The organism is Saccharopolyspora tripterygii, from assembly GCF_054778355.1.
This window is the reverse complement of record NZ_BAAGZP010000004.1, coordinates 1-55,950: the sequence shown is the minus strand read 5'-3', so window position 1 is coordinate 55,950 and position 55,950 is coordinate 1. Positions and strand designations below refer to the sequence as shown.

The window sequence follows — 55,950 nt, the reverse complement described above, 5'->3', positions numbered from 1 at the left end:
CGGGACTCCGAGTTCACCGGCGACGACACCCAGTTCGGCATGGCCTCGGCCGTGCTGCTCGGTGACCTGGCGCTGGCCTGGGCCGACGACCTGCTGCACAGCGCCGGTATTCCGGCCGAGGCGATGCGACGGGCGCTGCGGCCGTGGCGCGCGATGCGCACCGAGGTGCTCTCCGGCCAGTTCCTGGACGTGCTCGGGCAGGTCAACGTCGACGAGTCGCCGGAAGCGGCGCTGAAGATCTGCCGGCTCAAGGCCGCTTCCTACACCGTGCAGCGACCTCTCGAACTCGGCGCGGAGATCGCCGGGGCGACGCCGGAGGCCCTGGCCGCGCTGCGCCGGTTCGGCAACGACATCGGCGTGGCGTTCCAGCTCCGCGACGACCTGCTGGGCGTGTTCGGCGACCCGGCGGTCACCGGCAAGCCCGCCGGTGACGACCTGCGCGAGGGCAAGCGCACGGTGCTGATGGCCGAGGCCGTCGCGACCGCCCGGGAACGGGGCGACCAGGCCGCTCTCGACCTGCTGCACGAGGTGCTGGGCGACCCGCAGCTCACCGAGGAGCGGGTGGGAGCAGCGCGCGAGGTGCTCACCGAGCTGGGTGCGGTGGCGGCCGTGGAGAAGCGGATCACCGAGCTCACCGGGTCGGCGATGCTCGCGCTGCACACCGCCGGGCTCCACGAGCCCGCCGCGTCGCGGCTGGCCGAACTGGCCATCGCCGTCACCGACCGCAACCACTGACGCCGTGCGCTCGGTCACCGGTCGCACCGACCACGTGGTGATCGTCCGCGCCGGGCTGGCGGGGCTCGCCGCCGCGCTGCACCTGGCCGGCGCGGGACGGCAGGTCACCGTCGTCGAACGCGCCGACGTCCCCGGCGGCCGGGCAGGTCTGCGCACCCTCGACGGGTACCGGATCGACACCGGCCCCACGGTGCTGACCATGCCCGACCTGCTCGACGAGGCGCTGTCGGCCGTCGGCTCGTCGGTTCGCGAACGGCTGGACCTGATCCCGCTGCACCCCGCCTACGAGGCGCGGTTCGCCGACGGTTCGACGCTGGGCGTGCACACCGACCCCGAGGCGATGGAGCACGAGGTGCGGAGGCTGGCCGGCCCGCGGGAAGCCGACGGCTACCGGCGGCTCCGGCGTTGGCTGACCGAGATCTACCGTGCGGAGCGGGACCGGTTCATCGACGCCAACTTCGACTCACCGCTCGACCTGATCTCCCCGGAGCTGGTCCGGCTGGTGGCGCTCGGCGGGTTCGGCAAGCTCGGCCCGGCGATCGGCCGGTTCCTGCGCGATGAGCGGGTGCGGCGGGTCTTCTCCTTCCAAGCCCTCTACGCGGGGCTGGATCCGCGGCGCGCGCTCGCGCTCTACGCGGTGATCTCCTACATGGACACGATCAACGGCGTCTGGTTCCCACGCGGGGGCATGCACGCGGTGCCCGCCGCCATGGCCGCGGCCGCCGAGGGTGCCGGCGTCCGGTTCCGGTACGGGACGGAGGTGACCGGCCTGGAGCGCAGCGGTGACCGCATCACCGCCGTGCGCACCGCCGACGAGCGGATCGCCGCTGACGCCGTGGTGCTCACCCCCGACCTGCCCGTGGTCCACCGGCTGCTGGGCAGGCGGCCTCGACGTCGTCTGCGCTGGTCGCCCTCGGCGGTGGTGCTGCACGCGGGCACGGCCAGGAACTGGTCCTCGGCGCACCACACGATCTCGTTCGGCGAGGCGTGGCAGGACACCTTCGCCGAGATCATCCGCGACGGCACGCCGATGACCGACCCGTCGCTGCTGGTCACCCGACCGACCGCGAGCGATCCGACGTTGGCTCCCGACGGCCGCGACCTGCACTACGTCCTCGCGCCGTGCCCGAACCTGCAGGCCGGGCCGATCGACTGGTCCCGCATCGGCCCCCGCTACCGCGACGAGCTGGTGGGAGTCCTGGAGCGGCGCGGGTTCACCGGTCTGGACGCCGCGATCGAGACCTCGGAACTGGTCACCCCGGCGGACTGGGCGGCCGAGGGACATGCCGCGGGCACCCCGTTCTCCGCCGCGCACACCTTCTCGCAGACCGGACCGTTCCGGCCGAAGAACCTGGTGCGCGGCCTGGACAACGTCGTGCTGGCGGGCTCGGGGACCACGCCCGGCGTCGGGGTTCCGCCGGTCCTCATCTCGGGAAAGCTCGCCGCGCAGCGGGTTCTCGGCGGGGCCGGCCGGAGCTGAACACCGATCGGTCCGCTCCCCGGATGGCGGCGCGCTGCCTGCGTGGCGATGATGCTCATCGCGGGGTCGGTGATCTTCACGGCTCCGCCGCAACGACACCCGAGCTATCGAGGAGACCCCATGTCCAAGCCGCCGCTGCCGCCCGACGCCGTCGAGCTGCTGCGCCGCGCCAACCCGTCCGTGATCACGACGCTGCGTTCCGACGGCACACCGGTGTCGACGCCCACCTGGTACCTGTGGGACGACGGCCGGGTCCTGATCAACATGGACGCCCAGCGCGTTCGCCTCAAGCACATCCAGCGCGACCCCAGGGTGACGCTGAGCGTGCTGGACTCCGGCGACTGGTACACCCACGTGACCGTCGTCGGCAGGGTGACCGAGTTCAAGGACGACGAAGGCCTCGTCGACATCGACCGCCTCGCCAACCACTACCTCGGCCAGCAGTACCCGAACCGGGACAACCCGCGGGTAAGCGCCTGGATCGAGATCGACAAGTGGCACGGCTGGGGCTCGATGAAGGACAACGACCAGCCCGGCTGAGCGTTCCCTCCCGGTGGTGCGCCTCGACGCGCACCACCAGGGGGCCGGTCAGAAGCCCATGGCCTGCGCGCGCCTCTTGACCTCGCGGCCGCGGTCGCCGCGGAGCGCGTCGATCGGAGTGCCGGGGAGCGTGTCGTCCTCGGCGAACAGCCAGCGCAGGATCTCGTCCTCGTGGTAGCCGTTGTCGCGGAGCACGGTGATCGTGCCGCCCAGCCCCTTCACGATCTCGTCGTTCAAGAAGAAGGCGCTCGGCACCCCCAGCTCCTTGTTCCGGCGCAGGGCGAGCAGATGACCATCACGAATGAGCTGATGCACCCGGGTGACGGACCGGCCGAGCTTCTGAGCCACGGCGGTCAGCGGTACAACCTCCACGTCGGGAGCCAGCACGTCCGGGGCAGCGGGGATTGCAACCACGTCGCACACCTTGCCACATCGCGCTCCCGCGTGCCGCCTACCGCGCGGGTAATCTTGTTGATCAACGCCATAGCACCACCGAACGCCGGTATCGTGCGCGTACCTGCCACAATCGGTAGTGGCAAGGAACCCGGGGAATGGCGAGCGATGACACCTGAGACACGGCAAGGACAAGGCAGCAGCCTCGTCGGAGCCTTTCTCGAACGTCGCTACCGCGTGGACTCGGTGATCGCCCGCGGCGGCATGTCCACCGTGTACCGAGGTCTGGACACCCGGCTGGAGCGCCCGGTGGCGCTGAAGGTGATGGACGCCCGCTACTCGGGCGACCGCTCCTTCGTCGACCGGTTCGAGCGCGAAGCCCGATCCGCGGCGAAGCTGCACCACAACGACGTCGTGGCGGTCTACGACCAGGGCGTGGACCGCGAAGCCGACGGCGACCACGTGTTCCTGGTCATGGAGCTCGTCGAGGGCTGCACGCTGCGCGACCTGATCATGGATCGCGGCGGGAAGCTGCCGCTGGCCATGGCCATCAGCGTGATGCAGCCGGTGCTCTCGGCGCTGGCCTCCGCGCACCGCGCCGGCATGGTCCACCGCGACGTCAAGCCGGAGAACGTGCTCATCGGCAACGACGGTTCGGTCAAGGTCGCCGACTTCGGGCTGGTGCGCGCCGCCGCCGAAGCGGGCACGACCAGCGGAAGCGTGATCCTGGGCACCGTCGCTTACCTGTCCCCCGAGCAGGTCACCACGGGTGCCGCCGACGCGCGCACCGACGTCTACGCCGCCGGGATCGTGCTCTACGAGCTGCTGACCGGACGGCCGCCGTTCGTCGGCGACACCGCCATGTCCGTGGCCTACCAGCACGTGAACGACGACGTGCCGTCCGCCGCGCAGACCTCGCCGGAGGTGCCGGCCGAGCTCGACGCGCTGGTGCTGCGCGCCACCCGGCGCGATCCTGAGCAGCGGCCCGCGGACGCCGAGGCCTTCTCGGCCGAGCTGGAGCAGGTGCGCAGCGGCCTGGGCATCGCGCCGGTCGCCGTCCCCGTGCCGGCCTCGGAGGCCCGGACGGCGCTGATGCCGCCGGTGGCGGACCCGCCGACCGAGCAGTTCCCGACCGTGCGCGCCCAGCCGACCCGGGTCGAGCCGGTTCCCCAGAACTTCGAACAGCCGCCGCGCCACCACACGCGCGCGCTGGCCCGCCCTGCCACCGACGAGTACGACGCTCCGCCGCCCGGAGCGGGCATGGAGCCGCAGCGGCGCAAGGGCCGCCGCAACGGCGCGATGTGGGCCGCGATCGTGCTGGTCCTGGTCGCGCTGGTGGGTGGAGCGGCGTTCTGGCTCGGCTTCGGCAGCTACGTCTCGGTCCCCCGGATCGTCGGGGTGTCCGAGCAGCAGGCCGTCCAGTCGCTGCAGGGCGCCGAGCTGACCGCGAACGTGACCAGGGAGAACGACAACGACGTGCCGGAAGGCATCGTTCTGAGCTCGAACCCCGCGGAGGGGTCCCAGGCTCGCAGCGGCAGTTCGGTGGACGTCGTGGTCTCGCTCGGCAAGCCCGCGGTCCCGCAGATCGACGCGGGCATCACGGTCGCCGAGGCCGAGAACCTGATCCGCAACGCGAAGCTCCAGCCCAAGCAGGACTCCTCCACGGCGCAGTACCACCGGACCGTGCCGGAAGGGCACGTGATCAGCGCCGATCCGGCGCCCGGCACCCGGGTGAACCTCAACTCCGAGGTCTCGCTGGTCATCAGCAAGGGCCCGCCGCCGGTGCAGGTTCCGGACGTGCGCGGGATGAGCCGCGAGGACGCCTTCACGACGCTGAGCAACGCCGGTTTCGAGCCCTTCGACGCAGGTCAGCAGTTCGACGGCGACGTCGACGCCGGGAAGGTGATCAGCACTGATCCGGCGATCGGCACCGAGGTCAAGCTCGTCGGCAAGCCGCGCATCGGCGTGGTGGTCTCCAACGCGGTGCCGGTGCCCAGCCTCAACGGCATGAAGGTCACCGAGGCCCAGGTGCAGGTGGCGCAGCTCGGGCTGCAGCTGAGCGTGCAGGCCCTGTTCCAGCGCGAGGACATGGTGATCCTGGGCCAGTACCCGCTCCCGGGCAGCCGCGTCCAGCCCGGTTCGGCCATCCACGTGACGGCGTTCTAGGCGGCTCGTCACCCGTGATCGGGGTCGCCTCTTCGGTGGAAGATCTCCACCCGGCCGCGTGATCCTGATCTCGTGTCCGAATTGTAACGCTTTTCCGAGGCGTGGATCTACCAGGGGCGACCCGGCTTTCGAAGATCATCCACCGTCATTTCGCGGAACGCGATCTGGCCTGGTCAGAGCCAGACGGGCACGGGCTTGTGGAACTATTGATCCCAACATGGCCCCGATTGTCTCTGTGGAGTCGGCCCCGAACGCGTCCGATCGGACCAGCAGCACAACAGCCGACCTGTTCAGCCTCGGCGGACGTCACCCCGGACGTCCGCTGCCCTTGCGCACCATCCTTCTCGGCGCGATCGGCTCCGTGCTGCTGCTGGCCGGTTCGGTCGGTGCGGGCGGCACCCTCATCCACGATCCGATCCTCGGTGACGGCCCGCTGTCGGTGCTGCGCTACGGACACGGCCGCGACTTCGCGGTCACCGTCGTCTACGTCGGCTTCGCGCTGCTGGTGTGGGCGTGGGTGCGGCTCGGCCGCGGGGTGATCGCGGAACTGGTCTCCACGCGAGGGGTGCTGTGGGCGACCGCCGCGTGGCTCGCGCCGATCCTGGCGGCACCGCCGCTGTTCAGCCGCGACGTCTACAGCTACCTGGGTCAGGGGCTGCTCGCGCTGCACGGCCTCGACCCCTACGGCGTCGGTCCCGCGATGCTGACCGGCCCCATCCCGGAGAACGTCCACCCCACCTGGCAGACCACTCCCGCGCCCTACGGCCCGCTGTTCATGGGCGTGGCCAAGGGCGTGATCCTGCTGGCCGGGCACGACGTGATCGCCAGCGTCATCGTCATGCGGCTGGTGCTGCTCGGCGGTCTGGTGCTGCTGATCTGCGCGCTGCCCGGACTGGTCGGGCACCTGGGCGGACGCCTCCCGATCGCGCTCTGGCTCGTGGCGGCGAGCCCGATGACCGTCGTGCACCTGGTCGGCGGCCCGCACAACGACATGCTCATGATCGGCCTGCTCGCCACGGGAACGCTGGCGATGCTCAACGGCCGCAACGTGCTGGGCATCGGGCTGGTGTCGGCCGCGATGGCCGTGAAGGCGACCGCCGGGCTGGCGCTGCCGTTCCTGGTGTGGATGTGGGCCGCCCGGTTGGAGGGGCCGAGGCTGCGCCGGTTCTCCCACGCCGTCGTGCCCGCGCTGGGCGTGTTCGCGGTGGTCTTCGGCGGCTGCACGGCGCTGGCGAAGGTCGGCTTCGGCTGGCTGTCCGCCCTGTCCGCGCCGGGCATGATCGTGAACTACCTGTCCTCGCCCACGGGCGTGGGGCAGGCCGTGCACACCGTTCTCTCGCTGTTCGGCGAGCTCAACATCTGGCCGATCGTGGGCACCACCCGCACGCTCGGCTCGATGCTGCTGCTGGCGCTGCTGGCCTGGAACTGGTGGCAGGCCCGCGACGGTGGCACCGAAGCGGTCCGCCGCGCGGCGATCGTGCTGTGCTGCGGCGCGCTGCTCTCGCCGGTCGTGCTGCCCTGGTACCTGACCTGGGGTCTGGCGCTGGCCTCGGCGTTCGCCTGGACGCCGCGCGCCCTGTCCTACGTGGTGGGCGCGTCGATCGCGCTGGTCCTCGCCTACTACCCGGACGGCGAGCAGGCGATGTACAACTGGCCGTTCGTGGCGGTCGGCATCGGCGCAGCCGTGCTGGGCGGCATCTCCCTGGTCCGCTTCGACCCGCTGGGCCTCAGCGGGCCCATCAAGGACTTCACCCGGGACCTCCGCGGAGAGGCCCTGATCCGCCGCTGAAACGCCGAACAGGGCCCGGAGCGGTATCCGGGCCCTGTTCGGACGTCAGGTGAGCGGGGTCGTCCGCTCCCCCGGTGGTCAGCCGCGCAGCATCTCCGCGACCAGGAAGGCGAGCTCCAGCGACTGCTGAGTGTTCAGACGCGGGTCGACGGCCGTCTCGTAGCGGTCGGACAGGTCGGAGTCCGAGATCTCCTGCGCCCCGCCCAAGCACTCGGTGACGTCCTCACCGGTCAGCTCGATGTGGATGCCGCCCGGGTGCGTGCCGAGCCGGTTGTGCACCTCGAAGAAGCCCTGCACCTCGTCGACGATGCGGTCGAAGTGACGGGTCTTGTAGCCGGTGCTGGACTCGTGGGTGTTGCCGTGCATGGGGTCGCACTGCCAGATCACCTGGTGCCCGGAGGCGGTGACCTTCTCGACGATGGCGGGCAGCACGTCGCGCACCTTGCCGTTGCCCATCCGGCTGATCAGCGTGAGCCGGCCCGGTTCGTTGTTCGGGTCCAGCCGCTCGACGTACTCCACGGCCTGCTCGGGCGTGGTCGTCGGGCCGATCTTGAGGCCGATCGGGTTGGAGATCAGCTCGGCGAAGGCGATGTGCGCGCCGTCGAGCTGACGGGTGCGGTCGCCGACCCACAGGAAGTGGCCGGACAGGTCGAAGAGCCGGGGCTGGTCGCCGCTGGTGTCCAGCCTCAGCATGGCCCGCTCGTAATCAAGCACCAGGGCTTCGTGGCTGGCGAAGAACTCGACCGAGTGCAGGCTGGAGTCGTCGACGCCGCAGGCGTGCATGAAGCGCAAGCCGCGGTCGATCTCGGCGGCAACGGACTCGTAGCGCTCCCCGGCCGGGGAGTTGAGCACGAAGTCCTTGTTCCAGTCGTGCACCTTGGTCAGCGCGGCCATCCCGGCGCTGGTCAGCGCGCGGGAGAGGTTCATCGCGGCGCTGGCGTTGGCGTAGGCGCGGATCAGCCGCGACGGGTCGTGCCGCCGGGCTTCCTCGGTGGCGACCAGCGAGTTCACCATGTCGCCGCGGTAGGACGGCAGACCGAGGGCATCGGTGTTGCTGGAGCGCGGCTTGGCGTACTGACCGGCGATCCTTCCGACCTTGACCACCGGCATGCTCGCGCCGTAGGTCAGCACGACGGCCATCTGCAGCAGGGTCCGGATGTTGCCGCGGATGTGCGGTTCGGTGTTGTCCGCGAACGTTTCGCCGCAATCACCTCCCTGCAGCAGAAACGCTTCGCCTCGGGCGACGGCCGCGAGGTGGTGGCGCAGCTGGTCCACCTCGGAGGGCACGGTCACCGGGGGAACGCTCTCCAGCACCTTGCGAACGCTGCCGACCTCTTGGTCCGGCCACGTCGGCTGCTGAGCCGCGGGACGAGCCAGTGCGTCATCGAGACGGGCGCGCATCTCCGAGGGCAGCGGAGGCAACTCGGGCAGGTCATCTACGGGGACGTCGACGGTCCAGTTCACGCGGACCAGAATAGGCGCTCGACGCCACTGGTTTTCCGGCGGGAGCGCAGTCTCACACCCGGTGCCGCGCCCCCGACCACCGGTCGGCGTCGATTCAGTTCGGTCCCACTCCCGACCGGTCGCCCTGCGGCACCCGAGCCCGCGCCTGGTCGATGTGGTGATGAGCAACACGCTCCGGCATCGGTTGTTGGGGTGGGGAAGTTTTCATGAAAACTTCCCCACCCCCAGGATCAGGATGCCGTGCCCCGGGACGCGGTCGGGTCAGATCGCGGTTCGCTCCGCTTGTGCGGCGTCGGCGTCGTAGCCGACCGGTTCCCAGCGCTTGGCGAGCAGGGCCGCCATGCCCGCCAGCGGGGCGATCGCGATCACCCAGAAGACACCGCTGGCCAGCGCCGTGCTCAGGACCGGGAAGAAGAACAGGGCCAGTGTCGAGCCGACGCGCATCGTGCCCTGGTTGAAGCCGAGTCCGGTGCCGCGCATCGACGTCGGGTAGCTCAGCGAGGCGAAACTCATGAAGTGCGCGCCGGGGCCGGACGCCTGGGCGAACATGAACGCGCCGAGAGCAGCGATGCCGAACAGCGCGTAGGCGGTTCCGTCCGGCTTGCCGATCAGCGCCAGCACCACCAGCGAGGCCAGCTGCACGGCGAAGCCGACGAAGCTCAACCGCCAGGCCCCGGCACGGTTGGCCAGCCGCATCCCCAGCACGCCACCGGTGACCGCGAAGACCAGGTTGAGCACCAGCGACGCGCTGATCGTGTTCAGCGCGCCCTGCGCCAGCAGGCTCCCGATGATCACCGGGAGCCCGTAGGCGACCGCGTTGTAGCCGAAGGTCTGCGCGAGACCGATCGTCAGGGCCTGGAAGGTACGGGCCCGGTAGCGGCGCTCGAAGAGCCGCTTGACCTCGGGAATTCCCTTGCGCTTCGGCTTCTCCGGGACGTGCGCGTCCGCGGCGACGGTGGCGTTGACGCCGTAGGAGCGGGTCAGGATCTCCGCCGCGCGCCCGAGGTCACCGCTGTCGGCCGCCCAGGACGGCGACTCGTTCATGTACTTGTTGCGCACCAGCAGGATCACCAGCGCCGGAACCGCGCCGAAACCGACCGTGAAGCGCCACAGCAGTCCGTGGTGAGCCTCCGGCAGCAAGAAGTACAGCGCCATGATCACCGCGTAGCAGCCGCTGGTGGCCACGTACCAGGCCGTCGACCAGGACGCGGTGCGCGCGCCCTTGCTGCCCTTGCCGCGCAGCCGGGAGAACTCCGCGAGGAACGCCATCGCGACCGGGATGTCCATCCCCACACCGATTCCCATCAGGAACCGGCAGACGATCAGCACCTCGGCGTTCGGCGCCAGCGCGCAGCCCAGCGCGGAGATCACGAAGAACAGCATGTCGGCCATGAACACCCGGTACCGGCCGAGCCGGTCCACCAGCACACCGCCGAACCAGGCGCCGAAGATCGCACCCACGCTGATCGAGGCGGTCACCGCGCCCGCCCCCACCGACGTCAGGCCGAACTGCTGCTTGATGTCGGTGATGCCGTAGGCCAGCGAGGTCAGGTCGTAGGCGTCGAGGAAGATCCCGCCCAGCGCCAGCAGGACGATCATCTTCGCGTGGCTGCCACGCGCCGCACCGGAGTTGACCAGTTCGGTGACGTCCTGCGCCGAGCGGATGAGCACCGCAGGGCGCTCGGCGGCCGATTGCGTGGACACGCGCACTCCTTCGCACGAGGTGGTCTGCCGGCCGCGACGCTGCGAACCGTTCGAATCGCGAAGGAAGAGCCTATCCGGGCGAAACCCCAGGTCCACATGCTGGAACGAGGCGGCAGCACATCCGCGATCCCGGATGTAGCACATGCGCTACCATGGCCCCATGACAGCAGAGGTCACCACCGTAGGCCTGCGTGAACTTCGGCAACACGCTTCCGATCTCGTTCGGCAGGTCGAAGCCGGAGACGAGGTCACCATCACGGTCGCCGGGCGTCCGAGCGCACGACTGGTGCCGATCACCGGCCCGCAGCGTTGGCAGACCTTCGAGGGGATCGCCGACATCTTCGTGGGCGCACCCGATCGAGGCTGGGATGCCGACCGCGACCTCATCGACCAGGAACTCCGCGATCCCTGGGACGAGGCGTGAGGGCGATCCTCGACACCAGCGTCGTCATCGCCAGCGACGCCGCGCCGATCCCCGGCGAGCTGGCGATCAGCGCCGCGACCATGGCCGAGCTTCACTTCGGCGTGCTGATCGCCAAGGACGAACAAGCAAGGGCAGATCGACTTCGTCGTCTTTCGGCCCTCTCGAAGCGGTTTGATCCGCTACCGGTCGACGACGCCGTCGCTGCCAGCTACGGCGAGCTCGCCGCCGCCGTGGCGAGATCGGGCAGGCAACCGCGCGCCCGCACGATGGATCTCCTGATCGCAGCGACCGCGCACGCCCACGACGCCCGGCTCTACACCAGGAACATCAAGGACTTCGCGTCGTTGGAGAGCTTCATCGAGATCGACGAGGCGTGAAGGCGGACGCGGAGAGCTCCGGTGGAGCTCCCCGCGTTCCGTGCGAGATCAGCCGAACAGGACCTCGGCTTCGGCGAGGCGTTCCTTCGGCACCGTCTTGAGCGACGCGGTCGCCTCGCTCAGCGGGACGCGGACGATGTCGGTGCCGCGCAGCGCGACCATCTTGCCGAAATCCCCGTCGGTGATGGCGTCGATGGCGTGCAGCCCGAAACGAGTGGCCAGCACCCGGTCGTAGGCCGTCGGCGTGCCGCCGCGCTGGGTGTGGCCGAGCACGACCGCGCGCGACTCCTTGCCGGTGCGGCGGGAGATCTCGTCGGCCAGCCAGGTGCCGACGCCGCCGAGCCGGACGTGCCCGAAGGCGTCCTTCTCACCGGTGACGAGGAGTTCCTCGCCGCCGGCTGGGACCGCGCCCTCCGCGACGACGATGATCGGCGCGTACTGGCGCTCGAAGCGCTGCTCGACCCACTCGACGACCTTCTCGACGCTGAACTCCTGCTCCGGCACCAGGATCACGTTGGCACCACCGGCCAGGCCGGAGTGCAGCGCGATCCATCCCGCGTGCCGGCCCATCACCTCGACGACCAGCGCCCGGTGGTGCGATTCCGCGGTGGTGCGCAGCCGGTCGATGGCCTCGGTCGCGATGTGCACCGCGGTGTCGAAACCGAAGGTGTAGTCGGTGGCGTCGAGATCGTTGTCGATCGTCTTGGGCACACCCACCACGGGAACGCCGTCGTGGGTGAGCTGCTCGGCGACTCCCAGCGTGTCCTCGCCGCCGATCGCGATCAGCGCGTCCACGCGGTGCTCGGCGACGGTCTCCTTGAGCCGGGAGACACCGTCATCGATCTTGTACGGATTCGTGCGCGAGGACCCGAGGATCGTGCCACCGCGGTTGAGGATCTCCTCCACCTTGTCCAACGTCAGCGGTGTCGTCAGGCCCTCGATCGGGCCCTGCCATCCGCTGCGGAATCCGAGGATTTCGTGCTCGTACACCGAAATCCCCTTGCGGGTCACCGCGCGGAGCACCGCGTTCAGCCCAGGGCAATCGCCGCCACCGGTGAGCACTCCGACACGCATTCCAGCCGGCATCGCTGTTGCCGCCTCCTTGAGTCCAACCCGTTGGGTGATCCACGTCTCCCCCCGGAGATCAGCGTGGCACGGACTGGATCGGTGCAGCAAGGACCTGGCGCGAATACCCGCCGGTCGAGATCACCGGGACGACGAAGAGCGGTAGCGGCGGCAGCCGCTGTCTGAGGTGTCTCACGTGTGGGAGGTGTGGGGGTGAGGGAAGTTTTCATGAAAACTTCCCCACCACCGGCACCCCCGAGCGCAGCGACCACTGGAGCGCGTCACAAGGGAAAACCGCGTTTGCGCTGCACTTCTTCGATCACCTTCCACCGTTCGAGGTTGTGCTTCGCATCGGCGAGGGCGTCGTGGGCGTTGGTCGGGGCCGACGGCAGCTTGGGCTTGCCGACGTCCTCCCAGCGCTGCCGGAGATCGCGGGTGAACTTGGGGATCCGGGAGGGCAGCGTGGGCATCGGGCCCCACAGCTGGGCCAGCGCGACGTGGTCGTAGGCCGCGTACCAGGCCCACATCTCGATGTTCCCGCCGCGCGAGGTCAAGAACTTGTAGAGGTCCTCGCGGATGCGCGAGCGGGACTTCCAGCACTGCTCGGCGGGGGGCGGCAGCTGCGGGAGGACGTGCTCGCGCACCCAGGCGCCCGCCCGGGCCGCGTCGAACTCGGTGGACACCGCGTAGAACTCGCGACCCGTTTCGTCGACCACCCCGATCGACACCAGATCGATGGTCCGCCCGTCCTCGATGAACTCGCAGTCGTAGAAGTACCGCACCCGCGAAGCGTATGCGGCGTCGCCCGAGCTCCTGGGCCCGGCCCGTCAGCCCGCCTTCGACTCCGGCACGCGCGACGCGGAACTGCTGCTCCAGCCGCCCAGGTCGTTGCCCTGCGCTGCCAGCTCGTCCTTGACGGAGGAGGCGTAGACGTCGACGTACTCCTGGCCGGAGAGCTCCATCAGCGCGTACATGATCTCGTCGGTGATCGAGCGCTCGACGAAGCGGTCTCCGGCCATCCCCTCGTAGCGGGAGAAGTCCAGCGGCTCACCGACCTTGACCACGACCTTGTGCGGCCACCACATCTTGGAGCCGATCGGGTTGACCTTGTCGGTGCCGTACATCGCGATCGGGATGACCTGCATCCCCGACTCCAGCGCCATCCGGGCGACGCCTGTCTTGCCCTTGTAGAGCCGGCCGTCCGGGGAGCGGGTGCCCTCCGGGTAGACCCCGAGCAGCTTGCCCTCCGACAGCAACCGCACGCCGGTGTCCAGAGCGGCTTGGGCCGCGGCACCGCTGGAGCGGTCGATCGGCACCTGGCCGACGCCGGAGAAGAAGGCCTTCTTGAACTTGCCGCGCACACCGGTGCCGGTGAAGTACTCGCGCTTGGCCAAGAACGTCACCCTGCGCGGCATCATCAGGGGCATGAAGAACGAGTCGGCGACTGCCATGTGGTTGCTGACCAGGATCGCGCCGCCCTCACGCGGGATCTGCTCAACGCCTTCAACGCGCGGCCGGCAGAACAACTTCATGAGGGGACCGAGCAGTAGGTGTTTCATCACCCAGTACATCACGGCGCCGCCGCCTCCTCACGCGTGAAATGGTGCTGTTCAGCGTACGGAGCACGCACATCGCGCACAATGCGCACCGGCGCGAAACCGATCACGTCACACCTGCTATGGCCTCAGGCCAGTCGAGCCAGTCCCAATCCTCGGCCGCGCGTGCGACGATGAAGCGCAACAGGCACACCGGCCCCGTGGCGTTCGAGCCGGATGGGGAGGTTCACGGGTGGGAGGAACAGGGTCAGTGCTAGTGGGTGCAGAACCATTCGCGCACGAGGGCTCCAACGACATCGGTGTGCTGCTGTGCCACGGCTTCACCAGCACGCCGCAGAGCATGCGGGCCTGGGCCGAACACCTGGCCGAAGCCGGCTGCACGGTGCGCTGCCCGCTCCTCCCCGGGCACGGATCGCGGTGGCAGGACCTCAACCGGACGACCTGGCGCGACTGGTACGCCACCGTCGAGCGGGAGCTCGACGAGCTACGCGGCCGGTGCCGGTCGGTGTTCGTGTTCGGCCTCTCGATGGGCGGCACGCTGACGCTGCGGCTCGCCGAGCAGCACCCCGACATCGCGGGGATCGTGCTGGTCAACCCCTCGGTCATGACGCTGCGCAAGGAGGCGAAGCTGCTACCGGTGCTCAGCCGGGTCGTGCCGTCGCTGGCCGCCATCGCCGGTGACATCGCCAAGCCCGACGTCGTCGAACTGGCCTACTCGCGGCTGCCGCTGCGCGGCATGGCGAGCCTCCAGCAGCTGTGGGGGGTGGTGCGCGCGGACCTCGGCGCCGTCCGCCAGCCGTTGCTGCTGCTGCACTCGACCACCGATCACGTGGTGGAGCCCGAGAACTCGGCGATCGTGCTCGACGAGGTCTCCAGCCAGGACGTCACCGAGGTCGTGCTGCACGACAGCTACCACGTGGCGACCCTGGACCACGACGCACCGAGGATCTTCAGCGACAGCGTGGATTTCGCGCACCGCGTCCACCACGAGCGGGTCAAGGAATCCGCATGAACGCCCGCCACAACTCCTCCGACGGCCCGGAGGACATCGACGCCGCCTTCGCCGAGATCGTCGCCGATCTCGAGCGCGACACGAAGTTCGGCAAGTGGCCCGGCGAAGAGGATTCCGCTCAGCCGCCCTCCGACGAGGACGCCCGTCCGGCCGCTGCCACCACTCCTCCCCCGGAAGAACCGAAGTCCGTGGAGCGCACCGGGGACCAGGGGCCGCGCGACTGGGCTCCAGCGGAGGAGGAAGAGGAGCACTTCGTCCCCCCGGAGCCCCCGCCGCTGCCGATCCCCCGTCCCGCGACGTTCCTCGGGGTCGGGGTCGTGGTGCTCGGGGTGCTGGTGCTGCTGGTCCCGGGGCTGGCGGGCATCGCCGCCACGGTGAAGCTCCCGCTGGGCCTCGTGCTGATCAGCGCGGGGATCGGCTGGCTGCTGTTCCGGCTCCGCCGCACCCCGCCCGCCGATTCCGACGACGACGGCGCGCAGATCTGATCAAGGGACCCTGGGACCGGTCAGCACGTGCTGCCGGGCGATGGCCGCTGCGCCGATCATGGCGGCCGGGTCCCCGTGGTGGGCGACGCGAACCCGGGCCAGCGGTCGGTGTCCCGAGCCGGTGACCGCCTCGGCGTAGCGCAGCCGGGCGGTGTCCATGAACAGGTGCGCGGAGTCGGACACCCCTCCGGAGATGACCACGACCTCGGGGTCGTAGACGTCGGCGACCAGCGCCAGCCCCTCCCCCAGCCACCGGCCCAGGTCGTCCATCGCGCGCAACGCGACCTCGTCGCCGGCGTCGGCCGCACGGGCGACGTCCACACCGGACGGACGGGCGGGCAGCGTCGTGCTCGCGGTCCCCGCGAGCTCGGCGGCGGTGGCGGCCAGCGCCGTTCCGCTGCAGTAGCGCTCCCAGCAGCCGCGCTTCCCGCACGGGCACTCGCGGCCGTCCGGCATCAACCGCAGATGCCCGAGCTCCGGGGCTACGCCGAACGCACCGCGGAAGACCTCCCCGTCGATCACCAGCGCACCGCCGATGCCGGTGCCGATGGCCACCAGGGCCGCGACGCGGGCTCCGACCGCGGCGCCGAAGCGCTGCTCGGCCACCGCTGCGGCGTTCGCGTCGTGTTCGAGCACCACCGGCAGACCCAACCGGTGCGAGAGCTCGTCGGCGACGGCGACGTGCCGCCACGGCAGGTGCGGCGCGAAGCGCACCATCCGCCGGTCCTCGCTGACGAACCCGGCGACCGCGAGGCCGACGCCGTCGATCGAGTAGCAGTCGGTGAGCACCCGCACGGTGTCGGCGATGGCCGTGTTCAGCTCAGCGCCCGTTCTCGGGGTCGGAACCCGGTGCGTCTGCAGGACCTGGCCGTGCTCGTCGGCCACGGCGGCACGCACGCTGGTGCCGCCCACGTCCACGCCGATCGTCAGCACACCGCGTCGCTCTCCGCCAGCACGGGTCCGGCGACCCGCTGGACCTTGATGCGCTGCACCTTCGGTTCTTCCGGCTGCGGCGGTTCCGCCGGCTCGCCCCGCTCGGGCACGTCGTGGTCGACCAGCGCCTGCCGCAGCAGCGCGACGATGCTCAGCAGCTGGTCGTTGAGCTCGGGACGCTGCCCGCGCGCCAGGGCCATCGCCGCGCACAGCGGACACCACCCGCAGCCCGCACCGGACTCGCCCTGCTGCGGTTCCCGCTCGCAACCGCGCAGGTACTCCTCGGCCTTGCCGGCCAGGGCGTCCAGCAGCAGCCGCAGCTCTTCGAGCAATCGATCGTGCTCGCGCATCTCGCCTCACCGCATCCAGAGATCGGGGTCGGGACGGAACCGGACGGTCAGCCCGTCGTCGCCGGCCGCGGCCGAGGTCACCACGCACCGCTGCAGCACAGCGGGCAGGGCGACCAGTCGTCGCCGCCCGTCGACGGTAATCGCCAGCTCGGGACCGATCCGGGCCAGGTCCAGCTCGGCCTCGGGGTGCAGCGGCAGCCCGATCCGCAGCGTGTACTCGGAGTCCAGCGACTTCCCGCCGCCACCGACCCGCATCTCGGGGACTGAGGCCTCCGCGGCCAGCGGGTCGCCGTCGCCGTAGAGCTCGGCGCTCAGTTCCAGCAGCTGCTCGGTGCCCACCGGCTCACCCGCCCGGTGCTCGACGGTGCGCAGCGGCAGCTCGGTGGCCGCGCGAATCGCGTCGAGCACCGCCTCCTGCTCCTTGCGACGGGTCCGCAGCCAGCCGGCGGCGTCGCCCCTGGCCGAACCCGGGTGCGGCGCCACGCGGTTGGCGACCAGCCCGTCGACCCGGATCCGCTGCAGCGCGAGCGCGGTCAGCGTCCTGCGGGTCTCGGCGGCGACGACGGATTCCGGGGTGAGCACCAACCGGACGCTCGTTCCCGGGTCGGACAGCATGTCCTTGAGCTCGGCGAGCTGCTCGGCGAGCCTGCCGAGACCGTCGGCGACGGAGTCCCAGCGCTCGACCTGGTCACTGCCCGCGATCCCGGCCAGCAGACCGCGCACCGCCCTGCGGTGCGCGGGGAACAGCCGCTCCAGGTACCCGGCGAGCGATTCCGGGAGCGCCAGCAGGCGCAGCGTTTCGGCGGTCGGGCCGCAGTCGACGATCACGGTGTCCCACAGGCCGCTGGTGGCCAGCCGGTGCACCTCGGTCAGGGCGAGCAGGTCCTCCACCCCGGGCAGCACGGTGAGCTCCTCGGCGTCGACCTCGCCGATTCCCGCGCCCCGCAACAGAGTTCCCAGGTGCTCGCGCAGTTCGCGCCAGGTCCCGTCGACCAGGTCGCGGGTCTGCACCTCGGCGGCGTGCAGCACGGCTCCGGTGTCACCGACGCGGACTTCGCGGGGGTGCGCGTCCAGGCGCGCGGCGAGCGCGTCCGCCAGCGAGTGGGCGGGATCGGTCGACACCGCGAGCACCTTGCCACCGTCGCCCGCGACGCGCGCAGCGGTGGCCGCGGCCAGGGTCGTCTTCCCGACCCCGCCCTTCCCGGTGAACAGCAGGATGCGCAACGAGTCGTCTATTCGGCTTCCACGCGGCGCTTGAGCTCCTTGAGCGCCGTATCCATGATCATCTTCTCGGCCTTGCGCCGGAACATGCCGATCATCGGGATCGCCAGGTCGACCGCGAGGCTGTAGGTCACCTCGGTGCGGTCGTCACCGATCGGCTTGAGCGCGTAGCTGCCCTTCTGCGCCTTCTGCACCTGCCCCTCGGTGAGCTCCCAGCTCACCGAGAGCCCGTCGGCGGCCCAGCTGTAGACGTTGGTGTAGGTGTCCTTGACCACGCCCGCGTCCAGCACGAACCGGACCCGCTCGGTGCTGCCCGCGGAGTCCTGGGAGAGCACCTCGGTCTCCTTGACCGCTTCCGCCCACTCCGGGTACGCCGGGAAATCCGCGATGACCGCCATGATCCGCGCAGCGGGAGCTTCGATCTCGATGGACTGGGTGGACTGATCGACCATGCGCGCAGGTTACCGGGTAGCCCCCGGCGCGGCGTCAACGAGGAGCGAGGTTTCTGCGAAGTCCGCGAAACTCACCTCCTCGGGCGGTGGTCACCACCGCAGCACGTAGGGCTTCTCGGTCCGCTTGAAGTGCCCGACGTTGACGCATTCGGTGCGGCCGACGCGCATCCGCTGCGACAGCGGCTGGTGCACGTGCCCGAACAGCGACCACCGCGGCTGATCAGCGTTGATGCGCTCCAGGACGCTGACCGCGCCGGCTTCCTGGCTGCGCGCGACCACGTCGTAGGTCAGCTCCGGCACGGCGGGCGGCTGGTGGGTGCACAGCACGTCCACCGGCGGCAGCGAGCCGACCGCCGCGTCGTACTCCTCGGCGACGCGCAGGTAGGGCACCCACGCCGAATGGGTGCGCAGCGTCGCTCCCTCGGGCAGCCGGACCCCGCCGACGAAGCCGAACGTCAGCCCGCCGATCTCGGCGGTCTCCCCGTCGAGCGCCCGGATGCCCTCGCGCTCGAACTCGGGCCACAGGTAGGGCGCGTCGACGTTGCCCGGCGTCGCGTAGGTGGGCGCGGTCATCGCGCCGAACAGCTCCGCGTACTGCTCGCGCACGGCGTCGGCCACGGTCTGGGCCGGGTCGGTGAGGCTCGCCCACAGCGAACGGATGTAGGCGCCGAACTCCGGTCCCCGGCGGCTGCGCCGCAGCTCCGCGAACCGCGCGACCTTCTCCGGCCCGAAGACGCGGCCGAGGATGCCGTTGCCGTGATCGTGGTAGTCGACGAAGTCGATCAGGTCACCGAGCACGACCAGGGCATCCGCGCCATCACCGGCCCGCTTGAGCGCTTCCACGTTGCCGTGGACGTCGGACACCACGTGAACGCGCAACTTCCAACCTCATTCCCGACGAAGACGAGTTCCCCCGAACCTAATCGGCCGAGGTGCCGGATCGCACCGCCCGTTGTGCACTTGTTCCTGCCTACCGTCGGCGAGCGCGCCGCGCCGCCGCCCGGTGGGCGTTCGTCCGCTTGGGTGAGGTCTAGGCTGTGTCCGCTGGTGTGGCCTCAGATAACAGGGGCTACCGCCCAGTAACCATGAGCGTTAGGTTGTGCCCACAAGACAGGCTTTTCTTCGGAGGTTTCGACGTGCGAGAGTTCAGCGCGCCCGCCACTACCAAAGTGGCTGAGGACGAGAACCTCACCGACATGGTGTGGGCCAACGCGGAGCGTTTCGGGAGCACGGTGAGCTTCCGGCGCCGGGTGGACGGCACCTGGGTCGACGTCACCGCCGCCGACTTCGCCGCGCAGGTCCTGGCCGTCGCCAAGGGTCTGATCGCCGCAGGCCTGGAACCCGGCGACCGAGTGGGGCTGATGTCCCGCACCCGGTACGAGTGGTCGCTGCTGGACTTCGCGATCTGGACTGTCGGTTGCATCACAGTCCCGATCTACGAGACCTCCTCGGCGGACCAGGCCGAGTGGATCCTCACCGACTCCGGGGCCAAGGCGGCGTTCGTGGAGACCGAGGAGCACCGCGCGGAGATCGACACGGTCATCGACAGGCTCTCCGAGGTCCGCCACGTGTGGCAGATCGACGGCCCGTCCGGGAGCGGCGCCGCCGGAGCGGTCGACGAGCTGACCGCGCTCGGCGCGGAGGTACCCGACCAGCAGGTGCACGAGCGGCGCAAGGCGGTCACCGCCGAGGACGTGGCGACGCTCATCTACACCTCGGGCACCACCGGCCGGCCCAAGGGCTGCGTGCTGACCCACCGCAACGTGCTCGCCGAGGTGCGGGCCGAGATCGACGCGTTCCCGCAGCTGACCAAGTCGGGCAACTCGCTGCTGATGTTCCTGCCGATGGCCCACGTGCTCGCCCGCGCGATCACCATCATGTGCGTCTACGGCAAGGTCACCCTCGGCCACACCGCGGACATCAAGGACCTGATCAACGACCTCGGCTCGTTCCGGCCGACGTTCGTGCTGGCCGTGCCGCGGGTGTTCGAGAAGGTCTACAACACCGCGAAGCAGAAGGCCCACGGCGACGGCAAGGGCAAGATCTTCGACGCCGCCGAGGAGACCGCGGTCCAGTACTCCAAGGCCCTCGACGCCGGCGGTCCCGGGCTGGGCCTCAAGGCCAAGCACGCGGTGTTCAACAAGCTCGTCTACGGCAAGCTGCGCGCTGCGCTGGGCGGTCGCTGCATCGCGGCGGTCTCCGGTGGCGCGCCGCTGGGCGAGCGGCTCGCGCACTTCTTCCGCGGTGTCGGCGTCCCGGTGCTGGAGGGCTACGGCCTGACCGAGACGACCGCTGCGGCGGCGGTGAACGTCGAGGACGGCTTCAAGGTCGGCACCGTCGGCCGCCCGCTGGCCGGCACCTCGATCCGCATCGCCGAGGACGGCGAGGTGCTGATCAAGGGCGACGTGGTGTTCAAGGAGTACTGGAACAACCGGACCGCCACCGAGGAGTCCATCGAGGACGGCTGGTTCCACACCGGCGACCTGGGCTCCCTGGACGACGACGGCTACCTGCGGATCACCGGTCGCAAGAAGGAGATCATCGTCACCGCCGGCGGGAAGAACGTCGCCCCCGCCGCGCTGGAGGACGCGCTGCGCTCCCACCCGCTGATCAGCCAGTGCATGGTGGTCGGCGACCAGAAGCCGTTCATCGGCGTGCTGGTCACGCTCGACCCCGAGTTCGTGCCGTCCTGGCTGGCCAACCACAACCGCCCGGCCGACACGCCGATGGACGAGCTGATCAAGGACCCGGACCTGCGCGCCGACGTCCAGGGCGCCGTCGACGAGGCCAACAAGCAGGTGTCCCGGGCGGAGGCGATCAAGCAGTTCCGCATCCTCACCGAGGACTTCACCGAGGCCACCGGAGAGCTCACCCCGAGCATGAAGCTCAAGCGCAACAAGGTCGCGGAGAACCACGCGGCCGACATCGAGTCGATCTACTCCTGATCCACCGGTACCGCCCGGGCGACGCGCATCGCCCGGGCGGTACCGGTTACGACCCGGGCCACCTCCCACGCGGAACCGGGTGACACGCGGCGGTGCGACGAGGCGGATCCCCGGCTCGGCACCGCCGTTCGTGCTCCCGGGGGCCTCAGCCGAGGGAGTGCTGCAGGTCGGCTCCCCAGGCGGCCAGCAGCTGCGGCGAGGTCATGCCCGTCACCTCGAAGAGCGCGGTCTCGGCCGCGTCGGGGTCGGTGGCCGTCGCGATGCGCCGGTAGAGGTCGGTGAGGCCGTCCTCGCCGATGCGCTGCGCGAGGAAGTGCACCACCGACCAGGACTGCTGGTAGGCCAGGTCCAGCCGACGTCCTGCCTGGTGGAACTCGCTGTTGGTCGGCAGCCGCAGCGGCGGGCCCGACTCCCGGAACGCGCGGGCCAGGTCCGGAGCGATGTCACGAGGGGCGAGCCGGCTATTGCGGTAGCCGATGTAATCCGGGTAGCCCTCCAGCATCCACATCGGAGCGCCGTCGGCGGTGACCGCTCGCGCCGCGACGTGGGTGATCTCGTGGCGCAGCACGACGTCCAGCGCCACGTCCGGGAGCTGTTCGGTGGTGCGCGGGCTCAGCACCACCCGCGCTCCCTCCACCCGTCTCGTCCGGGTGTCCACCAGATCGGCGACCGCGACACCGGCGATGCCGTCGACCGCGAACTCCGGCCCCACCAGCGCCCGCAGCTCCTCCGGCGAGCTGGGCACGAGCACGCCCGCGCGCTGCGCCCAGCCGCTCCCCCAGACCTCGGTGACGTCCGCGACGGCGGCGTCCAGCTGCGCCGCGACCCGGTCGACCGCGGCGGCGTCGTGACCGACGACCAGCCCTCGACCGGTCCGCCGCACCTCGACCCGGCCGAAGTCCCACGGCCCGCGCCACGCGTCGGGCGTCACACCGGTGTCCTCGGAGAGGTACCAGGACGCGCCCCGCCGGACGAACAGGTAGCCCAGCGGGCGCTCGGTCGGGACCGAATCCGCCCCGGACAGCGAGTACCTCAGCGCCACCCGGGAGGCCATCACCTCGTCCGCTCCGGCGACCGGGGCGTGCCCCAGCGGAACACCGTCGAGCCGGTAGCCGAAGTGGGAGAGCGGCACCGCCTGCAGGTTGCGGAACTGCTGCAGCTGCCGCTGCCGGAACCCGGCCGGTGCTTCCGGGTCCACAGTGGCCGAGAAGGCCGCTTCGTCGCCCTGCCGGACCGACTCCTCGCGACGCATCAACAGCTCGCGCACGGCCACCTCAGGGGCCGGCAACCGGGCGGCCAGTCCCGCTCGCTCAGCGGTGGCAGGAGTCGGCGGCGGTTCGACCGGAGCGGGTGACGGCAGCCCCACGAAGGCGAGACCGCCCAGCACCGCGGCCGACGCGGCGAGCACGACCCAGCCGCGCGCTTTCCCGGTCGAAGACACGGCTCGCATCGTAAAGGCGTCCACCGCACCGGTCGACGCCAACAGGACGCGAAGAGATTTCGGGGCCGGCACCCGAAGGCACCGGCCCCGAACCACGACTGGAGCGGATCAGCCCGCGACGCGGCGCATCGCCGTCACGTCACCGATCTTCTTGTAGTCGGTCACCTTCACCACGTCGCCCGAAGTGGGGGCGTGCACGGCCTTGCCGTTGCCGATGTACATCGACACGTGGCTGACCGGGCTGTAGTAGAAGATCAGGTCGCCCGGCTTGAGCTGGCTCGCCGACACCGACTTGCCCTCGGTGACCTGGCTCTTGGTCGAACCGCCGATGCTCACGCCCGCCTGCTTGTACGCCCAGTACATGAGGCCGGAGCAGTCGAAGCTGCTGGGCCCCTTGGCTCCCCAGACGTAGGGCGAGCCCTGCTTGCCGAGCGCGGAGTTGACGGCCTGGATCGCCGCACCGGCACCGGCGATCGAGCCGACCCCGGTCTCGCCGTCGGAGATCAGCGAGTCCTGGTCCTCACCGCTGAGCTCGGCGTACTTCTCCTCGACCTTCTCGATCTGGTCCTTCATGGCCTTGGACTTGTTCTTCATGTCCTCGGCCAGCCGCGCGGCGTCCTGCTCGGCCCGGGCGGCCTGGTCGCGCGATTGCTTCGCGGTCACCTCGGCCTGCTGGGCCTGGTGCGTCGCCCGGGACAGCGCCTTGACGGCGTCGTTGTTGTCCTTGGCCAGCGCGTCCAGCGCGGACGCGCGGTTCAGGAAGTCATCGGGGGTTTCGCTCACCAGCAGTGCGGAGAGCTTGCTCATCCGCGCGCCCTGGTACGAGGCGTGGGTGAGCTTGTCGACCTGGCCGCGGAACTTCTCTTCCTCGCCGCGCGCCTGGTTGGCGACCTGCTCGGATTGTGCGGCCTGGGCCTCGGCACGTCCCAGTTCGGCCTTCTTGGCCTCGTGGTCGTCCTCGGCCTTCTTCATGTCCTCGGTGAGCTGCTCAGCCTGGTGCTGGAGCTCGCGGACCTGCTTGGCCGCGTCCGAGGCGTTGTTCGGGAGAGGCGGGTCTGCGAGGGCGGCACCGCCGGAGGTCATGCCGACGACTGCAGCGACCGCGGTTGCGGCCAGGGCGCCTCGCAATGAGCGCTTGATTCCGTGCGACGCCACGTCGCGCACAGCTCCTTCTGCATCCGACCGCCTGACCGCATGCGGAAAACCCGCTGGAGCGCGGCCCGGTTCCCCGACAAAACCGAATCAGCGGCGCCTCGCGTGTCGCCCGGTATGAGCAACTGATCGCCGCGAGGACTCAGGTAGGTTACGAAAGGTGAGGCGACACGTCTAGAAGCGGGTCCCAATTTCTACTGAGCGCGACCAGATCCCTCTAACGGAGGATAATCACTCGCTCACAGTAACGGATCTTGCTCCGCTTTCACCTGGACTTGTCACCACAACACGCCCACCTTCGGGATACGGAGCGTACCGGAGTGATCCACTATGACTTCGGGCACCTCCCCCGAGTCGACGGGCGGCACCAGGCGAGCGGCGAACGGTCAGACCCTGTTCAGCCGGGCCAACAACATCGCCGAGGACACCGCGTACGCGCCGCGCCGCTGCACCGAGGTCACCACCGCGCGATCCGAGGTGGCCACCACCACCTGACGTCCTCCGGGCTCGGCGGCCACGAGATCGCGGATCACGTCGTCGGCCTGCACCCCGGGTTCGCTGAAGAGCACCCGCACACCACGAGGTCCGGCGGAGGGCACCGCCAGCACGTCCGCGCCGTCGAAGACGAGCGTGACCTCCGCCCCCGTGCGCGCGGCCAGCGCGGCGAGCTGGTGGGCGAGCCGGTCGCGCTGATCGGCCAGCGGCAGTTCCGGATACCCGGTCTTGGTGACGTTGTAGCCGTCGACGATCAGGTGCACCGCGGGCAACCCGAGCAGCCGGTCCAGCGCGACGATGTCGCCGACCTCGCCGGACGTCGCGGTCTGCTCCCGGACTCGCCGCACGACGTCGGCCGGCCTCGGGCCGGAACCGGCGGCGCCGAGCTCGCGGCGCAGGCCGCCGACCGCGCCCTCCAAGGTCTCCAGCAGCAGCGCCAGCCGGACCTCGTCGCCCTGCCGCGCCTCCCGGGCGCTCTCCCTGGCCACCTGCACCTCGGCAGCCGCGCGGTCGGCGCGCTGCCGCTCCTCCTGCGCGCGGTCGCGCTCGCGGTCCCGTTCAGCGGCGATCTCGGCGACGGCCGCGTCCCGATGCTCGCCGGCCAGCGCGAGCTCGCTGCGCGCGGCCTCGGCGGCGTCCTTGGCCTCCCGCAGGCGCATTCCCTGCTCCCGCAGGCGCTTCCGCAGCCGGTCGGCCTCCTCGTTGCCCGCGGCCTGATCCGCGGACTCCCTCGCTCGCGCCAGCTCGGCCTTGAGGCGTTCCGCCTCGGCGGCCAACCGCTCGACCTTGGCGAGCGCCGAATCGCGCTCGGCGCGCAGCTGACCCTGCTCGCTGCGGAACGCGATCAGCTCCACGTAGTGCGGTGCGGACGCGGTGCCCTGCAGCACCGCCGCCGCGCCGGCGGCCACCGGATCCGGGTTCTGCAGTTCGAGCGCTTCCGGGCGGTGGTTGCGGCACCAGTCCAGCACCGAGGTGCGGAACACCGAGGAGTCACGGAGCGCGGCGAGCAGCGCCGGTTGTCCCAGCTTGGCCCGCTTGGCGGGGGCGAAGCGCACCACCGGGCGCAGCGCGGCGGGGACATCGGTCGAGCGCATCTCGTCGAGGGCGCCCGCCGCCAGGTCGGCGAGCCTGGCGCGCAGCGGAGGCGGCAGCTCCTCGGGATCTCCGAACGCGGCACCGGGAGTCTGCTGGGAACCGTCCACAGCAGACTCCTCCGGGGTGGGACCGTCCGGCCCCGATTTCGGTGTCGCCATCCCCACAGGCTAATCGCCGCCGTCTCGCGCACACGCACGCGCTGCGATGTCGGTAGGGGGACGTAACGTGCCGATGATGTCCGCGCACCGCCAACTGACGTTCGACGAGATCGCCGTCACCGACGAACTCCCGCTGCACGAGGCGACGTTCGTGGTGGTCGACCTCGAGACCACGGGCGGAGACCGGCAGAACGACGCCGTCACCGAGATCGGGGCGGTGAAGATCCGCGGCGGCGAGGTGCTCGGCGAGTTCGCCACCCTGGTGAACCCGGAACGCGGCATCCCGCCCTCGGTCGTGTCGATCACCGGCATCACCGAGGCGATGGTGCACGACGCACCTCGCTGGGACAGCGTTCTCCCGGCCTTCCTGGAGTTCTGCCGGGGAGCGGTGCTGGTCGCGCACAACGCGCCGTTCGACATCGGGTTCCTGCGGGCCGGTTGCGAGCGCCTCGACCTGGCGTGGCCGAAGCCGCAGGTGGTCGACACCGTGAAGCTGGCCCGCCGGGTCCTGACCCGCGACGAGACGCCCAACCACAAGCTCGGCACGCTGGCGCGCGTCCTCGGCGCCCGGACCGAACCGGTGCACCGCGCGCTGGACGACGCCCGCGCCACCGTCGACGTGCTGCACGTCCTGCTCGAACGGCTCGGCCCGCTCGGCGTGCGCACGCTGGAAGACCTGCTCGGGCACCTCCCCGACGTGACCCCGCAGCAGAAGCGCAAGCGCGGCCTCGCCGACTCGCTGCCCAACTCCCCCGGCGTCTACCTCTTCCGCGGCCCCAAGGACGAGGTCCTCTACGTCGGTACCGCATCCGACCTGCGCAGGCGCGTGCGGCAGTACTTCACCGCCGGGGAGAAGCGGGCCAGGGTCAAGGAGATGGTGGGCATCTCCGAGCGGGTCGATCACGTGGAGTGCTCCCACCCGCTGGAAGCCGAGGTGCGGGAGCTTCGGCTGCTGTCCGCGCACCAACCGCGGTACAACCGCCGGTCGAAGTTCCCGCAGCGCGCCTGGTGGGTGGTGCTCACCGACGAGGTGTTCCCGAGGCTGTCGGTCGTGCGCGCTCCGAGGGCCGACGCGTTGGGGCCCTTCGGTTCCCGCCACGCGGCGACCACCGCCGTGGACGCGCTGCAGTCGGCGACCACGATCCGCCGCTGCACCGATCGCCTCTCGCCGCGCAAGCCCGGACGGCCCTGCGCGCTGCACGAGCTGGGCCGCTGCGGGGCTCCCTGCGCCGGGCTGCAGAGCGCCGAGGAGTACGCGCCCGAGGTCATCACCATCAGGGACGTCATCCGCGGCCGCAGCGGCGACCTGCTGGAGCGGCTTCGCGAGGAGCTGCAACGGCTTTCCGACGGCGAGCGCTACGAGGACGCCGCCGACCACCGTGACCGGCTCGCCTCACTCGTCCGCTCCCTGGACCGGGGTCAGCGGCTGTCCGCGCTGGCCTCCGTGCCGGAGTTGGTCGCCGCCCGCCCGGACGGGCGCGGCGGCTGGCACCTGTCGGTCGTCCGGCACGGCAGGCTGGCTTCCGCCGGGGTGGCTCGTCGCGGCGTTCCCCCGATGCCGGTCGTGGACGTGCTGCAGGCGTCGGCGGAAACCGTCCTGGACGGCCCGGGGCCGCTGCACGGAGCGACCGCCGACGAAACCCGCGTCATCTACCGCTGGCTCACCACCGGCGGCACCCGCCTGGTGCGCACCACCGACCCGTGGACGGAACCCGCGAACGCGGCGGGTTCCTGGCGGAACTGGCTGGAGAAGGCCACCGCGGGCAGGACCCCTTACGCCGCCATCGACTGACCCGGTCAGGTGTGGGGTGGGGAAGTTTTCATGAAAACTTCCCCACCCCACACCGCGCCAGGCCTCGATCAGGCGATCATGTCGAAGGCAGCGTTGATCTTGGTCGGGCGCAGGCGGACGACGAGCTCGCCCGGGACGCCGTTGCGCATGCCGTACTGCTCGGCCTCGTCCGGGCCGATGTAGCGCGCCGCGATCGCGGTGGCGGTGTCGACGAGGTCCTGCCTGTCCTCCGAGATCTCCGCCGTGCCCTGGACCTGCACGAACGCGAACGGGGGCTGCGGCAGGTCGACGCACAGCGTCAGCCTCGGATCGCGCAGCAGGGACTTGCCCTTGGCGGAGCCCTTGCCGGTGTTGAACACCAGGACGTCGCCGTCCACGATGAACCACACCGGCGCCACCAGCGGACGTCCGTCTGCTGCCGTGAACCCCACCAGACCGGTGCGGGTGCCTTGCGAGAGGAACTCCCGGACCTTCGGATCTTGCAGCGTAGCCATGCCCGGCACGCTACCGACCGCCTCGACGGCCCGCTGGAGAAGCGAAACGGCCCGGCACCCGCTCGGGGTACCGGGCCGTTTCGGCTTCAGCGCTTACTCGTCGTTCTGCGACGGCTTGCCCGCAGTGAGCTCCGGGCTTTCCTCCGCGTCGCGGTGACGTGCCCGCTCCAGCGCGGCGGTCTCGTCGGCCGGGTCGGGGCGCAGCAAGCTGCCCTCGACCGGACGCCCTGCCGCGCCCAGGTCGTTCATCTTCTTCGGCACCGGTGCGCCCTGGTAGGGCAACGCCTCCGGGTGACCGTGGTCGTCCACCGGGCCGAGCGGCTGGTGGACCTCGATGAACTCACCGTGCGGGAGCCGCTTGATGATGCCGGTCTCGACGCCGTGGTCGAGCACCTCCCGGTCGCTGTGCTGGAGACCCAGGCACATCCGGTAGGTGATCCAGTAGGCGATCGGCGGCAGCACGAGCAGGCCGACGCGTCCACCCCACGTCATCGCGTTCAGCGAGATGTTGAACTCGAACGCGATGATGTCGTTCGTACCGGAGATCATCAGCACCATGAAGAACGTCAGCGCCATGACACCCAGCGAGGTGCGTACCGGGTTGTCGCGCGGACGCTGCAGCAGGTTGTGGTGCGCGTCGTCGCCGCTGAGCTTGCGCTCGATGGCGGGGTACATGATCGCGGTCGTGAAGATCATGCCCATGAACAGCACGGTCGGGAAGAACACCGCCGGGATCGTGAACGGCCCCAGGTAGACCTCCCAGGCCGGCCACAGGCGCGACGAACCGTCCGTCCAGATCATGTACCAGTCGGGCTGCGACGCCGCCGAGATCTGCGAGGCGACGTACGGGCCCAGGTTCCAGATGCCGTTGATCTGGAAGACACCGGCCATGATCGCGCAGACACCCGCGACGATCGCGAAGAAGGCACCGGCCTTGACCGCGAACACCGGCATGATCCGGACGCCGACCACGTTGCTCTCGGTGCGCTTCACGCCCGGGAACTGGGTGTGCTTCTGGTACCAGACCAGCGCGAGGTGCGCCGCGACCAGACCCAGGATCAGACCCGGCAGCAGGAACACGTGGAACAGGTAGAAGCGGGGGATCAGGTCGGTGCCGGGGAACTCCGCGCCGAACAGGATCCAGTGCACCCAGGTGCCCAGCACCGGGACCGACATCGCGATGCCGGAGGCGATCCGGACACCGGTGCCGGAGAGCAGGTCGTCCGGCAGCGAGTAGCCGGTGAAGCCCTCGAACATGCCCAGGATGAACAGCGTGACGCCGATCATCCAGTTCGTCTCACGCGGGCGCCGGAACGCGCCGGTGAAGAAGATGCGGAGCATGTGCGCCACCATCGACGCCATGAACAGCAGCGCCGCCCAGTGGTGCAGCTGACGGGCGAACAGACCGCCGCGGACCTCGAAGGAGATGTCCAGCGTGCTCTCGAAGGCCCGGGACATCTCCACACCGCGCAGGTTGGTGAAGACGCCCTGGTACTCGACCTCCTGCATGGAGGGGTCGAAGAAGAAGGCCAGGTAGGTGCCCGTGACCAGCAGCAGGATGAACGTGTAGAGCGCGATCTCGCCGAGCAAGAACGACCAGTGCGTCGGGAAGACCTTGTTCAGCTGCCGCCGCATGCCGGGAGCGAACCTGTAGCGCGTGTCCAGCTCGTCGGCCGCGTGCGCGACTTTGCCGTACAGCTTGCTCTCTCCCTTCGTGGGCGTGGTGATCGAACTCATGACTTACGCTCCCAGTACGCCGGACCGACGGGCTCGATGAAGTCGCCTTTCGCCACGAAGTAGCCGTCCGCATCCACCGTGATCGGCAGCTGGGGCAGCGCGCGGGTGGCAGGGCCGAACACCGGCTTCGCGTAGGTGTTGACCACGTCGAACTGCGACTGGTGGCACGGGCAGAGCAGACGGCCGGTCTGCTGCTCGAAAAGCGACGTCGGGCAACCGAGGTGGGTGCAGATCTTCGAGTAGGCGTAGTAGTCGCCGTAGTTGAAGTCTTCCTGGCCCTTGCGCTTGAGCGGCTTGCTGCCGGGGCGCAGCCGGATCAGCATGACCGGCGCGTCGCCCTTGCGCATCGAGGTGATCAGCTCTTCCTCGTCGTGCCGCCAGGCTTCGCGGAATGGGAAGACGGTCTCGAAGCCACCGGCCTCGATGTCCTCGGGACGCAGCAGCGAGACGTCGTGCGGGTTGCCAGTGTCCCGTCGCAGGTAGATCTTCTCGCCGGGGTGCTCCGGCATCCAACCGGTGTGCAGCAGCGACGCCTGGCCCTCTTCGGCCCAGGGGTTGCGGACCATGCCGCCGAGGGCGAACACGCCGGCGCTCAGGCCGAAGGCACCCAGGCCGAAGCCGGCGGTACGCGTGATCATCTTGCGGCGGGCGATCCCGCTGCGGTTCCCGGCGTCGGCCAGGATCGCGGCGGTCGTCTGCCGGTCGACCTCGCTGGAACCGTGGCCGTCGTGGCGCTGCTGCACCGCGACCTCGTGCGGGATGAACTTCTTCTGGTACTGCACGACGCCGATGCCCACGGCCAGGATGGACAGGCCGAGGAAGAAACCGATCAGCGGGTTGTACAGCGAGTAGATGAAGTGCGCCTGCGGGTCGGTCGAGGGCTGGTAGCTCCACGGCCAGAAGATGAACACCGCGATGAAGGCCAGACCGGACAGACCGGCCAGCGCGAACCAGGCGGCCACCGACCGCTCGGCCCGGCGCTCGGCGCGGGTGCCCTCGACCGGGAAGTTGTCCCGGTACTCGACGAGCTCGACGTCGTCGAGGGCGAGGCCGAGCCGCATCTTCTCGTCGCGGCTCATCTCGGCCAGTTCGGCCTCGGTGTAGTCCTTGTTCTCTTGCTCGCTCATGCCCTGGCTCCGATCCACAGGGTGAGGCCGATCAGCGCACCGAGACCCACGACCCAGGCGACGACCGTTTCCGGTCCCGGCCCGTAGCCACCCAGGGAGTTGCCACCCGGGTTGTTGTTGCCGTTGGTCACGGACTTGACGTAGGCGATGATGTCCTTCTTCTCTTCCGGCGTGAGCTGCCGGTCCGAGAACTTGGGCATGTTCTGCGGGCCGGTGAGCATCGCGTGGTAGATGTCCTGCTCAGTCGCCTGGTCCAGGTTCGGCGCGAACTTGCCGGAAGACATCGCGATGCCGCGCCCGGTGAAGTTGTGGCAGGACGCGCAGTTCAAGCGGTAGAGCTCGCCGCCGCGCGACGGGTCGCCGCCCTGCAGCGCCTCGCCGGCCTGCTTCTGCGCCTCCGGCCCACCGCCGTAGGTCTGCACGTACGCGCCCAGCGCGTCGATCTCCTCCGGGCTGAACTTCGGCGGCTTGCGCGTCGCCTGCGCCTCCTGGCGGACCATCGGCATGCGGCCGGTGGCGACCTGGAAGTGCACTGCGGCTTCGCCGACGCCCGTCAGGCTGGGTCCACGGTCCTGCACGCCCTGCAGGTTGGATCCGTGGCAGCTGATGCAGGCGTTGTTGTAGAGCTGCTCGCCCTGCCTCACCAGCGCCGGGTCCGCGGCGGCGTGCGCGGTCTGCGGCTCGGGAGTCAGGACGGTGTACAGCCCACCGGCACCCACCAACGCAATGCCCAGCGCCAGTACACCGGAGATCCGCCGCTTGAGCTTCGAGCCCGCGCGGTTCCGTTTCTTAGTGGTGGTCATGAGTGCGGCAACCCTTGCTGTCCGGTTCGGGGTGTTCGTTTCGGCCTCGTTCGTGCCAGGCGATCGAGGTTCCTCGCTGGAGGAGCGATCACGGGACGAGGTAGATCACGGCGAAGAGGCCGATCCACACGATGTCCACGAAGTGCCAGTAGTACGACACGACGATCGCTGCGATGGCTTGAGCCGGCGTGAACTTGCTGAGCTTCGTCCGGATGATCAGGAAGACGAACGCGACCAACCCGCCGATGACGTGCAGCCCGTGGAAGCCGGTCGTCATGTAGAAGACCGTTCCGTAGGCCGACGACGCGATCGTGGTCGCGTGCTCGGTGACCAACTGGAAGTACTCACCGGCCTGCCCGAGCACGAAGACCGTGCCCATGATCAGCGTGATCACGTACCACCGGCGGAGACCGAAGACGTCACCCCGCTCCGCCGCGAACACGCCCCACTGGCAGGTGAACGAAGACGCCACCAGGATGACCGTGAACGGGAGGGCGTACGGGAGGTTCAGGTGAGTGGGCGGTGGTGGCCACGCGCCCTCGTTCTGCGCCTTCACCGTGAAGAACATGGCGAAGAGTCCAGCGAAGAACATCAGCTCGCTGGCCAACCAAACGATGGTGCCGACGCTGACCATGTTGGGTCGGTTCAGCGAGTGCACGCGTTGACTGATTGAGGGCGCTGCCGTTGTCACGCGACGCATTATGTCTTGCGGCTTTTCCCCTCGCGCCCTCGGGTCCTCCCCCGCGCTCCAGGGGTGATCGGATTGCGACCTGGAGGTAACTCAACGTGAAAACTCTTCGGTCCTTCTTGGCTGCCCTGGGACTCGGCCGCCGAGGTGCCCGCGAGCCCGTGATCAGCATCGATGACCCCGAACTGCAGGTGGTCGTGGAGTCCTACGACGACGCCGAAGCCGCGTCGACGGCTCTGGCGCGAGCCACCGGGTGGGCCCCCGAGAGCCCCGCCGTCCTGCGCCACCACCTGGCACTTCCGAGTGACTCAATCGACACCGCGAGGGCCTTGCTGGCCTCCGACGAGTGGGTGCTGCGCCCCGGAGGCCGGGCAGATGACCTCAGCGTGTCCGGTTTGACCCCGTTGGTCGCGCTCCGTGTGCAGCGATTGGATGCGTTGCATTGCTCACAGGAGACCTCCCGGATGGCCGGATTGGCGCAACGGCACGGCGGCGAGACCTTCGGCTGGGACGCGCTGCAGCCCGGAAACGGATGATCGAATCCGGCCGGGTGGCTACTGTCACACCCGCTCGGGCGGCTAGCATTCGGACCTGAACACCCCGTGCTGCGCAGATTCGGGTGCGGGTGCCGGAGCAAGCTCGCCGAGGAGCCAGTGATGAGCACCGCAACAACGAACGTTCTCGTGTTCAGCCACCGCGCCGAGGTCCGGGAGGCGATCATCAACGCCGTCGGACGCCGCCCGGCGCCCGATCTGGACCGGCTGCACTACATCGAGGCGAGCACCGTCGCCGACGTGATCAGCGATGTCGACGCGGGCAAGGTGGACCTGCTCATCCTGGACGGCGAAGCGCAGCCGACCGGTGGCATGGGCGTCTCCCGGCAGCTCAAGAACGAGATCGACCAGTGCCCGCCGGTGATCGTCGCGGTCCGCCGCAAGGACGACCGCTGGCTCGCCACCTGGTCGCAGGCCGACGCCGTTCTCGTGCACCCGCTGGACCCGCTGGCCTCCGCCGAGACGGTCGCCGAGGTCCTGCGCACCCAGGGCAAGCCGGTTCCCGCCTGACCCGCGAGGCCCCCGTCCTCGACGGACCGGTCCTCCCCCTCCCTGCGATCCATCCCATAACGGGCTGATCAGGAACCTCCGGGCGCGGCACGATAGTTTCTTTGGACAGCCGAACCGACGGAGTAGATCGTGGGAACCATGGCGGGAAGTTGGGCAGGGCTGCTGGGCAGCCTGGTCGCGGGAACGGACCTGTCCGCGGAGGACACCGCCTGGGCCATGGACCTGATCATGTCGGGCGAGGCGACCCCGGCCCAGGTGGCCGGCTTCGTGGTGGCGCTGCGGGCCAAGGGCGAGACGCCCTCCGAAGTGCGCGGCATGGCCGACGCGATGCTGGAGCACGCGCGCACCCTGGACATCACCCAGCGCGCGGTGGACATCGTCGGCACCGGCGGTGACCGCAGCGGCAGCGTGAACATCTCCACGATGGCCTCGATCGTGCTGGCCGCGTCCGGGGTGACGGTGGTCAAGCACGGCAACCGCGCCGCGTCGTCCAAGTGCGGCACCGCCGACGTGCTCGAAGAGCTCGGCGTGGCGATCGACCTGCCCCCGGCGGCGGTGGCGCGCTGCGTGGAGGAAGTCGGCATCGGCTTCTGCTTCGCGCCCGTCTTCCACCCCGCGTTCAAGCACGCCGGCGCTCCCCGCCGCGAGATCGGCATCCCGACCGCGTTCAACGTGCTCGGCCCGCTGACCAACCCGGCCCGCCCGGCAGCCGGGCTCATCGGCTGCGCGGACCGCCGCATGGCGCCGGTGGTCGCGGAGGTGTTCGCCGCCCGCGGCAACGACGCGCTCGTGGTGCGCGGCGACGACGGGATGGACGAGATCACCACCACGGCGGCCAGCACGGTCTGGGTGGTCAACGACGGCACGGTTCGCGAGGACGTGCTGGACCCGCACGACTTCGGCATCGGCCGCAGCCGCCCGGAAGACCTGCAGGGCGGCGATGCCAGGGTCAACGCGAAGGCCGTCCGCGACCTCCTGGCCGGTCACACCGGCCCGGTCCGCGACGCCGTGCTGGTCAACGCCGCGGGCGCCTGCGTCGCCTACGACGGCCCGGGAGCGGATCTGCAAGGGCAGTTCGAGTCCGGTCTGACCCGAGTGGCCGAGGCCATCGACTCCGGCGCGGCAGCGGCCCTCCTGGACCGCTGGACGACCCTCTGCACCGAGCTGACCTGACGAACCCCGGGGAGCGACCTGCTCGCTTCGCTTGTGGTTGGGGGGAGGTTTTCATGAGAACTTCCCCACCCCCCGACCACGACGACCCGCGGAGCGATCACTCCTCTTCGAGGCCGATGGAGAAAGCGGCTTCCTCGTCCTTGCGGGAGTAGGAGCGGAAGGCGATGTGGGTGTCGGTGTCGAGGACGCCCTCCACCTTGTTGATCTTGCCGGGGACGATGTCCGCCAGGTGCCCGTGCTTGGCGACGCGCAGCATCGCGATCAGGTCGACGTCGCCCGCGCAGGAGTAGACCTCGTCCACGCCGTCGAGGTCGGCGATCTCCTGAGCCGCCTCCACGAGGCGGTCGGCGGCGGTCTGGATCAGCACGATCGCGGTGATCACGGGGAAAGTCCTCCTGCTGCGTGGTTGTTCGACGGACGAGATCCTAGACGCGAAAAGGTCCCTCGGCTGTCACCGAGGGACCTCTTCGGATGCTGCGTCAGTGGCTGCTCTGACCGGTGTGGTACTCGAACACCAGCCCGGCCACCATGATCAGCAGGAAGCCGACCGCGAGCACGATCATCCAGACGTGGAAGAACGCCAGGGCGATGCCCGCGAACGCCGCGCCGGCTGCGAGACCGACCGGCCAGTAGCTACCCGGGCTGAAGAAGCCCAGCTCACCGGCACCGTCGCTGATCTCCGCGTCCGGGTTGTCCTCCGGGCGCTCCTCGATCCGGCGAGCCACGAAGGAGAAGTAGCTGCCGATGATCAACGACAGTCCGCCGATCAGGACCAACGCCACGGTGCCCACCGGCTCCTTGGCCCAGACGCCGTAGACGACTGCGGACAAGAAGAAGAAAACGGTGATGATGTTGAAGATCCTGGCTTCGACCTTCATGGAGTCCTCGCTCTCACGCCGTACGCCCTGTCGAGGGCACCCCTAGCTGTTCGACCCGATGCCGGAGGGCGCGCCACCGGTCCGGTCGGTGTTGAACGGCACACCGGTCACCGCGTGCGGCGTGCACAGCTCACCGCAGTTCATCGCACCGAGAGCCTCGGCAGCGGTGTAGGTCTGCCCCGTCTGCGGGTTCACCTGGGTGCGCAGCTGCATGTACCGGTCGAACTTGTCCGGGGACAACGCCCGGACCTCGAAGTTCATCATCGCGTGGTAGGTGCCGCACAGCTCGGCGCACCGGCCCACGAACGAGCCTTCCCGCTCAACGGTGTTCTGGAAGACGTTGTCCTGGTTGTTCTTCTCCGGGTGCGGGAAGGTGTCCCGCTTGAAGTGCCACTCCGGAACGAAGAACGAGTGGATCACGTCGGTCGAGCTGATGTGGTACTCGACGCGCTGACCGACCGGCACGACCAGCAGCGGGATCTCGCTGCTGCTGCCGACGGTGCGCACCGGCTGCCCGTCCGGCGTCTTGTAACCCGGGTAGTTGAACTCCCAGTTCCACTGGAACGAGACCACGTTCACGGTCTGGTCCGGCTTGGCCGGCTTGGCCAGAACCGTGTTCTGCGTGACCGCCGTGAAGTAGAACAGCACGACCACCAGCACGAACGGAATCGCCGTGTAGATCAGTTCGAGCGGCAGGTTGTACTGGAACTGACGCGGCAGCTCCTCGTCGTTCTTCTTCTTGCGGTGGAACGCGACCGACCAGAAGATCAGGCCCCACACCAAAACACCGACCGCGAGTGCTGCGATCACTGACCAAGTCCACAGGTTCCGCATCGCCTCGGCCTGCGGGGTGACACCCTCTGGCCATCCGAACCGCAGGACCTCGTCGGTCGTGCAGCCAGTGGCCGCGACACCAACCAGGCCGATCAGACCAGCGACCTTGACCAGCCGTGGCACTCGGGTCCCCTCCTTCAGGCCCACTGCGCGACGCCTCCTCGTGCAAAACTCACCGAAGCGGCTTGGGTCGATCCCCGGCACGCCCGCAGGCAACCGCGGATCCGCCGCCGGAATCCTGGGCAGAGCCTAGCCCAGGTGTAGCCGCGATACTGCTCCGGGGGCGTTGATCGCGCGCTCAGGGCTCAACTCGACCTGCTGGAGCCGCTCAGGGTCCCGCCCGCACCGCTGAGCACGGGGCCGCGGCAAGATCGCCCCACGCGCGTGCAGCGCGCGCGCCAGGGTTCTGCATACTGGAGCCAGCCTTTTCCCCCCGACCCGGAGAGGTGCACAGACGCGTGTGCGGCCTGCTTGGACTCATCTGTCCCACCGAAGAATCTGCCGGTTACAGCGTGAACGCCGTGGCCAACGCGCTGCCGTGTCAACGACACCGGGGACCGGACGAGAGCGACACGTGGCAGGGCGGTGAGGTCGTCCTGGGCTTCAACCGTCTGTCGATCATCGACCTCGAGCACTCCCACCAGCCGTTGACCTGGGGTCCGCCGGAGAATCCGCAGCGGTACACGATCACCTTCAACGGTGAGATCTACAACTACCTGGAGCTGCGCGCCGAGCTGATCGAGCAGTACGGCGCCCGGTTCGGCACCGACGGCGACACCGAGGTCATCGTCGCCGCCTACCACTACATGGGCCCGCAGTCCGTCGGCCGGCTGCGCGGCATGTTCGCGTTCATGGTCTGGGACAGCGAGCGCAAGGTGGTCTACGGCGCGCGCGACCCGTTCGGCATCAAGCCGCTGTTCTACGCCTCCGGCCCCGGCGGCACGGCTTTCGCCAGCGAGAAGAAGAGCCTGCTCAGCCTGGCCAACACGCTCAAGATCGGCGAGGAGCTCGACCACAAGGCGATGCAGCACTACTTCGTGCTGCAGTACGTCCCGGAGCCCGAGTCGCTGCACCGGCAGATCCGCCGGATCGAGTCGGGCACGTCCTTCACGGTCTCCCCCGGCGGTCAGCTGGTGACCGAGCGGTACTTCCAGCCGAACTTCCGGCCGCGCCCGGCCAACACCGACGCCGACGTGAAGCGGCTGCAGAACGAGATCGTCGACGTGATGCGCGACTCGGTCGCCAAGCACATGCGCGCGGACGTCACGGTCGGCTCGTTCCTGTCGGGCGGCATCGACTCCACGGCGATCGCGGCGCTGGCCAAGGAGCACAACCCGAACCTGATCACCTTCACCACCGGTTTCGAGCGGCAGGGCTACTCGGAGGTGGACGTGGCCGCCGAGTCGGCCGCGGCGATCGGCGTCAAGCACGTGGTCCGCACCGTCTCCCCCGAGGAGATGATGGAGGCGCTGCCGCTGATCATCTGGTACCTCGACGACCCGGTGGCCGACCCGGCGCTGGTCCCGCTGTGGTTCATCGCCCGCGAGGCCCGGCAGCACGTGAAGGTGGTGCTCTCCGGCGAGGGCGCCGACGAGCTGTTCGGCGGGTACACGATCTACCGCGAGCCGCTGTCGCTGGCACCGTTCGAGAAGGTGCCCGGCGCGCTGCGCAAGGCGATGGGCAAGGTCTCCAGCCGCATCCCGGAGGGCGTGCGCGGCAAGGACCTGCTGCGTCGCGGCTCGCTGGACCTGGAGGAGCGCTACTACGGCAACGCGCGCATCTTCCGGGACGACCAGCTGCGCGGGATCATGCGCGGCTTCGACCCGGGCGTGTCGCACAAGGACATCACCGCGGGCCCGTACGGCCAGTCGCAGAACTGGGACCCGGTGACCCGGATGCAGCACGTGGACCTGTTCACCTGGCTGCGCGGCGACATCCTGGTCAAGGCCGACAAGGTGACCATGGCCAACTCGCTGGAGCTGCGGGTCCCGTTCCTCGACAACGAGGTCTTCCGGGTCGCCAGCACGGTGCCGCTGGAGCAGAAGATCACCAGCGAGACCACGAAGTACGCGCTGCGCCAGGCGCTGTACCAGGTGGTTCCGGCGCACGTGCTCAACCGCCGCAAGCTCGGCTTCCCGGTGCCGATCCGGCACTGGCTCAAGGACGAGATGCACGACTGGGCGCGCAACATCATCCAGCAGTCGCAGACCGATCACCTGCTGGACCGCCGCGCGATCCTGCAGCTGCTGGAGGAGCACCGCTCCGGCGTCCTGGACCACAGCCGCCGACTCTGGGCGCTGCTGGTGTTCATGCTCTGGCACGGCATCTTCATCGAGGGCCGCCTCTCCCCCGAGGTCCCCGAACCCCACTACCCCGTCCGCCTCTGACGGAGAAGCCCACGAACGGCCGGTTCACCTCCCGGAGGTGAACCGGCCGTTCTCTCGTCCGGATCGCCCGTTGGTGCAAGCGAGCGCATCAGGTTCCGCTACTCGCACCGCGACGCGGAGCGAGTGCGGAGCACAGCACTTCAGCAGTTGTTCTTGCTGGTGAAGTTGGTGTGGTCGTAGTACGGGACGGCCTTGCCGTTGAGGACGACCTTGCGGTCGGCGCCGTCGAGGATCTGTTCGAAGTGCAGGTGGGGGCCGGTGACTCCGCCGGTGGCGCCCGCTTCACCGATCTTGCCGCCGCCCGGCACCTTGTCGCCGACCGAGACGGCCTGGCTGGACAGGTGGGCGTAGCGGGTGCGCCAGCCGTTGCCGTGGTCGAGCTCGATCCACCGGCCGTAGCTGGTGTCGCCCTCGTTCTCCGACCTGGTCACGGTGCCGCCTGCGGAGGCGAGGACGGGCATGCCGGTGATGCCGTCCTTCTGGAAGTCGACCGAGTTGGCCGGGCTGTGCCCGCTGAAGGTGGCGGCCGTGACCTCGACGCCGCACTTGAAGGGCACCTGGAAGTTGGGCGCGGCCGAGGCCGGCGCCTGGAATCCGACCACGGCGACGGCAGCCAGCGCCGCCGCTGCCATGGTCGTTCCTAATCGTCGCACCATGCGAATCACCTCCGTGTCGTTGGTGATTCACATGTGACCATGCCTAGTTGGGTAGAAATAGACCCAGCGGAACGATTTCTCGTTAACTTTTCCCAGTATTGAGCCACACCGTGGTGTTCGGCGGCAGCTCACCGGTCCAGGACCCGACGCCGTCGCTGCGCAGCAGCAGGGCACCGGGCAGCTCCAGGTCGGCCGCGGTCTCGCCGAAGTTGGTGGCGCAGGTGAAACCGGGTTCGCGGGTGAACGCCACGACCTGGTCCGGGATTTCCAGCCAGTTCAGGTCGCCATCGCCCAGGGCGGCGTGCGCGCGGCGAAGGGCGAGCGCCGCGCGGTACAGGCTCAGCACCGAACCCGGCTCGTCGCGCTGGGCCTCCACGGTGGACGATGCCCACTCCCCTGGCGCGGGGAGCCAGCTCCCGGCCGGCCCGAAGCCGAAAGGCGGTTCATCGCCGGACCACGGCAGGGGCACCCGGCAGCCGTCACGACCGACATCGGCACCTCCGGACCGCGTCCAGATCGGGTCCTGCCGGACCTCGTCGGGCAGGTCCAGCACCTCGCGCAGGCCCAGCTCCTCGCCCTGGTAGACGTAGACCGAACCGGGCAGGGCGAAGCTGAACAACGCCGCCGCGCGGGCGCGGGCGAGGCCGAGCTCGCCGTCGCCGTAGCGGGTCACCGGTCGCCGGACGTCGTGGTTGCCGAGCACCCACGTCGTGGTCGCCCCGACCTGGGCGGTGGTGGCGAGCGATTCGGCGACCACGGCGCCGAACTCCTCCGCCGACCACGGCGCCTCCAGCAGCGCGAAGTTGAACGCCTGGTGCAGCTCGTCGGGCCGGACGTAGCGGGCCAGCCGTTCCTGGGTGGACGCCCAGGCCTCCGCGACGCCGATGCGCTCACCGGAGTAGGAGTCCAGCAGCGCGCGCCAGTCGCGGTAGATCTCGTGCACCTCGTCCTGGTCGAAGTACGGCAGTTCGCCGCGCCCCAGCAAGGAGATCTGCTCGCTGCGACCGGTGTCGGGCAGGTCGGGATGCTTGATCATGCCGTGCGCGACGTCGATGCGGAAGCCGTCGACACCGCGGTCCAACCAGAACTTGAGCACCTTGCGGAAGTCCGCGCGCACCTGCGGGTTCCGCCAGTTCAGGTCGGGCTGCTCGGGCGCGAACAGGTGCAGGTACCACTGGCCGTCGGGCAGCCGGGTCCAGGCCGGTCCGCCGAAGATGGACTCCCAGTCGTTCGGCGGTTCGTCGCCGCGCCCGTCGCGGATCAGGTACCGGTCGCGCTCGGCCGAACCGGGTTCGGCGGCCAGGGCCTCGGTGAACCACGCGTGCTTGTCGGAGGTGTGGTTGGGGACGATGTCGGCGAGCACCCTGATCCCGGCGTCGTGGGCCTGGGCGAGCAGGGCGTCGAAGTCGTCGAGGTCGCCGAAGAGCGGGTCGACGCCGCAGTAGTCGGCGACGTCGTAGCCCCCGTCCGCCATCGGCGACGGGTAGAAGGGCGTCAGCCAGATCGCGTCGACGCCGAGCTCCACGAGGTGCGGCAACCGCTCCCGCACGCCGGCCAGGTCGCCGACCCCGTCGCCGTCGCCGTCGCCGAAGCTGCGCACGTAGATCTGGTACACCACGGCATCACGCCACCAAGACATGCTGCTCCCTTTCCGGAGTGCGGGCAGTTTTGGTCCGAACTGTCCGGACAAAACGGTCTTCGATCGCGGGCAATTCGGACCAGAACCGCCCGGTGCCTCACCGCTCCCGAGTGGATTCGCGGACGATCAGGTGCGGGCGGAACATGCGGCTGAAGCTGGTCGAGCCGCGCTCGTCCCCGTCGGGGTCGAGCTGACGCAAGAGCTCGTCCACGGCAGCGGCGGCCATGTCGCGGATGGGCTGAGCGAGGGTCGTCAGGGCCGGTTGGCAGTAGGCGGCCAGCGGGATGTCGTCGAAGCCGACCACCGAGATGTCCTCCGGGGTGCTCAGCCCGCGCCGCTTGGCCTCGCCCATCGCGCCCAACGCCATCACGTCCGACGAGCACAGCACCGCAGTCGGTTTCGGGCCGTCGAGCAGCCGAGCCATCGCCTCCGCTCCGCCCTCGGCGGAGAACGAGCCGTGGACGACGAGCTCACCCGCCGGTTCGACCCCCACCTCCTCCAGCGCAGCCGCCCAGCCCGCGCGCTTGAGCCGGGAGGGCAGCGCCCGCGAGGGGCCGCTGACGAAACCGATGCGGCGGTGGCCGAGTTCCAGCAGGTGCCGCGCAGCGGTGTGGCCGGCGAGGTGCTCGTCGACGGTGATGTCCGGGACGTCGAGACTCGGCGCCCCGCCGTTGACGAACACCATCCGGACGCCGTCGCGACCCAGCTTCTCGTAGTAGCCGCGGCTGCGGCGCTCGTCGCTGTCGGGGTTGGCGATCTCCGGCGACACGAAGATCATGCCCTCGACCCCGCGCGCCTGGAGCATCTGGACGTAGTCCTTCTCGCTCATCGCCGCGCGCGTGTTGCACAGCAGCGAGGCGTAACCCGCTTGCGCGGCACGGCTTTCCAGCGCTTCGGCGAAGGCCGGGAACACCGGGTTGGACAGCTCCGGCACCAGCAGGCCGATCACCCCCGTGCGCCGCAGGGCGCCGACACCCCGGGCGGTGTGCGGCAGCTGGTTGAGCACGTCGAGCACTCGCTGCCGGGTCTCCTCGGCGATGCCCGACTTGCGGTTGAGCACGCGACTCACCGTGGACACGCTCACCCCGGCCGCTTCCGCGATCTCGGCCAGACCCGCCAACGCCAGGCTCCTTCCGCTACCGATGTTGCAGCCAGTCCCGATCCTGCACGCATCGGAAAGTATTTGCAATGAGATTCCGTTGCCGGTTGCCGAAGCCTGTCCACTTCTGCTCGAGCACCTTGACTTAACTCACATTCTGGGTATGCAATCGAACGCCAGTCCGTCGCAAAAATTTGCACATCGGAGGTCCGGAATGAGCCCCAAGGCCACGGTCACTGCCGCCATGGGCCTGGTCGGCGCCCTCACCCTCGCCGGGTGCGGCGGTTCGACCGGCGACGCGAACCAAGTCGTCTACTGGGACACCAGCGGATCCGCGGAGAGCGCCGTGTTCAGCGAGGTCGCGCAGGAGTGCGGACGCACCGGCGGGTACCGGGTCCAGGTCGAGTCGGTCGCCTTCGACCAGGCGCTGAACAACTACAAGACCGCAGCGCAGGGCGGCCAGGGCCCCGACGTGCTGCGCGCCGACGTCGGCTGGGTCTCGCAGCTCGCGCAGGCCGGTCTCATCCAGGACCTCTCCGGCACGCCGCTGGTCACCGACACCGCCGACTTCCTGCCGAACACGCTGGAATCGACGAAGTTCGAGGGCCGGACCTACGCCGTGCCGCAGGTGACCGACGCGCTCGCGCTGTTCTACAACAAGCGCAAGCTCGACGCCGCGGGGGTGGCACCGCCGCGCGACTGGGACGAGCTCAAGGCGATCGCGCCGAAGCTGGGCGGCGAGAACGCGCTGTTCCTCAACAACGACGAGTACTACGCGCTGCCGTTCATCTACGCCCACGGCGGTGACCTGGTGGATCCGGCCACGAAGACGATCACCGTCAACTCCCCGGAGACCGCGAGCGGCGTGCAGGTCGCCAAGGACCTGCTCGATGCGAAGGCCGCCCGCACGTCGCTGGACCAGCCCAACTCCTACACCAGCATGAAGACGTCCTTCACCACCGGCGAGACCGCCATGGTGATCGACGGGCCTTGGGCGGTCTCGGAGTTCACCGCGTCCCAGGAGTTCGCCGATCCGGCCAACCTCGGCATCGCGCCGATCCCCGGCTCGGCCACCCCGTCGCCGGTCGGCGGGCACGACTACGTGATCCGGCAGGGCAGCGACGCCACCGAGGCGTCGCAGAAGTTCGTCGCCTGCATGAGCAGCACCGCGAGCCAGGCGAAGGTCGCCGCGAAGCTGGGCCTGCTGCCCACCCGCACCTCGGCCTACGACGACCCCGCGGTGACCGCGAACCCGATCGTCACGGCGTTCCGCCCGCTGGCGGCCTCCACCCACCCGCGCGCGTGGATCCCGCAGAACAGCGAGCTCCTCGAACCGCTGCAGACCGCCTACGGCGACGTCCTGTCCGGTCGCAAGCAGACCGGGCCCGCGCTCGACGAGCTGGCGCAGACCTACCAGTCCACGATCCTCACCGACTACGCGAAGCGCTGATCATGCGGAACTTCCTCGCCCGGTACTGGTTCGGCTACGCGATGGTGCTGCCGGTCGTCGCGGTCCTCGCGCTGCTGGTCGTGCTCCCGCTGCTGCAGGGCGTGTACTTCGGGTTCACCGACATCAACGACACAAACATCGCCAACCCGGTCCTGGACCGCGAAGCCCGGTACGAGTTCGTGGGCTGGGACAACTACCTCAACGTGCTGTCCGGTTCGGCGGCGTTCGGCTCGTTCTGGGCGACGCTGGTGCGCACCGTGATCTGGACCTTCGCGTGCGTGGCCTGCCACTACGGCATCGGCCTGGGCCTCGCGATGCTGCTCAACCGGCGGATGCGGGGACGCGGTCTCTACCGGGTGCTGCTGATCCTGCCGTGGGCGGTTCCGGTGTTCATCAGCGCGTTCGCCTGGCGGTACCTGCTCAACGCCGACTACGGCCTGGTCAACTGGGTCCTGGAGTCGCTGGGACTGCCCGGGCAGGTGTGGCTCGGGCAGTCGGGCCTGGCGCTGCTGGCGGTGATCGTGGTCAACGTGTGGCTGGGCGTGCCGTTCATGATGGTCGCCCTGCTCGGCGGATTGCAGGCCATCCCGTCCGATCTCTACGAGGCCGCCGAGATGGACGGTGCGACGCCCTGGCAGCGCTTCGCCAACGTGACGATGCCGGGGCTGCGGCCGGTGTCGAGCAGCGTGGTGCTGCTCGGGGTGATCTGGACGTTCAACATGTTCCCGGTCATCTACCTGATCACCGGCAACAACCCGCACACCCGCATCCTCGTGACCTACGCCTTCGAGCGGTTCTTCTCCGGCGCCACCAGGGATTACGCGATCGCCTCCACCTACGGCGTGCTGATCCTGTCGGTGCTGCTGGTCTTCGCCGCGATCTACCGCCGCGCGATGGCGCGGCAGGGAGAGGTCCTGTGATGAGCATCGACGCAGCGTCCTTGCGGGCGTCCTCGGCCGCCGCCCAGCCGCGCGGCCGGGGGCGGCGCTCGACTCTGGCGAGCATCGGTTTGCACGGCGCGCTGGTGGTGGCGTCGCTGATCGCGGTGTTCCCGGTGTTCTGGGTCGTGGTCGTGTCGTTCAAGCCGGACGCCAAGGCGGTCGAGGCGACGCCCTCGCTGTTCAACGACTCCAGCCTGGACAACTACGCCGACGTGCTCAGCGGCGCGAAGGGCTCGTTCCTCGCGTGGTTCGGGAATTCCGTGCTGATCGCGGCCCTGACCACCGTGCTCGGCGTGCTGCTGGCGGCGACGACCGCCTACGCGCTGAGCCGGTTCCGGTTCCCCGGCAGGCACTGGCTGCTGCTGTCGTTCCTGGTCGTGCAGATGTTCCCGTTCGCGGTGCTGATCGTGCCGCTGTACAACATCCTGCTCACCCTGGGGTTGCAGGGCAGCGCGCTCGGCCTGGTGCTGGTCTACTGCAGCACCGCGATCCCGTTCTGCACCTTCATGCTCAAGGGCTACTTCGACGGGATCCCGGCCGACATCGACGAGGCCGGGCGGGTCGACGGGCTCTCGCCGCTCGGCGTGTTCTGGCGGCTGGTGCTGCCGCTGGCCCGCCCAGGACTCGCGGTGACCGGCTTCTACTCGTTCATCGTGGCCTGGAGCGAGGTCGCCTTCGCCTCGGCCTTCCTGTCGGCGGCCGACGAGTCCAAAACGCTCGCGGTGGGTCTGCAGGTCTTCGTCCAGCAGAACCGGGCGGAATGGGGTCATCTCGCGGCGGCGTCGGTCCTGGTGGCGGTTCCCGCGGTGATCGTCTTCTACGCCGTGCAGCGCTTCCTCGTCTCAGGCCTCTCAGCGGGCAGCGTGAAGGGCTGAGCCGCTCGAACTTCGCGCGAAGTGGGAGTCCGAAGTTCCGGGGGCGGATTTCACGCGAAATTCGGATCTCCCCACGCCGGGTTTCGATGGGGTCCGCCCTCCGGAACACCACTACGCTGGTCGGCATGGAGGGATTCAGGGTCGACCGGCCGATGGTTCTCGACGGCGGGCTGGCCACGGAGCTGGAGGCGATGGGGCACGAACTCGCCGACGCGCTGTGGTCGGCGCGCCTGCTGGCCGACGCCCCTGAGGAGATCGTCGCCGCGCACGCCGCCTTCTACCGGGCGGGCGCGGACATCGCCACCACCGCCAGCTACCAGGCGTCCTTCGAGCGCTTCGCCGAGCGCGGCCTCGACCGCGCCGGGGCGGAGCGGCTGCTGCGCCGCAGCGTCGAACTGGCCCGGCTGGCCGGTGAGGTCGAGCCGGGCGAGCACCGCTGGGTCGCGGCCTCCATCGGCCCCTACGGCGCGACGCTGGCCGACGGCTCCGAGTACCGCGGCGACTACGGCCTGAGCAAGCAGCAGCTGCGGGAGTTCCACCTGCCGCGCCTGGAGGTGCTGGCCGACGCCGCACCGGACGTGCTCGCGCTGGAGACCATCCCCGACGTCGACGAGGCCGAAGTGCTGGTGGAAGCGGTGGCCGGACTGGGAGTCCCGGCCTGGCTGTCGTTCACCGTCGACGGCGACCGCACCCGCGCGGGTCAGCCGCTCTCGGAGGCCTTCGCACTGGCCGAGTCCGACGCCGTCAGCGCGATCGGCATCAACTGCTCGGACCCCGACGACGTTCTGCCCGCGCTCGAAACCGCCCGCGCGGCAACGGCCAAGCCGCTGGTCGCCTACCCGAACAGCGGCGAGGACTGGGATTCCGAGCACCACGCCTGGACCGGCGACCCCCGCCTGTCCCCGCTCCAGGCGCGCCGCTGGCGCGAAGCCGGCGCCACGCTGGTCGGCGGCTGCTGCCGGGTTCGCCCCGAAGACATCACCGCGGTGGCGGAAGCACTCCTCGACCCGGAGAGCTGACCGCGGGAACCGGTGGTGTTCCGCGAGAACGTCGGCGCGGAGTTCCCGCGTGCTCGCGATTCTCACCCGGCGGCTCCCGATTTGCCTTGACCTATCGTTTTTCGATAGATTCACATCGTTGTCCGATCGAAGGAGTGGCGATGAGGAAATCGGCGGTGCTCGCGCTGCGAGTCGTGCTCGTGGTGCTGCTGGCCGGGTCGCTGTTCGTGCAGGCCGTGATGGTGCCGCTGCTCAACGCCGACCTGGAGGGGCTGAACCCGCAGCACGCTTACCTGCGGGTGCCGCTGCTGCTGATCGTCGTGCTCGGACTGGTGGCCTGCCAGGTCGTGGTCGTCTGCGTGTGGCGGCTGGTCACGATGGTCCGGCCGGGAACGGTGTTCTCCCACGCGGCTTTCCGCTACGTGCACGTCATCATCGGTGCGATCGTGGCGGCGGCGCTCGACGTCTTCGCCCTCGCCTGCCTGCTGGCACCCGGCGAGGCCGTCGCCCCGGGCGTCGTGCTGCTGATCTGCGGCGTGGTCGTGGCGATCCTGGGCGTAGCGCTGGTCGTGCTGGTGCTGCGCGTGCTGCTGGCGCAGGCGGTCGACCGCGACGTGCAGGCGACGCGGATGCAGGCCGAGCTGGACGAGGTGATCTGAGTGCCGATCGCGGTCGACATCGACGTCATGCTCGCCAAGCGCAAGATGTCGGTCGGTGAGCTCGCCGCGCGCGTCGGCATCACCCCGGCGAACCTGGCGGTCCTGAAGAACGGCCGCGCCAAGGCCGTCCGCTTCACGACCCTCGAAGCTCTCTGCCAGGCCCTCGACTGCACCCCCGGAGACCTCCTCCGCTGGGAACCCGACGACGGGAGCACCAACTGACTCGCCCGCACCTCCGCCGACCCGGCGGAAAACCGGTGGTGCTGCGCAGCGGCGTCGGGCACCGTGGCCGACATGAGCGATGGCGGAACCACCGACGACGAACCGGAATTCGACGCCGAGGGCCTGTTCGACGAGGACTACCTGCACTTCTACGGCCCGCTGATCGACGAGCGCACCCAGGCCGAATCCGAGCTCGTGCGGCAGCTGCTCGGTGCCTCACCGGGTGATGAGGTCCTGGACCTCGCCTGCGGGCACGGCAGGCTGTCGAACCGGTTGGCCGCGATGGGCTGCCGGGTCACCGGCTTGGACAGCTCCGCCACGTTCCTGCGGCGCGCCCGCGCGGAGGCCGCCGAACTCGGCGTGGAGGTCACCTACGTCGACGGGGACATGCGCGAACTCCCCTGGCAGGAGCGCTTCGACGCGGTGCTGAACTGGTTCACCGCTTTCGGCTACTTCTCCGACGCGGGCAACCGCCGGGTGCTCTCGGAGGTCCATCGCGTGCTGCGGCCGGGCGGGCGGTTCGCGCTGGAGCTGAACAACCTCGTCGAACTGCTCCCCCGCTACCGGGCTCAGGTGGTGCACGAGGTCGGCGACGACATGATGATCGACCACCACCGGTTGGACCCGCTGACCATGCGCTCGATCGTCGAGCGGGTGGTGGTGCGGGGTGGCCGGGTGCGCCGCGTCCCGCACGCGGTCCGCATGTTCACCGCGCCCGAGCTGCGCGACTGGCTGCACCAGGCGGGTTTCACCGATGTCTCGTTCCGGGGCGAGGACGGGGAACCCCTCACCGCCGGGCACCGCCGCATGATCGCGCTGGCCACCCGGGCATGAGGGGTGGGAGCGTCGGCGCTCCCACCCCTCGCCCGGCTCAGCCGTGCAGGATCCGGGCCCCGATCAGCCGAGCTTGGCTCCGGCGTGAAGCGCGACACCGGAGTTCGCGGCCACCGTCGCGGTGAACGTCCCGTCCTCACCGACCTCGACCGTCTGGCCGGTGCAGGAACCGTTCGAGACCTCACCGGACATCACGTCGCAGTAGCTGCCCGCGGGCAACGAGGTCTGGAAGGTCTGGGAGAGCTCGCCACCTTCGCGGTTGATCGCCACGAATCCCTTGTCCTCGCGTCCGAAGGCGATCTGACCGCCCTCGTTGTCCCACCAGTCGGTGAGCGCGGCGCCCTGGACCGCGTTGTGGAACCCGGTCATCCCGGCGATGATCGGCCGCCGGTGCTCGCACACCCACGCCTGGTCGTCGCAGCCGGCGGGCTTGGTCGTGCCGTCGGCCTCGGCGGGCGGACCCGCATCGGCGTCGTCGAAGGCGAAGCTGGAGATCAGCTGCGGCGTGCCGTACGGGTAGGCGAGCTCGAAGCCCACGGCCAGGTCGTAGGCCGTGCCGTCCTTGTAGGTCAGCGTCGGCGAACTGCGCTGGGTGTCGTGGTTGTCGACGAACACCACGGCCTGATCGGCGGGCAGCGGCATCTCGTCGGTGAAGCCGTCGAGCTGCGCCAGCGAGCCGTTCTTGAACGCGTCGCTGATCTTGCCCTGGTAGGCGAACTCGGTGACGTCACCGTTGCCGGCGTACTCCCCCGCCGTGGTGGTGGAGTCGGCGATGACCTCCTGGAACACGTAGGGCTTCTGCCCGGTTCCCGGAACGGCGTTGAGCCCGCCGAAGATCGCGCCCACGTCCTCCGGCGGCATGTGCTTGACGCCGTCGACGCGGAACCCGGACACGCCCAGGCTGATCAGGTCGTTGAGGTAGCCGATCTCGGACTGGCGAACCCAGTCGCTCTCGGTCTTGAGGTCGGCGAGCCCGACGAGCTCGCAGTTGCGGACCTCCCACTTGTCCTCGTAGTTGGCGATGTCCCTGCGGCACTCGTGGAAATCCGCGTCGGAATAGGTGCCCGGGTAGTCGTACTTGGTGAACTCCGAACCCGCGCTGCCCGGGTGATCGCCGTCCGAACCCGCCATGTGGTTGACCACCGCGTCGGCGTAGATCTGCACACCGGCGTCGTTGCAGGTCTTGACCATGTTGGCGAACTGCTCGCGGTTCCCGCGCCGGGTTTCGAGCTGGTAGCTGACCGGCTGGTAGTCCTGGTACCAGGGGTGACCGGCCTCGGGGAGCACGATGTGCTCCTGCGGCGGCGACACCTGGACGGCGCCGAATCCCTTCGGCCCCAGGAAGCTGGTGCACTCGCTCGCGACCGAATCCCACGGCCACTGGAACATCTGGATGATCGGCCCGGCCACCGGAGCGGTGGCCGGAGCCGGAGCGCGATCCTGGCCGAACGCGGCGGGCACCAGGGAGGCACCGACCACGGCCGTGGCCAGCGCTAGCACCGGTAATCGCATGACCTTCTCCTTCGCATCGCCTGCGATGAGCGAACGCCTACGATCACATTTTCTTGCGCACGTTAAGTCAATACGCCAGGAGAACCGGCAATTTACCAGCCATAACACTTCGCAAAACTTTGCAACGCAGTGCAACCCGAAGGCCGCGAAGGGCTCGTCGACCTGACTTGCTCAGAGCGGCAGGACGGCGGCGACCTCGGTCGCGGCGCTCTCCCCGTAGGTGTCGGCGAAGCGCTTGCGAGCGCGGCCGTGATCGAGGCTCCACTCCTGCGTTCCGGTCACCTCCAGCACGTGCACCGCGATCAGCGAGCCGAGCTGCGCGGCACGTTCCAGCGACAGCCCGTTCTCGATCGCGGCGAGGAAACCGGCGCGAAAACCGTCACCGACACCCGTCGGGTCGGCCCTGGCGACCTCCGGAACCGCGGGCACCTCGAACCGCTGACCGTCGCGCTCGACGATCTCCGCCCCGTCGGCGCCGAGCGTCGTGACGCGAACGCCGACCTCGCCCCGGACGTCGTCCTCGCTCCAACCGGTCTTCTGCAGCAGCAGTCCCCACTCGTACTGGTTGGTGAACAGGTAATCGGCACCTTCGACCATCCGCCGGATCTCGTCACCGCTGAGCCTGGCGAGCTGCTGAGACGGGTCGCTGGCGAAGCGGTAACCGCGATGCCTGCACTCGTCGGCGTGCCGGATCATGGCCTTCGGGTCGTTCGGGCTGATCAGCACCAGGTCGACGTCGTGCGCGGCCATCACCGGAGCCAGTTCGATGTTGCGGGCCTCGGTCATCGCGCCGGCGTAGAAGGACGCGATCTGGTTGAAGGCCTGGTCGGTGGTGCACACGAACCGCGCGGTGTGCGCGTGCTCCGAGACGTGCACCCCGCCGCACTCCACCCCGTTGCGCTCCAGCCAGGACCGGTAGTCGGCGAAGTCCGCGCCCACGGCTCCCACCAGCACGGGCTGTCTCCCCAGCACACCGAGAGCGAAGGCGATGTTGGCCGCAGCGCCGCCCCGGCGCACCACCAGATCATCGACGAGGAAGCTCAGGGAGACCTGCTGCAGATCGTCGGCCACCAGTTGATCGGTGAACCTGCCGGGGAAGTGCATCAGGTGATCGCTGGCGATGCTGCCGGTCACTGCGATGGGCACAGCGCGCCTCCACTTCGTCACGGACGGCGACGGAAGAGCCGAGAGTAGCGCTCCCGGCAACCCCGGGCAGTGCCCCCACGCCGCGATCGACGGCCGCCGCAGACAATGGGGACATGCGCGATGTGGAGATCTCCGACGACATGATCCGCCTGGGGCAGCTGCTCAAGCTGTCCGGACTGGTCGAGCACGGCGCCGAGGCCAAGGACGTGCTGGAAGAAGGACTGGTCAAGGTCAACGGAGCAGTGGAGACGCGTCGCGGTCGTCAGCTCGTGGACGGCGACGAGATCGTGCTCGACGACGAGATCGTGCGCGTCGTCAGCATCTAGAACAGCAACGAGGCCGGCACCCGAGCGGGTGCCGGCCTCCTGCCAGAACGGGTTGCTCGTTATCAGTGGAACGAGTCACCGCAGGCGCACGAACCGCCCGCGTTGGGGTTGTCGATCGTGAAGCCCTGCTTCTCGATGGAGTCGACGAAGTCGATGACCGCGCCCTCCAGGTAGGGGGCGCTCATCCGGTCGACGACGACGCCGAGGCCCTCGAAGTCGCGGCGCGCGTCCCCGTCGAGGCTGCGCTCGTCGAAGAAGAGCTGGTAGCGCAGACCGGCGCAGCCACCCGGCTGGACGGCGATGCGCAGGTGCATGTCGTCGCGTCCCTCCTGGTCCAGCAGGCCCTTGGCCTTCTGAGCAGCAGAGTCGGTCAGCGTGACACCGTGGGCAGGCGCCTCGGTCTCAGTGGTGTTCGGGGCGGTCATGGACACTCCCTCGTGGTCTCGCTCTCCGATTCCGGCGTGACGTTCAACCACGACCGGATCCGGGGTATTCCCGCGGGCGAACCCGGGGACTTCTTGTCTCCTCCCTACATGGTGGCATAAGCGCGGCCGGATCAGGTGTGACGTCGCAGGCGCAGTGCGAATCGGACGGTCTCCTGCAAGCCCGCTCGGCGCGTCGAATAACCTGGAGGGGTGAGGTTCCTTCGCCGAAGCAGCGCTGAGCAGACCACGAGCACGGACTCCGAGAACGACGTGGACCAGTCCGCGGAGGAACGCGCGCAGAATCACACCCCCAAGAAGGGCAAGCCCACCCGCTCGCGTCGCGACGCCGAGGGCAAGCGCCGGGGCCCGGTCCCGCCGCCGCCGATGACGCAGCGCGAGGCCGTCAAGCGGGCCAAGGGCAACAAGGAGGACCGCCGCAAGGCGGCCACCGAGCGCCGCGAGCGCATGATGCAGGGCGACGACCGCTACCTGATGCCCCGCGACAAGGGCCCGGTCCGCGCCCTCGTCCGCGACCTGGTCGACACCCGCAGGCACCTGATGGGCCTGTTCATGCCGCTGGTACTGGTCGTCTTCGCCGCCACCCTGGCGCAGAACATGATCATCCAGCAGTACGCGACGCTGTTCTGCCTGGCCCTGCTGATCATGATGGCGGTGGAGGGCACGCTGCTCGGCCGCTACGTCAACAAGCGGGTCCGGGCCAAGTTCCCGGACCACAAGGACCGGCCGTTCTCGCTGGGCTGGTACGCGTTCACCCGAGCCATGCAGATCCGCAAGCTCCGCGTGCCGCGCCCCCGCTACACCCCCAAGGACATCGCCAAGGTCGGCTGACACCCGGATTTCCGAAGCGCCCCGCTCACGGCGTGAGCGGGGCGCTTCGCTTTTCGTCTCAAGTTGAGACGCGCTCGCGCTGCGCTCGCTCCCCGACCGTTCCTACGCTCGGCCGGTCCACCACCTCGGCAACCCAAGGAGCGGCACCATGGCCCAGTCGATCCGAACGATGATCAGCCCCGGTCGTTACGTCCAGGGCAAGGGCGCGATCCACCGGCTCGGCCACCACCTCGCCCAGCTCGGGTCGACACCGCTGCTCGTCGCCGACCGCGTCGTGTGGGGATTCGTCGGTCACGACGTCGAGGCATCGCTGGCCGAAGCCGGGTTGCCGATCGACCGCCGGGAGTTCGGCGGGGTCCCGAGCTCGAAGGAGGTCGACCGCCTCGTCGGCGAGATCACCTCATCCGGCGCCGACGTCGTGGTCGCCATCGGCGGCGGCAGCACCATCGACGCCGTGAAGGCGGCCGGGCACCTCGCCGGTGTCCGCTGGGCGAACGCACCCACCGTGGCCTCCACGGACGCCCCGTGCAGCGCCCTGTCGGTCATCTACACCGAGGACGGCGAGTTCGAGGCCTACCGGTTCTTCCCGCGCAACCCCGACCTGGTCCTGGTCGACTCGCAGATCGTGGTCAACGCGCCCGCCGAGTTCCTGATCGCCGGTGTGGGCGACGCGCTCGCCACCTGGTTGGAGGCCCGCGCCACGGCCCAGTCCGGTTCGAAGACGATGGCAGGCGGCCTGCCCACGCTCACCGGCACCGCGCTCGCGAAGCTCAGCTGGGACGTCCTCTGGGAGAACGCGCTGCCTGCCATCGACGCCGTGCGCGACCACCAGGTCACCCCGGCGGTCGAGAAGGTGATCGAGGCGAACACGCTGCTGTCCGGTCTGGGGTTCGAGTCAGGAGGTCTCGCCGCAGCGCACGCGATCCACAACGGCCTGACCTCGGTCTCCGCCACGCACGGCCTCGCGCACGGCCAGAAGGTCAACCTCGGCTCGGTCGCCCAACTCGTCCTGGAAGGCGCCGCACCCGGCGACCTGCGCGACTTCATCGAGTTCACCACGACGGTCGGCCTGCCCACCACGCTCACCGAGGTCGGCATCAAACCCGACGACACCGAGTCGGTGCGCGCCGTGGCCACCGCGGCAAGCGCCGAAGGCGAAACGATCCACTCGATGCCCTTCGAGGTGACCGCGGACGACGTCGCAGCAGCCCTCACCTCCATCGACCGCCACGCCACCCGCATCCGCGAGAACGCCAACCTCCCAGCCCCGAAGCCCTACACGGCGAAGCACTAGCGGCTCCGGCCCGTGGCCGAGGGCGGTTTTGGTCCGAACCGTCCATGATCGATGTCCGATATGCCCGGTCAATTCGGACCAAAACCGCCTCCGCTGAGCACCGGCCCCACTGGGCCGGTCTGCGCGAGCCCGCCTCCGGGTACGGTCTCGGCGGTTGTTGAGCGGGAGGTTGTCGTGCGGTCGTTGGTGTTGGGCGGGGCTCGGTCCGGGAAGTCGGCGCACGCCGAGGGGTTGGTGCCCGAGGACGCTGCGGTGACCTACGTGGCCACCGGGCGGCGGGATCCCTCCGATGCCGAGTGGGACGAGCGGATCGCGAAGCACGTCGCTCGACGGCCCGAGGGCTGGCGGACCGTGGAGGCGCCGGACTCCGAATCGTTGCGGCGAGTTCTCGCCGAAGCCGCCGACGGTGATCACGTGCTCGTGGATGATCTGGCCACCTGGTTGACCGGCGTCCTGGACGACGCGGGGGCGTGGGACCGCGACCCGGCGGCGCTGGAGGTCGTCGCCGGGCACTGCGACGCGCTGGTCGCGAGCGTGACCGAGGCCGCCGGACGGATCGTGCTCGTCTCGGCCGAGGTCGGCCTCGGCGTCGTGCCCGGGACCCGGTCTGGAAGGCTGTTCCGGGACGAGCTCGGCTCGCTCAACGCCAGGCTGGCGGCGGTGTGCGACGAGGTGCTGCTGCTGATCGCCGGATGCCCCCTGCGGATCCGGTAACCGGGCAGAACCCCGCCGAGCTGCGGTTTTTCAACACGGAGGTTTTGGCTTGTCCACCGAACAGAACGACCCCGGCGCGATCGAGTTCCCGCCCGTCCCCGCGCCCGACGAGCAGGCCTCCCGGGAAGCCGTCGCGCGGCAGGCGCAGCTGACCAAGCCGGCCGGTTCGCTGGGGCGGCTGGAGGAGCTCGGCGTGTGGGTCGCCGCCCGGCAGGGCGTCTGCCCGCCGCGACCGCCCGCGCGCGCCCGCGTGGTCGTCTTCGCCGGTGACCACGGCATCGCCCAGCACGGCGTGTCCGCCTACCCGCCCGAGGTCACCGGCCAGATGGTGAGCAACTTCCTCTCCGGTGGTGCTGCGGTCAACGTGCTCGCCGCGCACTCCGGCGCGACCGTCCGGGTGGTCGACATGTCGGTCAACGTCGACACCCCGCCGGTGGTCAGCGCGCACAAGGTGCGGCGCAGCTCCGGGGTGATCGACCGCGAGGACGCCCTGACCGACGAGGAGGTGCGGGCGGCCGTCCAAGCCGGGCGCACGATCGCCGACGAGGAGGTCGACTCCGGGGCCGATCTGCTCATCGCCGGGGACATGGGCATCGGCAACACCACTCCCGCCGCGGTGCTGATCTCGCTGCTGACCGGGACCGAACCGGTCGCCGTGGTCGGGCGCGGGACCGGCGTGGACGACGCCGCCTGGATGCGCAAGACCGCCGCGATCCGCGATGCGCTGCGCCGGGCCCGCAAGGTGCACAACGACCCCCTCGCGCTGCTGCGCACGTCCACCGGGGCGGACATCGCCGCGCTCGCCGGGTTCCTCGCCCAGGCCGCCGTGCGCAAGACCCCGGTGCTGCTGGACGGTGTCGTCGTCGGAGCCGCTGCGCTGGTCGCCGAAGAGCTCGCGCCCGGCGCGCGGCAGTGGTGGCTGGCCGGGCACCGCTCCGCCGAACCCGGCGGACCGCTGGTGCTGCAGCACCTCGACCTGGAGCCGGTGCTGGACATGCAGCTGCGGCTCGGCGAAGGTTCCGGCGCGCTCACGGCGCTGCCGGTGCTGACGGCGGCGGTGAAGGTGCTGGCCGAGATGGCCACGTTCGACGAGGCCGGCGTCGCCGCCGAGGCCGGGGCGTGATCGACGGCCTGCGGCTGGCGGTGTCCTGGCTGACGGTGTTCCCGCTGCCCGCGCGGGAGGTCGACGATCGCGCGTGCAGGCAGGCGATCTCGTTCGCACCGCTGGTCGGCGCGCTGGTCGGCGGACTCGGAGCTCTGCTGCTGTGGGGGTTGAGCGCGCTGAGCGCTCCCCCGCTGCTGGCCGGGCTGCTGGTGGTCGCGCTGCTGGTGCTGGTCACCCGGGGCATGCACGTGGACGGTCTGGCCGACGCCGTGGACGGGCTCGGCTGCTACGGGCCTCCGGAACGCGCGCTGCAGGTGATGCGCGACGGCGGCGCCGGGCCGTTCGCGGTGGTCGCGCTGATCCTGACGATCGGTGTGCAGGCGGTGTGCATCGGCGAGCTCGGGCAGACGCCGTGGGCGCTCGTGCTCGCCTGCGCCACCGGCCGCGCCGCGTTCGTGCTGTGCTGCCGGACCGGCCTGCCGTCGGCTCGCCCGGAGGGCATGGGCGCGCTGGTCGCGGGCTCCCAGCCGCTGTGGCTGGTGATCGGCTGGTGGCTCACGGCGGCGGCGGTCGCGGCGGTGATCTCCCCTGCCGCGGCGGGCGGAGTCCTGGTGGCCGCGGCCGCGCTGCTGCTGTTCACCCAGCACGTCCGCCGTCGCTTCGGCGGCATCACCGGAGACGTCCTCGGCGCCGCCTCAGAACTCGCCACAACCATCGTCCTGGTCGGCGCAACGCTCGGCATTTCCCAGTTTTAGGGGTCGTTGCAGAATCACCTTGCTTGGCGGTGCGGGTGGCGG

55 protein-coding genes and 1 pseudogene (1 of these 56 only partly in view) are annotated in these 55,950 nt (G+C 69.8%); 28 read left to right on the top strand and 28 right to left on the bottom strand.

Features of this window, described 5'->3' with window-relative positions:
- The 3 genes from ACYVF3_RS02965 to ACYVF3_RS02955 form a co-directional block, all read left to right on the top strand.
- A protein-coding gene (locus ACYVF3_RS02965) for a polyprenyl synthetase family protein (RefSeq protein ID WP_461152695.1) crosses the window boundary here: on the top strand, nt 1-735 show its 3' portion. 393 nt of this gene lie to the left of the window's left edge; 735 of the gene's 1,128 nt are visible here — the last part of the coding sequence; its start codon lies beyond the left edge, outside the window; its stop codon occupies nt 733-735.
- A 4-nt stretch (nt 736-739) separates the two neighbouring features.
- Nucleotides 740-2,215 carry a phytoene desaturase family protein gene (gene crtI, locus ACYVF3_RS02960; protein WP_461152694.1) on the top strand — a complete coding sequence of 492 codons (1,476 nt, stop codon included), beginning with the start codon at nt 740-742 and terminating at the stop codon, nt 2,213-2,215.
- Between the two features lie 120 nt (nt 2,216-2,335).
- The gene (locus ACYVF3_RS02955) at nt 2,336-2,755 is read left to right on the top strand and encodes a PPOX class F420-dependent oxidoreductase (protein WP_461152693.1); all 420 of its coding nucleotides are present in this window, start codon (nt 2,336-2,338) and stop codon (nt 2,753-2,755) included.
- A gap of 48 nt (nt 2,756-2,803) precedes the next feature.
- Here the strand turns inward: ACYVF3_RS02955 and ACYVF3_RS02950 are convergent, their stop codons facing one another.
- Entirely contained in the window at nt 2,804-3,169 is a 366-nt protein-coding gene (locus tag ACYVF3_RS02950) for an Rv2175c family DNA-binding protein (RefSeq protein ID WP_461152692.1), read from the bottom strand.
- A gap of 147 nt (nt 3,170-3,316) precedes the next feature.
- Here ACYVF3_RS02950 and pknB point away from each other — a divergent pair, with 147 nt between their 5' ends.
- Together pknB and mptB are read left to right on the top strand one after the other, a co-directional pair.
- The gene (gene pknB / locus ACYVF3_RS02945; protein ID WP_461152691.1) at nt 3,317-5,314 is read left to right on the top strand and encodes a Stk1 family PASTA domain-containing Ser/Thr kinase; all 1,998 of its coding nucleotides are present in this window, start codon (nt 3,317-3,319) and stop codon (nt 5,312-5,314) included.
- Nucleotides 5,315-5,531: 217 nt separating this feature from the next.
- The gene (gene mptB / locus ACYVF3_RS02940) at nt 5,532-7,103 is read left to right on the top strand and encodes a polyprenol phosphomannose-dependent alpha 1,6 mannosyltransferase MptB (RefSeq protein ID WP_461152690.1); all 1,572 of its coding nucleotides are present in this window, start codon (nt 5,532-5,534) and stop codon (nt 7,101-7,103) included.
- 78 nt (nt 7,104-7,181) lie between these two features.
- Here mptB and ACYVF3_RS02935 read toward each other — a convergent pair whose 3' ends face one another.
- Together ACYVF3_RS02935 and ACYVF3_RS02930 are read right to left on the bottom strand one after the other, a co-directional pair.
- A complete protein-coding gene (locus ACYVF3_RS02935; RefSeq protein WP_461152689.1) occupies nt 7,182-8,567 on the bottom strand; it encodes a class II 3-deoxy-7-phosphoheptulonate synthase in 1,386 nt (461 codons plus the stop codon).
- Nucleotides 8,568-8,828: 261 nt separating this feature from the next.
- Nucleotides 8,829-10,271 (bottom strand): MFS transporter, encoded by a 1,443-nt coding sequence (locus ACYVF3_RS02930; protein WP_461152688.1) that lies wholly within the window; start codon nt 10,269-10,271, stop codon nt 8,829-8,831.
- Nucleotides 10,272-10,431: 160 nt separating this feature from the next.
- Here ACYVF3_RS02930 and ACYVF3_RS02925 point away from each other — a divergent pair, with 160 nt between their 5' ends.
- Nucleotides 10,432-10,695, top strand: a complete 264-nt coding sequence (locus ACYVF3_RS02925) for a type II toxin-antitoxin system Phd/YefM family antitoxin (protein WP_461152687.1) — start codon at nt 10,432-10,434, stop codon at nt 10,693-10,695.
- Nucleotides 10,692-11,072, top strand: a complete 381-nt coding sequence (locus tag ACYVF3_RS02920) for a PIN domain-containing protein (RefSeq protein ID WP_461152686.1) — start codon at nt 10,692-10,694, stop codon at nt 11,070-11,072. The genes ACYVF3_RS02925 and ACYVF3_RS02920 overlap by 4 nt, the downstream gene beginning before the upstream one ends.
- 48 nt (nt 11,073-11,120) lie before the next feature.
- Here ACYVF3_RS02920 and ACYVF3_RS02915 read toward each other — a convergent pair whose 3' ends face one another.
- From ACYVF3_RS02915 to ACYVF3_RS02905, 3 genes are all read right to left on the bottom strand, one after another.
- Nucleotides 11,121-12,146, bottom strand: coding sequence for a 6-phosphofructokinase (locus tag ACYVF3_RS02915; protein ID WP_461152782.1), 1,026 nt, complete (start codon nt 12,144-12,146; stop codon nt 11,121-11,123).
- A gap of 272 nt (nt 12,147-12,418) precedes the next feature.
- The gene (locus ACYVF3_RS02910) at nt 12,419-12,919 is read right to left on the bottom strand and encodes a polyadenylate-specific 3'-exoribonuclease AS (protein ID WP_145742301.1); all 501 of its coding nucleotides are present in this window, start codon (nt 12,917-12,919) and stop codon (nt 12,419-12,421) included.
- 45 nt (nt 12,920-12,964) lie between these two features.
- Nucleotides 12,965-13,711, bottom strand: coding sequence for a lysophospholipid acyltransferase family protein (locus tag ACYVF3_RS02905; protein WP_461152685.1), 747 nt, complete (start codon nt 13,709-13,711; stop codon nt 12,965-12,967).
- A 232-nt stretch (nt 13,712-13,943) separates the two neighbouring features.
- On the opposite strand from ACYVF3_RS02905, the gene ACYVF3_RS02900 reads away from it, so the two are divergent.
- Nucleotides 13,944-14,705 (top strand): alpha/beta hydrolase, encoded by a 762-nt coding sequence (locus ACYVF3_RS02900; RefSeq protein WP_461152684.1) that lies wholly within the window; start codon nt 13,944-13,946, stop codon nt 14,703-14,705.
- On the top strand, nt 14,702-15,190 hold the full coding sequence (locus ACYVF3_RS02895; RefSeq protein WP_461152683.1) for a DUF308 domain-containing protein: 489 nt from the start codon (nt 14,702-14,704) through the stop codon (nt 15,188-15,190). The genes ACYVF3_RS02900 and ACYVF3_RS02895 overlap by 4 nt, the downstream gene beginning before the upstream one ends.
- Here ACYVF3_RS02895 and ACYVF3_RS02890 read toward each other — a convergent pair whose 3' ends face one another.
- From ACYVF3_RS02890 to ACYVF3_RS02870, 5 genes are all read right to left on the bottom strand, one after another.
- Entirely contained in the window at nt 15,191-16,123 is a 933-nt protein-coding gene (locus tag ACYVF3_RS02890; protein ID WP_461152682.1) for an ROK family protein, read from the bottom strand.
- Complete coding sequence (locus tag ACYVF3_RS02885) at nt 16,117-16,473, bottom strand: hypothetical protein (protein WP_461152681.1); 357 nt, start codon at nt 16,471-16,473, stop codon at nt 16,117-16,119. The genes ACYVF3_RS02890 and ACYVF3_RS02885 overlap by 7 nt, the downstream gene beginning before the upstream one ends.
- A 6-nt stretch (nt 16,474-16,479) precedes the next feature.
- Entirely contained in the window at nt 16,480-17,697 is a 1,218-nt protein-coding gene (locus ACYVF3_RS02880) for an ArsA family ATPase (RefSeq protein ID WP_461152680.1), read from the bottom strand.
- Between the two features lie 8 nt (nt 17,698-17,705).
- Nucleotides 17,706-18,146: an SRPBCC family protein gene (locus ACYVF3_RS02875; protein WP_461152679.1), complete on the bottom strand. Its 441-nt coding sequence runs from the start codon at nt 18,144-18,146 to the stop codon at nt 17,706-17,708.
- Between the two features lie 90 nt (nt 18,147-18,236).
- Nucleotides 18,237-19,025, bottom strand: coding sequence for a metallophosphoesterase family protein (locus ACYVF3_RS02870; protein WP_461152678.1), 789 nt, complete (start codon nt 19,023-19,025; stop codon nt 18,237-18,239).
- Between the two features lie 257 nt (nt 19,026-19,282).
- On the opposite strand from ACYVF3_RS02870, the gene ACYVF3_RS02865 reads away from it, so the two are divergent.
- Nucleotides 19,283-21,091 (top strand): AMP-dependent synthetase/ligase, encoded by a 1,809-nt coding sequence (locus ACYVF3_RS02865; RefSeq protein WP_461152677.1) that lies wholly within the window; start codon nt 19,283-19,285, stop codon nt 21,089-21,091.
- Between the two features lie 145 nt (nt 21,092-21,236).
- Here the strand turns inward: ACYVF3_RS02865 and ACYVF3_RS02860 are convergent, their stop codons facing one another.
- The 3 genes from ACYVF3_RS02860 to ACYVF3_RS02850 form a co-directional block, all read right to left on the bottom strand.
- Nucleotides 21,237-22,541, bottom strand: a complete 1,305-nt coding sequence (locus ACYVF3_RS02860) for a basic secretory protein-like protein (RefSeq protein ID WP_461152676.1) — start codon at nt 22,539-22,541, stop codon at nt 21,237-21,239.
- A gap of 99 nt (nt 22,542-22,640) precedes the next feature.
- The gene (locus tag ACYVF3_RS02855; protein ID WP_461152675.1) at nt 22,641-23,687 is read right to left on the bottom strand and encodes a C40 family peptidase; all 1,047 of its coding nucleotides are present in this window, start codon (nt 23,685-23,687) and stop codon (nt 22,641-22,643) included.
- A 383-nt stretch (nt 23,688-24,070) separates the two neighbouring features.
- Nucleotides 24,071-25,432 carry an NYN domain-containing protein gene (locus ACYVF3_RS02850; RefSeq protein ID WP_461152674.1) on the bottom strand — a complete coding sequence of 454 codons (1,362 nt, stop codon included), beginning with the start codon at nt 25,430-25,432 and terminating at the stop codon, nt 24,071-24,073.
- Between the two features lie 76 nt (nt 25,433-25,508).
- Here ACYVF3_RS02850 and ACYVF3_RS02845 point away from each other — a divergent pair, with 76 nt between their 5' ends.
- Nucleotides 25,509-27,224 carry a DEDD exonuclease domain-containing protein gene (locus ACYVF3_RS02845; protein WP_461152673.1) on the top strand — a complete coding sequence of 572 codons (1,716 nt, stop codon included), beginning with the start codon at nt 25,509-25,511 and terminating at the stop codon, nt 27,222-27,224.
- Nucleotides 27,225-27,292: 68 nt separating this feature from the next.
- Here the strand turns inward: ACYVF3_RS02845 and ACYVF3_RS02840 are convergent, their stop codons facing one another.
- The 5 genes from ACYVF3_RS02840 to ctaE form a co-directional block, all read right to left on the bottom strand.
- Nucleotides 27,293-27,718 (bottom strand): PPOX class F420-dependent oxidoreductase, encoded by a 426-nt coding sequence (locus ACYVF3_RS02840; RefSeq protein WP_461152672.1) that lies wholly within the window; start codon nt 27,716-27,718, stop codon nt 27,293-27,295.
- A 93-nt stretch (nt 27,719-27,811) separates the two neighbouring features.
- The gene (qcrB, locus tag ACYVF3_RS02835; protein WP_461152671.1) at nt 27,812-29,455 is read right to left on the bottom strand and encodes a cytochrome bc1 complex cytochrome b subunit; all 1,644 of its coding nucleotides are present in this window, start codon (nt 29,453-29,455) and stop codon (nt 27,812-27,814) included.
- Complete coding sequence (qcrA, locus tag ACYVF3_RS02830) at nt 29,452-30,582, bottom strand: cytochrome bc1 complex Rieske iron-sulfur subunit (RefSeq protein WP_461152670.1); 1,131 nt, start codon at nt 30,580-30,582, stop codon at nt 29,452-29,454. Before qcrA ends, qcrB begins: the two co-directional genes overlap by 4 nt.
- Nucleotides 30,579-31,385: a cytochrome bc1 complex diheme cytochrome c subunit gene (qcrC, locus tag ACYVF3_RS02825; protein WP_461152669.1), complete on the bottom strand. Its 807-nt coding sequence runs from the start codon at nt 31,383-31,385 to the stop codon at nt 30,579-30,581. Before qcrC ends, qcrA begins: the two co-directional genes overlap by 4 nt.
- An 88-nt stretch (nt 31,386-31,473) precedes the next feature.
- Nucleotides 31,474-32,085, bottom strand: a complete 612-nt coding sequence (gene ctaE / locus ACYVF3_RS02820) for an aa3-type cytochrome oxidase subunit III (protein WP_132672553.1) — start codon at nt 32,083-32,085, stop codon at nt 31,474-31,476.
- 149 nt (nt 32,086-32,234) lie between these two features.
- On the opposite strand from ctaE, the gene ACYVF3_RS02815 reads away from it, so the two are divergent.
- The 3 genes from ACYVF3_RS02815 (at nt 32,235) to trpD (ending at nt 34,310) form a co-directional block, all read left to right on the top strand.
- Entirely contained in the window at nt 32,235-32,609 is a 375-nt protein-coding gene (locus ACYVF3_RS02815; protein ID WP_461152668.1) for a hypothetical protein, read from the top strand.
- A 120-nt stretch (nt 32,610-32,729) separates the two neighbouring features.
- Complete coding sequence (locus ACYVF3_RS02810; protein ID WP_461152667.1) at nt 32,730-33,137, top strand: hypothetical protein; 408 nt, start codon at nt 32,730-32,732, stop codon at nt 33,135-33,137.
- A gap of 138 nt (nt 33,138-33,275) precedes the next feature.
- Complete coding sequence (gene trpD, locus ACYVF3_RS02805; protein ID WP_461152666.1) at nt 33,276-34,310, top strand: anthranilate phosphoribosyltransferase; 1,035 nt, start codon at nt 33,276-33,278, stop codon at nt 34,308-34,310.
- A 97-nt stretch (nt 34,311-34,407) separates the two neighbouring features.
- On the opposite strand, the gene ACYVF3_RS02800 is transcribed toward trpD, so the two are convergent.
- The 3 genes from ACYVF3_RS02800 to ctaC form a co-directional block, all read right to left on the bottom strand.
- Nucleotides 34,408-34,692 (bottom strand): Lrp/AsnC family transcriptional regulator, encoded by a 285-nt coding sequence (locus tag ACYVF3_RS02800; RefSeq protein WP_461152665.1) that lies wholly within the window; start codon nt 34,690-34,692, stop codon nt 34,408-34,410.
- Between the two features lie 97 nt (nt 34,693-34,789).
- Nucleotides 34,790-35,188: a cytochrome c oxidase subunit 4 gene (locus ACYVF3_RS02795; RefSeq protein ID WP_461152664.1), complete on the bottom strand. Its 399-nt coding sequence runs from the start codon at nt 35,186-35,188 to the stop codon at nt 34,790-34,792.
- A 42-nt stretch (nt 35,189-35,230) separates the two neighbouring features.
- On the bottom strand, nt 35,231-36,169 hold the full coding sequence (gene ctaC, locus ACYVF3_RS02790; RefSeq protein ID WP_461152663.1) for an aa3-type cytochrome oxidase subunit II: 939 nt from the start codon (nt 36,167-36,169) through the stop codon (nt 35,231-35,233).
- Between the two features lie 311 nt (nt 36,170-36,480).
- Between ctaC and asnB the strand changes: the two genes are divergently transcribed.
- Nucleotides 36,481-38,409, top strand: coding sequence for an asparagine synthase (glutamine-hydrolyzing) (gene asnB / locus ACYVF3_RS02785; RefSeq protein ID WP_461152662.1), 1,929 nt, complete (start codon nt 36,481-36,483; stop codon nt 38,407-38,409).
- A gap of 143 nt (nt 38,410-38,552) precedes the next feature.
- Here the strand turns inward: asnB and ACYVF3_RS02780 are convergent.
- From ACYVF3_RS02780 to ACYVF3_RS02770, 3 genes and pseudogenes are all read right to left on the bottom strand, one after another.
- Nucleotides 38,553-39,071: pseudogene (locus ACYVF3_RS02780) on the bottom strand (M23 family metallopeptidase); the annotation flags it as partial.
- Nucleotides 39,072-39,147: 76 nt separating this feature from the next.
- Nucleotides 39,148-40,704: a glycoside hydrolase family 13 protein gene (locus ACYVF3_RS02775; protein WP_461152661.1), complete on the bottom strand. Its 1,557-nt coding sequence runs from the start codon at nt 40,702-40,704 to the stop codon at nt 39,148-39,150.
- A gap of 97 nt (nt 40,705-40,801) precedes the next feature.
- Nucleotides 40,802-41,824 (bottom strand): LacI family DNA-binding transcriptional regulator, encoded by a 1,023-nt coding sequence (locus ACYVF3_RS02770; protein WP_461152660.1) that lies wholly within the window; start codon nt 41,822-41,824, stop codon nt 40,802-40,804.
- A gap of 193 nt (nt 41,825-42,017) precedes the next feature.
- Here ACYVF3_RS02770 and ACYVF3_RS02765 point away from each other — a divergent pair, with 193 nt between their 5' ends.
- From ACYVF3_RS02765 to ACYVF3_RS02735, 7 genes are all read left to right on the top strand, one after another.
- Complete coding sequence (locus tag ACYVF3_RS02765) at nt 42,018-43,253, top strand: extracellular solute-binding protein (protein WP_461152659.1); 1,236 nt, start codon at nt 42,018-42,020, stop codon at nt 43,251-43,253.
- A 2-nt stretch (nt 43,254-43,255) separates the two neighbouring features.
- On the top strand, nt 43,256-44,173 hold the full coding sequence (locus ACYVF3_RS02760) for a carbohydrate ABC transporter permease (RefSeq protein ID WP_461152658.1): 918 nt from the start codon (nt 43,256-43,258) through the stop codon (nt 44,171-44,173).
- Complete coding sequence (locus ACYVF3_RS02755; protein WP_461152657.1) at nt 44,173-45,069, top strand: sugar ABC transporter permease; 897 nt, start codon at nt 44,173-44,175, stop codon at nt 45,067-45,069. Before ACYVF3_RS02760 ends, ACYVF3_RS02755 begins: the two co-directional genes overlap by 1 nt.
- A gap of 125 nt (nt 45,070-45,194) precedes the next feature.
- A complete protein-coding gene (mmuM, locus tag ACYVF3_RS02750) occupies nt 45,195-46,088 on the top strand; it encodes a homocysteine S-methyltransferase (RefSeq protein WP_461152656.1) in 894 nt (297 codons plus the stop codon).
- A gap of 140 nt (nt 46,089-46,228) precedes the next feature.
- Nucleotides 46,229-46,726 carry a DUF2975 domain-containing protein gene (locus tag ACYVF3_RS02745; protein WP_461152655.1) on the top strand — a complete coding sequence of 166 codons (498 nt, stop codon included), beginning with the start codon at nt 46,229-46,231 and terminating at the stop codon, nt 46,724-46,726.
- On the top strand, nt 46,727-46,948 hold the full coding sequence (locus tag ACYVF3_RS02740) for a helix-turn-helix domain-containing protein (protein ID WP_461152654.1): 222 nt from the start codon (nt 46,727-46,729) through the stop codon (nt 46,946-46,948).
- A 72-nt stretch (nt 46,949-47,020) separates the two neighbouring features.
- A complete protein-coding gene (locus ACYVF3_RS02735) occupies nt 47,021-47,782 on the top strand; it encodes a class I SAM-dependent methyltransferase (RefSeq protein ID WP_461152653.1) in 762 nt (253 codons plus the stop codon).
- A gap of 63 nt (nt 47,783-47,845) precedes the next feature.
- Here the strand turns inward: ACYVF3_RS02735 and ACYVF3_RS02730 are convergent, their stop codons facing one another.
- Both ACYVF3_RS02730 and ACYVF3_RS02725 read right to left on the bottom strand, forming a co-directional pair.
- Nucleotides 47,846-49,294: an alpha-amylase gene (locus tag ACYVF3_RS02730; RefSeq protein ID WP_461152652.1), complete on the bottom strand. Its 1,449-nt coding sequence runs from the start codon at nt 49,292-49,294 to the stop codon at nt 47,846-47,848.
- Nucleotides 49,295-49,465: 171 nt separating this feature from the next.
- Nucleotides 49,466-50,398, bottom strand: a complete 933-nt coding sequence (locus ACYVF3_RS02725) for a carbohydrate kinase family protein (protein ID WP_461152781.1) — start codon at nt 50,396-50,398, stop codon at nt 49,466-49,468.
- A 155-nt stretch (nt 50,399-50,553) separates the two neighbouring features.
- On the opposite strand from ACYVF3_RS02725, the gene ACYVF3_RS02720 reads away from it, so the two are divergent.
- A complete protein-coding gene (locus ACYVF3_RS02720; RefSeq protein ID WP_461152651.1) occupies nt 50,554-50,766 on the top strand; it encodes an RNA-binding S4 domain-containing protein in 213 nt (70 codons plus the stop codon).
- A 62-nt stretch (nt 50,767-50,828) separates the two neighbouring features.
- Here ACYVF3_RS02720 and ACYVF3_RS02715 read toward each other — a convergent pair whose 3' ends face one another.
- Complete coding sequence (locus tag ACYVF3_RS02715; protein WP_461152650.1) at nt 50,829-51,191, bottom strand: HesB/IscA family protein; 363 nt, start codon at nt 51,189-51,191, stop codon at nt 50,829-50,831.
- A gap of 210 nt (nt 51,192-51,401) precedes the next feature.
- Between ACYVF3_RS02715 and ACYVF3_RS02710 the strand changes: the two genes are divergently transcribed.
- The 5 genes from ACYVF3_RS02710 (at nt 51,402) to cobS (ending at nt 55,908) form a co-directional block, all read left to right on the top strand.
- Entirely contained in the window at nt 51,402-52,040 is a 639-nt protein-coding gene (locus tag ACYVF3_RS02710; protein ID WP_461152649.1) for a DUF3043 domain-containing protein, read from the top strand.
- A 148-nt stretch (nt 52,041-52,188) separates the two neighbouring features.
- Nucleotides 52,189-53,334: a glycerol dehydrogenase gene (locus tag ACYVF3_RS02705; protein WP_461152648.1), complete on the top strand. Its 1,146-nt coding sequence runs from the start codon at nt 52,189-52,191 to the stop codon at nt 53,332-53,334.
- Between the two features lie 174 nt (nt 53,335-53,508).
- Nucleotides 53,509-54,048 (top strand): bifunctional adenosylcobinamide kinase/adenosylcobinamide-phosphate guanylyltransferase, encoded by a 540-nt coding sequence (gene cobU, locus ACYVF3_RS02700; RefSeq protein WP_461152647.1) that lies wholly within the window; start codon nt 53,509-53,511, stop codon nt 54,046-54,048.
- Nucleotides 54,049-54,097: 49 nt separating this feature from the next.
- Nucleotides 54,098-55,171 carry a nicotinate-nucleotide--dimethylbenzimidazole phosphoribosyltransferase gene (gene cobT, locus ACYVF3_RS02695; protein WP_461152646.1) on the top strand — a complete coding sequence of 358 codons (1,074 nt, stop codon included), beginning with the start codon at nt 54,098-54,100 and terminating at the stop codon, nt 55,169-55,171.
- Nucleotides 55,171-55,908 carry an adenosylcobinamide-GDP ribazoletransferase gene (cobS, locus tag ACYVF3_RS02690; protein WP_461152780.1) on the top strand — a complete coding sequence of 246 codons (738 nt, stop codon included), beginning with the start codon at nt 55,171-55,173 and terminating at the stop codon, nt 55,906-55,908. The genes cobT and cobS overlap by 1 nt, the downstream gene beginning before the upstream one ends.
- Nucleotides 55,909-55,950 lie beyond the last annotated feature (42 nt).

What these genes read in the sequence shown, in the direction of transcription:
- ACYVF3_RS02720 (WP_461152651.1), top strand. Translation starts at nt 50,554, where the DNA reads ATGCGCGATGTGGAGATCTCCGACGACATGATCCGCCTGGGGCAGCTG.
- ACYVF3_RS02875 (WP_461152679.1), bottom strand. Translation starts at nt 18,146, where the DNA reads ATGGTCGATCAGTCCACCCAGTCCATCGAGATCGAAGCTCCCGCTGCG.
- ACYVF3_RS02860 (WP_461152676.1), bottom strand. Translation starts at nt 22,541, where the DNA reads ATGCGAGCCGTGTCTTCGACCGGGAAAGCGCGCGGCTGGGTCGTGCTC.
- ACYVF3_RS02760 (WP_461152658.1), top strand. Translation starts at nt 43,256, where the DNA reads ATGCGGAACTTCCTCGCCCGGTACTGGTTCGGCTACGCGATGGTGCTG.
- qcrB (WP_461152671.1), bottom strand. Translation starts at nt 29,455, where the DNA reads ATGAGTTCGATCACCACGCCCACGAAGGGAGAGAGCAAGCTGTACGGC.
- trpD (WP_461152666.1), top strand. Translation starts at nt 33,276, where the DNA reads ATGGCGGGAAGTTGGGCAGGGCTGCTGGGCAGCCTGGTCGCGGGAACG.
- mmuM (WP_461152656.1), top strand. Translation starts at nt 45,195, where the DNA reads ATGGAGGGATTCAGGGTCGACCGGCCGATGGTTCTCGACGGCGGGCTG.
- ACYVF3_RS02735 (WP_461152653.1), top strand. Translation starts at nt 47,021, where the DNA reads ATGAGCGATGGCGGAACCACCGACGACGAACCGGAATTCGACGCCGAG.
- ACYVF3_RS02775 (WP_461152661.1), bottom strand. Translation starts at nt 40,704, where the DNA reads ATGTCTTGGTGGCGTGATGCCGTGGTGTACCAGATCTACGTGCGCAGC.
- ACYVF3_RS02845 (WP_461152673.1), top strand. Translation starts at nt 25,509, where the DNA reads ATGTCCGCGCACCGCCAACTGACGTTCGACGAGATCGCCGTCACCGAC.
- ACYVF3_RS02765 (WP_461152659.1), top strand. Translation starts at nt 42,018, where the DNA reads ATGAGCCCCAAGGCCACGGTCACTGCCGCCATGGGCCTGGTCGGCGCC.
- ACYVF3_RS02885 (WP_461152681.1), bottom strand. Translation starts at nt 16,473, where the DNA reads ATGCGCGAGCACGATCGATTGCTCGAAGAGCTGCGGCTGCTGCTGGAC.
- ACYVF3_RS02755 (WP_461152657.1), top strand. Translation starts at nt 44,173, where the DNA reads ATGAGCATCGACGCAGCGTCCTTGCGGGCGTCCTCGGCCGCCGCCCAG.
- ACYVF3_RS02850 (WP_461152674.1), bottom strand. Translation starts at nt 25,432, where the DNA reads ATGGCGACACCGAAATCGGGGCCGGACGGTCCCACCCCGGAGGAGTCT.
- mptB (WP_461152690.1), top strand. Translation starts at nt 5,532, where the DNA reads ATGGCCCCGATTGTCTCTGTGGAGTCGGCCCCGAACGCGTCCGATCGG.
- ACYVF3_RS02915 (WP_461152782.1), bottom strand. Translation starts at nt 12,146, where the DNA reads ATGCGTGTCGGAGTGCTCACCGGTGGCGGCGATTGCCCTGGGCTGAAC.
- ACYVF3_RS02795 (WP_461152664.1), bottom strand. Translation starts at nt 35,188, where the DNA reads ATGAAGGTCGAAGCCAGGATCTTCAACATCATCACCGTTTTCTTCTTC.
- ACYVF3_RS02925 (WP_461152687.1), top strand. Translation starts at nt 10,432, where the DNA reads ATGACAGCAGAGGTCACCACCGTAGGCCTGCGTGAACTTCGGCAACAC.
- ACYVF3_RS02705 (WP_461152648.1), top strand. Translation starts at nt 52,189, where the DNA reads ATGGCCCAGTCGATCCGAACGATGATCAGCCCCGGTCGTTACGTCCAG.
- ACYVF3_RS02810 (WP_461152667.1), top strand. Translation starts at nt 32,730, where the DNA reads ATGAGCACCGCAACAACGAACGTTCTCGTGTTCAGCCACCGCGCCGAG.
- ctaE (WP_132672553.1), bottom strand. Translation starts at nt 32,085, where the DNA reads ATGCGTCGCGTGACAACGGCAGCGCCCTCAATCAGTCAACGCGTGCAC.
- ACYVF3_RS02725 (WP_461152781.1), bottom strand. Translation starts at nt 50,398, where the DNA reads ATGCACTTCCCCGGCAGGTTCACCGATCAACTGGTGGCCGACGATCTG.
- ACYVF3_RS02955 (WP_461152693.1), top strand. Translation starts at nt 2,336, where the DNA reads ATGTCCAAGCCGCCGCTGCCGCCCGACGCCGTCGAGCTGCTGCGCCGC.
- ACYVF3_RS02895 (WP_461152683.1), top strand. Translation starts at nt 14,702, where the DNA reads ATGAACGCCCGCCACAACTCCTCCGACGGCCCGGAGGACATCGACGCC.
- ACYVF3_RS02840 (WP_461152672.1), bottom strand. Translation starts at nt 27,718, where the DNA reads ATGGCTACGCTGCAAGATCCGAAGGTCCGGGAGTTCCTCTCGCAAGGC.
- qcrA (WP_461152670.1), bottom strand. Translation starts at nt 30,582, where the DNA reads ATGAGCGAGCAAGAGAACAAGGACTACACCGAGGCCGAACTGGCCGAG.
- ACYVF3_RS02745 (WP_461152655.1), top strand. Translation starts at nt 46,229, where the DNA reads ATGAGGAAATCGGCGGTGCTCGCGCTGCGAGTCGTGCTCGTGGTGCTG.
- qcrC (WP_461152669.1), bottom strand. Translation starts at nt 31,385, where the DNA reads ATGACCACCACTAAGAAACGGAACCGCGCGGGCTCGAAGCTCAAGCGG.
- ACYVF3_RS02715 (WP_461152650.1), bottom strand. Translation starts at nt 51,191, where the DNA reads ATGACCGCCCCGAACACCACTGAGACCGAGGCGCCTGCCCACGGTGTC.
- pknB (WP_461152691.1), top strand. Translation starts at nt 3,317, where the DNA reads ATGACACCTGAGACACGGCAAGGACAAGGCAGCAGCCTCGTCGGAGCC.
- ACYVF3_RS02730 (WP_461152652.1), bottom strand. Translation starts at nt 49,294, where the DNA reads ATGCGATTACCGGTGCTAGCGCTGGCCACGGCCGTGGTCGGTGCCTCC.